This window comes from Streptomyces sp. NPDC021020, from assembly GCF_044333285.1.
Lineage (GTDB): Bacteria > Actinomycetota > Actinomycetes > Streptomycetales > Streptomycetaceae > Actinacidiphila.
The window spans coordinates 126,221-183,891 of record NZ_JBIRQQ010000011.1 but is presented as its reverse complement, the minus strand read 5'-3'; the positions used below and the strand labels follow the sequence as shown (position 1 = coordinate 183,891).

35 protein-coding genes (1 of these 35 cut by a window edge) are annotated in these 57,671 nt (G+C 76.1%); 19 read left to right on the top strand and 16 right to left on the bottom strand.

The annotated features are described in order from the left end of the window. The 14 genes from ACH4SL_RS29915 to ACH4SL_RS29850 form a co-directional block, all read right to left on the bottom strand. Window positions 1-635 carry the 5' portion of an HpcH/HpaI aldolase/citrate lyase family protein gene (locus ACH4SL_RS29915; protein ID WP_398451412.1) on the bottom strand. Its footprint begins 259 nt before the window's first position, so the window shows 635 of its 894 coding nt (coding positions 1-635); its start codon is at window positions 633-635; its stop codon lies beyond the left edge, outside the window. 17 nt (window positions 636-652) lie between these two features. Beyond that, window positions 653-1,135 carry a hypothetical protein gene (locus ACH4SL_RS29910; RefSeq protein ID WP_398451196.1) on the bottom strand — a complete coding sequence of 161 codons (483 nt, stop codon included), beginning with the start codon at window positions 1,133-1,135 and terminating at the stop codon, window positions 653-655. Next, on the bottom strand, window positions 1,132-2,334 hold the full coding sequence (locus tag ACH4SL_RS29905) for a CaiB/BaiF CoA transferase family protein (protein WP_398451194.1): 1,203 nt from the start codon (window positions 2,332-2,334) through the stop codon (window positions 1,132-1,134). The genes ACH4SL_RS29910 and ACH4SL_RS29905 overlap by 4 nt, the downstream gene beginning before the upstream one ends. A gap of 55 nt (window positions 2,335-2,389) precedes the next feature. Beyond that, window positions 2,390-3,340: a ribokinase gene (locus ACH4SL_RS29900; RefSeq protein ID WP_398451192.1), complete on the bottom strand. Its 951-nt coding sequence runs from the start codon at window positions 3,338-3,340 to the stop codon at window positions 2,390-2,392. Further along, a complete protein-coding gene (locus ACH4SL_RS29895; RefSeq protein ID WP_398451190.1) occupies window positions 3,337-4,818 on the bottom strand; it encodes an ADP-ribosylglycohydrolase family protein in 1,482 nt (493 codons plus the stop codon). The genes ACH4SL_RS29900 and ACH4SL_RS29895 overlap by 4 nt, the downstream gene beginning before the upstream one ends. A gap of 583 nt (window positions 4,819-5,401) precedes the next feature. Further along, window positions 5,402-6,547 carry an ADP-ribosylglycohydrolase family protein gene (locus ACH4SL_RS29890; protein WP_398451188.1) on the bottom strand — a complete coding sequence of 382 codons (1,146 nt, stop codon included), beginning with the start codon at window positions 6,545-6,547 and terminating at the stop codon, window positions 5,402-5,404. Further along, complete coding sequence (locus tag ACH4SL_RS29885) at window positions 6,531-7,910, bottom strand: ADP-ribosylglycohydrolase family protein (protein WP_398451186.1); 1,380 nt, start codon at window positions 7,908-7,910, stop codon at window positions 6,531-6,533. Before ACH4SL_RS29885 ends, ACH4SL_RS29890 begins: the two co-directional genes overlap by 17 nt. Continuing rightward, complete coding sequence (locus ACH4SL_RS29880) at window positions 7,907-8,995, bottom strand: ADP-ribosylglycohydrolase family protein (RefSeq protein ID WP_398451183.1); 1,089 nt, start codon at window positions 8,993-8,995, stop codon at window positions 7,907-7,909. Before ACH4SL_RS29880 ends, ACH4SL_RS29885 begins: the two co-directional genes overlap by 4 nt. A gap of 323 nt (window positions 8,996-9,318) precedes the next feature. Next, entirely contained in the window at window positions 9,319-10,641 is a 1,323-nt protein-coding gene (locus tag ACH4SL_RS29875; protein WP_398451181.1) for an ABC transporter substrate-binding protein, read from the bottom strand. Then, window positions 10,641-11,471 (bottom strand): carbohydrate ABC transporter permease, encoded by an 831-nt coding sequence (locus ACH4SL_RS29870; protein WP_398451410.1) that lies wholly within the window; start codon window positions 11,469-11,471, stop codon window positions 10,641-10,643. The genes ACH4SL_RS29875 and ACH4SL_RS29870 overlap by 1 nt, the downstream gene beginning before the upstream one ends. Before the next feature lie 71 nt (window positions 11,472-11,542). Beyond that, a complete protein-coding gene (locus ACH4SL_RS29865; RefSeq protein WP_398451178.1) occupies window positions 11,543-12,496 on the bottom strand; it encodes a carbohydrate ABC transporter permease in 954 nt (317 codons plus the stop codon). Next, window positions 12,493-13,545 (bottom strand): LacI family DNA-binding transcriptional regulator, encoded by a 1,053-nt coding sequence (locus ACH4SL_RS29860; RefSeq protein WP_398451176.1) that lies wholly within the window; start codon window positions 13,543-13,545, stop codon window positions 12,493-12,495. Before ACH4SL_RS29860 ends, ACH4SL_RS29865 begins: the two co-directional genes overlap by 4 nt. 277 nt (window positions 13,546-13,822) lie before the next feature. Next, a complete protein-coding gene (locus ACH4SL_RS29855) occupies window positions 13,823-14,740 on the bottom strand; it encodes a dihydrodipicolinate synthase family protein (protein ID WP_398451174.1) in 918 nt (305 codons plus the stop codon). Next, on the bottom strand, window positions 14,740-16,194 hold the full coding sequence (locus tag ACH4SL_RS29850; RefSeq protein WP_398451172.1) for a sialate:H+ symport family MFS transporter: 1,455 nt from the start codon (window positions 16,192-16,194) through the stop codon (window positions 14,740-14,742). Before ACH4SL_RS29850 ends, ACH4SL_RS29855 begins: the two co-directional genes overlap by 1 nt. A gap of 100 nt (window positions 16,195-16,294) precedes the next feature. Here ACH4SL_RS29850 and ACH4SL_RS29845 point away from each other — a divergent pair, with 100 nt between their 5' ends. The 7 genes from ACH4SL_RS29845 to ACH4SL_RS29815 all read left to right on the top strand — a co-directional run bounded on the left by ACH4SL_RS29845 (window position 16,295) and on the right by ACH4SL_RS29815 (window position 23,839). Beyond that, window positions 16,295-17,044 (top strand): FadR/GntR family transcriptional regulator, encoded by a 750-nt coding sequence (locus ACH4SL_RS29845; RefSeq protein WP_398451170.1) that lies wholly within the window; start codon window positions 16,295-16,297, stop codon window positions 17,042-17,044. A 262-nt stretch (window positions 17,045-17,306) separates the two neighbouring features. Next, a complete protein-coding gene (locus ACH4SL_RS29840) occupies window positions 17,307-19,958 on the top strand; it encodes an FUSC family protein (RefSeq protein WP_398451168.1) in 2,652 nt (883 codons plus the stop codon). Between the two features lie 89 nt (window positions 19,959-20,047). Continuing rightward, on the top strand, window positions 20,048-20,284 hold the full coding sequence (locus tag ACH4SL_RS29835; protein ID WP_398451166.1) for a DUF6381 family protein: 237 nt from the start codon (window positions 20,048-20,050) through the stop codon (window positions 20,282-20,284). A gap of 38 nt (window positions 20,285-20,322) precedes the next feature. Further along, complete coding sequence (locus ACH4SL_RS29830) at window positions 20,323-21,513, top strand: alpha-hydroxy-acid oxidizing protein (protein WP_398451164.1); 1,191 nt, start codon at window positions 20,323-20,325, stop codon at window positions 21,511-21,513. Window positions 21,514-21,577: 64 nt separating this feature from the next. Next, on the top strand, window positions 21,578-22,057 hold the full coding sequence (locus tag ACH4SL_RS29825; RefSeq protein ID WP_398451162.1) for a hypothetical protein: 480 nt from the start codon (window positions 21,578-21,580) through the stop codon (window positions 22,055-22,057). A 50-nt stretch (window positions 22,058-22,107) separates the two neighbouring features. After that, the gene (locus tag ACH4SL_RS29820) at window positions 22,108-22,458 is read left to right on the top strand and encodes a YciI family protein (RefSeq protein WP_398451160.1); all 351 of its coding nucleotides are present in this window, start codon (window positions 22,108-22,110) and stop codon (window positions 22,456-22,458) included. A 37-nt stretch (window positions 22,459-22,495) separates the two neighbouring features. After that, the gene (locus ACH4SL_RS29815) at window positions 22,496-23,839 is read left to right on the top strand and encodes an RNA polymerase sigma factor (RefSeq protein WP_398451158.1); all 1,344 of its coding nucleotides are present in this window, start codon (window positions 22,496-22,498) and stop codon (window positions 23,837-23,839) included. On the opposite strand, the gene ACH4SL_RS29810 is transcribed toward ACH4SL_RS29815, so the two are convergent. Both ACH4SL_RS29810 and ACH4SL_RS29805 read right to left on the bottom strand, forming a co-directional pair. Then, entirely contained in the window at window positions 23,802-24,347 is a 546-nt protein-coding gene (locus tag ACH4SL_RS29810; RefSeq protein ID WP_398451156.1) for a hypothetical protein, read from the bottom strand. The two genes, ACH4SL_RS29815 and ACH4SL_RS29810, sit on opposite strands and share 38 nt — an antisense overlap. A 256-nt stretch (window positions 24,348-24,603) precedes the next feature. Further along, window positions 24,604-25,104: a GbsR/MarR family transcriptional regulator gene (locus tag ACH4SL_RS29805; protein ID WP_398451154.1), complete on the bottom strand. Its 501-nt coding sequence runs from the start codon at window positions 25,102-25,104 to the stop codon at window positions 24,604-24,606. A 105-nt stretch (window positions 25,105-25,209) separates the two neighbouring features. On the opposite strand from ACH4SL_RS29805, the gene ACH4SL_RS29800 reads away from it, so the two are divergent. From ACH4SL_RS29800 to ACH4SL_RS29745, 12 genes are all read left to right on the top strand, one after another. Then, a complete protein-coding gene (locus ACH4SL_RS29800) occupies window positions 25,210-26,115 on the top strand; it encodes an ATP-binding cassette domain-containing protein (RefSeq protein WP_398451152.1) in 906 nt (301 codons plus the stop codon). Continuing rightward, a complete protein-coding gene (locus ACH4SL_RS29795) occupies window positions 26,112-27,710 on the top strand; it encodes an ABC transporter permease (RefSeq protein ID WP_398451150.1) in 1,599 nt (532 codons plus the stop codon). Before ACH4SL_RS29800 ends, ACH4SL_RS29795 begins: the two co-directional genes overlap by 4 nt. A 37-nt stretch (window positions 27,711-27,747) precedes the next feature. Continuing rightward, window positions 27,748-28,521: a thioesterase II family protein gene (locus ACH4SL_RS29790; protein WP_398451148.1), complete on the top strand. Its 774-nt coding sequence runs from the start codon at window positions 27,748-27,750 to the stop codon at window positions 28,519-28,521. 193 nt (window positions 28,522-28,714) lie between these two features. Beyond that, window positions 28,715-29,980, top strand: a complete 1,266-nt coding sequence (locus ACH4SL_RS29785; RefSeq protein WP_398451146.1) for a cytochrome P450 — start codon at window positions 28,715-28,717, stop codon at window positions 29,978-29,980. 64 nt (window positions 29,981-30,044) lie between these two features. Continuing rightward, window positions 30,045-40,520, top strand: a complete 10,476-nt coding sequence (locus tag ACH4SL_RS29780; protein WP_398451408.1) for a type I polyketide synthase — start codon at window positions 30,045-30,047, stop codon at window positions 40,518-40,520. A gap of 24 nt (window positions 40,521-40,544) precedes the next feature. Then, window positions 40,545-47,054: an SDR family NAD(P)-dependent oxidoreductase gene (locus ACH4SL_RS29775; protein WP_398451144.1), complete on the top strand. Its 6,510-nt coding sequence runs from the start codon at window positions 40,545-40,547 to the stop codon at window positions 47,052-47,054. Between the two features lie 39 nt (window positions 47,055-47,093). Beyond that, window positions 47,094-49,916: a type I polyketide synthase gene (locus ACH4SL_RS29770; protein WP_398451142.1), complete on the top strand. Its 2,823-nt coding sequence runs from the start codon at window positions 47,094-47,096 to the stop codon at window positions 49,914-49,916. Beyond that, window positions 49,913-50,800 (top strand): nuclear transport factor 2 family protein, encoded by an 888-nt coding sequence (locus tag ACH4SL_RS29765; protein ID WP_398451140.1) that lies wholly within the window; start codon window positions 49,913-49,915, stop codon window positions 50,798-50,800. The genes ACH4SL_RS29770 and ACH4SL_RS29765 overlap by 4 nt, the downstream gene beginning before the upstream one ends. Window positions 50,801-50,961: 161 nt before the next feature. Continuing rightward, the gene (locus ACH4SL_RS29760) at window positions 50,962-52,401 is read left to right on the top strand and encodes an NAD(P)/FAD-dependent oxidoreductase (RefSeq protein WP_398451138.1); all 1,440 of its coding nucleotides are present in this window, start codon (window positions 50,962-50,964) and stop codon (window positions 52,399-52,401) included. Window positions 52,402-52,451: 50 nt separating this feature from the next. After that, the gene (locus ACH4SL_RS29755; RefSeq protein ID WP_398451136.1) at window positions 52,452-52,805 is read left to right on the top strand and encodes an acyl carrier protein; all 354 of its coding nucleotides are present in this window, start codon (window positions 52,452-52,454) and stop codon (window positions 52,803-52,805) included. A 58-nt stretch (window positions 52,806-52,863) separates the two neighbouring features. After that, complete coding sequence (locus ACH4SL_RS29750) at window positions 52,864-53,745, top strand: alpha/beta fold hydrolase (RefSeq protein ID WP_398451134.1); 882 nt, start codon at window positions 52,864-52,866, stop codon at window positions 53,743-53,745. A 1-nt stretch (window position 53,746) separates the two neighbouring features. Continuing rightward, the coding region (locus ACH4SL_RS29745) for a beta-ketoacyl synthase N-terminal-like domain-containing protein (protein WP_398451132.1) at window positions 53,747-57,671 on the top strand (3,925 nt) is incomplete at its 3' end.

Here is a 57,671-nt window from a genome sequence, read left to right as displayed (position 1 = left end):
CCCACCAGGTCGCGGACGTCGGGGTGGACCGACTGGGCCGGGGGCGCGAGGCCCGCCGCACGGGCGGCGACGACCGTGCGGACCCGCGGCCAGGTCAGGGCCTCCTCGCCGGTCAGGCCGAGGTCCGCGCGGAGGTCGGCCTCACCGAGGGCGATGCCGCGCACCGCGGGGTCGGCGCAGGCGACGGCGAAGGCGTTCTCCACGCCGAGCGCCGACTCCAGCAGCGGGTAGAGGGGCGGCGCGTCCGCCCCCGCCGCCCGTACCGCGTGGACCACCCGGACGACGTCCGCGGGCGTGCCGACCTTCGGCAGCCGCAGCCCGCCGAGCCCCGGCAGCCCCGCCAGCGCGGCCAGGTCGGGCCCGGCCAGCGGGCCGTCGAGCGCATTGACCCGCACGTGGACGGGAGGCCGCCCGTGCGCGGGCTCGGCCAGCAGCTCCGCGGTCGCGGCCCGCGCGTAGTCCTTGCGGTCCGGCGGCACCGCGTCCTCCAGGTCGACGAGCACGACGTCCGCGCCCGACCGCAGCGCCTTGGCCACCACGTCCGGCCGGTCGCCCGGCGCGTAGAGCCAGGTCAGCACGAGGCTGTCGTCCCGCCCGGCGCCGACCGCGTCCGGCCCGCCGTTCGGCGCGGGCACCGCCACTTCCGGCCCGCTCACAGCACGCCCTCCCCGATCGCGTCCGGCCCGCGGCGCGGCGTGCGTGCCGTCACCTCGGATCCGTTCACCGCGGGCCCGGCGCCGGCCGCGTCCGGCTCGCCGCCTGGTGCGGGCACCACGGCGTCCGGCCCGCGGCCCGGCGTGCGTGCCGTCATCTCGGGCCCGTTCACTGCGCGCCCGGCGCCGATCGCGTCCGGCCCGGCGCCCGGCGCGCGTGTCGTCACTTCGGGCGTGTTCACTGCGGGCTCGGCGTCGGCCGTGTCCGGCTCGCCGCCTGGTGCGGGCACCACGGCGTCCGGCCCGCGGCCCGGCGCGCGTGCCGTCATCTCGGGCCCGTTCACTGCGCGCCCGGCGCTTACCGCGTCCGGCCCGCGGCCCGGCGCGGGCACCGTCACCTCGGGCGCGCTCACCGCGCGCCCGGCTCCGATCGTCTCCGGCCCGGCGCCCCGCGTGCGTACCGTCGCCTTCGGGGCGCTCACAGCGCCCCCTCCGCGCGCAGTGTGGTGATCTCCGCCTCGGTCAGGCCGAGTTCGGTCAGCACCTCGTCGGTGTCGGCGCCGTGGGGGCGGCCCGGCCAGCGTACGGTGCCGGGGGTGTCGGAGAGGCGGAAGAGGACGTTCTGCATGCGCAGGGCGCCCAGTTCGGGGTCGTCGACGTGGGCCACTGTGCCGAGCGCCCGGACCTGGGGGTCGGCGGCGACGTCGCGCACGTCGTAGACGGGGGCCACCGCGGCCTGCGCCTCCTCGAAGGCGGTCACCACCTCCGCGCGGGTGCGGCGGCCGATCCATTCGGCCACCACCTTGTCGATCTCCTCGGCGTGCGCGGCGCGCCCGGCGCCGGTGGCAAACCACGGCTCGGCGGTGAACTCCGGGTGCCCGACGAGCCGCAGCACCCGCTCGGCCACCGACTGCGCGGACGACGACACCGCGACCCAGCCGCCGTCGGCGGTCCGGTACGTGTTGCGGGGCGCGTTGTTGTTCGAGCGGTTGCCCAGCCGCGGCTGCACGTAGCCGAGCTGGTCGTACCACAGGAGCTGCGGCCCGAGCACCGCGAGCATCGGCTCGATGATGGCCATGTCCACCACCTGCCCGGCGCCGGTGCGGTCGCGCCCGGCCAGCGCGGCCATGACCGCGTACGCCGTGGCGAGCCCGGCGATCGAGTCGGCCAGGCCGAACGGCGGCAGCGTCGGCGGTCCTTCGGGCTCGCCGGTGGCCGCCGCGAAGCCGCTCATCGCCTCGGCGAGGGTGCCGAAGCCGGGGCGGCGCGCGTACGGCCCGGTCTGGCCGAAGGCGGTGACGCGGGCCAGCACCAGCCGCGGGTTGGCGGCCGACAGCTCCTCCCAGCCCAGCCCCCACTTCTCCAGGGTGCCGGGGCGGAAGTTCTCCACGATCACGTCGGCGCCGGCCGCGAGCCGCAGCAGCACGTCGCGCCCGCCGGGCGTGCCGAGGTCGGCGGTGATCGTGCGCTTGTTGCGGCCCAGCTGCTTCCACCACAGGCCGACGCCGTCCTTGGCGGGGCCGTGGCCGCGGGACGGGTCGGGCTTGCGCGGATGCTCGACCTTGACGACGTCGGCGCCGAAGTCGCCGAGCAGCATCGCGGCGGTCGGGCCCGCGAAGAGCGTGGCGATGTCGACGACCCGCAGGCCGGTCAACGGGCCGCCGGAAGGGTGGTGGTGCATGGGTGGTACCTCGGTTCTGGTGCGGTTGTTCCGGTACGTACGGGCGGCGCGCCGGTCAGGGCACCGGGCGCCCGGCGGCAGCGCGCCCGGCTGCGGCGCGGCCGGCTGCGGCGCGCGCGTCGATGGCCGCGCGGGGCGGCATCGAGGACGAGGCGCCTTCCCGCTCGACGGACAGCGCGGACGCGGCGGTCGCCCAGCGCAGCGCCTCGTCCGCCGGGCGGCCCTCGCCGAGTGCGACCGCGAGCGCGCCCACGAACGTGTCGCCCGCGGCAGTGGTGTCCACGGCCGCCGCCCTGAGCGCGGGCACGGCCAGCGGCTCCCGGCCGCGTACGGCGTACAGGCACCCCGCGGCGCCGAGCGTGACCACCACCTCCGGCACCGCGTCCAGCAGCGCGCGGGCCGCCGCCCGCGGGTCGTCCTCGCCGCTGAGCGCGGCGGCCTCGTGCTCGTTGGGCACCAGCAGGTCGGTGACGGCGAGGAGTTCGTCCGGCAGCGGCTGCGCGGGGGCGGGCGTGAGCACCGTGCGCACCCCGCGCTCGCGCGCCGCGCGGGCCCCGGCGAGCACGCCGGCCAGCGGCAGTTCGAGCTGGAGCAGCAGCGCGCCCGCCGCGCCGATCGCCGCCTCGTCCTGCGGCGCCAGCGCCGTGACCGTGCCGTTGGCGCCGGGCACGACGACGATCGCGTTGCGGCCCGCGCCGTCCACGGTGATCTGCGCGATGCCGCTCGGGCCCGGCACCGTACGCAGCCGCAGCGTGTCGACGCCCGACCGGTCGAGCGCCGCGCGCAGCCGTACGCCGAAGTCGTCGTCGCCGACCGCGCCGATCATGGTGACCGCGCCGCCCGCGCGCGCCGCGGCGATCGCCTGGTTGGCGCCCTTGCCGCCCGGCACGGTACGGAACGACTCGCCGGTGACGGTCTCGCCGAGGCGTGGCGCGACCTTCGCGTACGCGACCAGGTCCATGTTGGCGCTGCCGAGCACCGCGACCGCGGCCTTCGTGACGGTCATGAGCTGCCTTCCCTGGTCATGTGTGCGAGCGCGGCGGTGCGCCGCGCGAGCGTGTCAAAGCCGATGCCGTCGAGACCGCCGACAGTCGTGGAGAGGCGGTTCTCCAGCGGGCCCGTCCAGCGCGCGGGCAGCGCGGCGGACGAACCCGCGAGCAGCCCGGCGACCGAGCCGGCCGTCGCGCCGTTGGAGTCGGTGTCCCAGCCGCCGGAGACGGCGCGGGTGACGGATCCGGAGAAGTCGCCCCCGGCGTGCGTGAGCGCGGCGGCGAGCAGGGCCGCGTTGGGCAGGACGTGCACCCAGTGGTGGCCGCCGTACGCGGCGTGCAGCGCGTCCACCACGCCTGCGAAGCCCTCGGGCGTGCCGGACGGCTCCGCGCGGGCGGCCGACACGCCGAACCGCACCGCCGCCGCCAGCCGCGAGCGGGGCGGCAGCACGCCGAGGCCCGCGGCGAGGCACGCGTGCACGTCCGCGCCGCCGCCCGCCGCCGCGGCGGTCACCGCGGCCGCGAACATCGCGCCGAGCACGCCGTTGGCGGTGTGCGTGAGCACCGCGTCCCGCCACGCCGCGTCCGCCGCGCCCGCCGGGTCGCCCGGGTGCGTCCAGCCGTGGACGTCGGCCCTGATGAGGGCGCCGATCCACTCCCGGAAGGGGTTGCGCCGCAGCGCGGTGAGCGGCGGCTCGATCCCGTCCAGCAGATTGCGGTACGCGACCCGCTCCGCGGTGAACGTCCGGCCCGCGGGAAGCTCGGCGAGCCACAGCTGAGCGACGTCCGCGGTGCGGAAGCCGTGCCCGTGCGCTTCGAGCAGCAGCAGCCCGAGCAGCGGGTAGTTGAGGTCGTCGTCCTCCGGCATCCCGCGGATGTTCTCGGCGAGCGAGGTGGGCGCGCTGCGTCTGTTCCACGGATACCGCGCCGCGATCGCGGGATCCAGCCCCACGCCGGTGAACCACGTGCGCAGCGGCCAGTTGCCCGTGCCCCGCGCGATCTCCCGGATCCCCTCCAGCGGCAGCTTCTCCACGGGCTTGCCCAGCAGGCACCCCGCGGCCCGCCCCAGCCACCCGGCTTCCAGCCGCCGGACGAGGTCTTCCGGCGGGGCGGGTCGCTCCGCCCCGTGGCCGGCGCGGTCGGTTGCCGCCCCCGGCACCGCGCCGGGGCCGCCTGCTCCCACGACGGGCAGTGGCGGTCCGGCTTCGCCGGGCGCCCATGCCGGGGCCAGGGCGTGGATCGCGTCGAGGTCCGTCGGCTCGTCCGCGGCCAGCGGGCTGGGGCGGGCGGCGAGTTCGTCGAGCAGCGCCTCGGCCAGGGCGCGCAGCGCGGGAGCGGCCGGGACCTGCGAGGCACCGGCGCGGGGCGGCGCGGTGTGCCCCCCGGCGGCGAGCCAGCGGCGCCGCACGTCGGCCGCGTCGCGACCGTCCTCCGCGGCCTGGCGGAGCTCATGGCCGACGAGGTCTTCGGGCTGTACCCAGGTCAGCCGCAGCATCCCCCTCACCGCGCCCGCGCCGTCCGGTCGCCCCGACCGCCCGCCACGGCCCGGCGGTCCTCGCGCCGGGTACGGGCCTGCCGCGGCGCGGTGGCCACCGGGCCGACGCTCGCCAAGCGAGCGGGCCGCTCGCCTGCCGCGGCCGGTCCGTTCCGGCCTTCGGCCAGCACCCTGGGCAGCCGCGGCGTTCGGTGCCTCGCGCCTGCGGCGTCGTGGGGACGACGGCTCGTGCCGAGTCCTGGGCTTCGGGCCGTGCGGGAAAGGCGACTCGCGCCGTTCACCGGGCCTGCGGCGGTACGGGGAAGGCTGCTCGGGTCGTGGTGGGGTCGGTCGCTGCCCGCGGGCGGGCGGGTTCGTCGGACGGCGTTCACCGGGCCACCGGCCGTGCGGGCAGAGCCGCTCAGATCGTCGCAAGGTCGGCCGCCGGCCGTGGCTCGGCGGGCCCGTTGGTCGGTGGGCATCGGGTCTGCGCCAGTGCGGGGAGTGCCGCTCGCGGCTCGGCGGGCCCGTTGGTCGGTGGGCATCGGGTCTGCGCCAGTGCGGGGAGCGCCGCCCGCGGCTCGGCGGGGTCGATGGGCGGTGCTCATCGGGGCTCGGCAATTGCGGTGAAGGCCGCTTCGTGGGTGCGGCGGCGGGTGGTGTCGCGGGTGAAGACCTCGCGGGTGACGGTGGAGAGGTCGGCGGCGGGGGTGTGGAGGTCGAGGCGGCTGGCGCGGGCGACCTCGGTGCTCCACCGTTCGGGCACCGCGGCGCTGCCGGCCAGCGCGCCCGCGATCGCGCCGCTCATGGTGGCGATGGAGTCGCAGTCCCGGCCGTAGTTGACCGAGCCGAGCACCGCGGGCTCGTACCCGCCGTCGGCGACCAGCAGCATGCCGAGCGCCACCGGAAGCTCCTCGATGGCGTGCAGCCGCGAGGGGCGGCGGGCGCCGAGCGAGGGCTCCCGGTAGTGCGGGCCGACCGTGTCGAAGGGCGCGACCGCCTCGCGCAGCGGCGTGATCGCCCGCTCCCAGTCGTCGTACGCCACCGCGGCCTCGCACACCGCCTCGATCGCCGCGCGCGTGCCGTCCTTGGCCAGGGCCAGCGCCTCGTCGACGACGCTGGTGGCCGTCGCGCCCGGCAGGAACGCCGCCGCCACCGCCGCCGCGAAGACCCCGGCGGCCTCCCGCCCGTACGAGGACTGGTGCGGCGCCGCGACCTCCAGCGCCTCCGCGTAGGCCCCCGCCGGATTGCCCGCGTTGACCGCGCCGACCGGCGCCATGTACATCGCCGCACCGCAGTTGACGATGTTGCCCGCGCCCGCCTCCCGCGGGTCGACGTGCCCGTAGTGCAGCCGCGCCACGATCCACTTCTCGGCCAGGAAGATCCGCTGCAGCGGCAGCGCCTCGGCCTCCAGCTCCGGGACCCAGCGGGGCGTCCCCATGAGGTCGGGCACCAGGTGCTCGGCGACGCTGTACGCGTCCAGGTGGTCGCGCACCTTCGCGTAGACCCGGATCAGCGCGTGCGTCATGAGGGTGTCGTCGGTGACGTGCCCGTCGCCCTTGTGGTAAGGCGCGATGGGCCGGGCCGTGCGCCAGTCGGCGTGGAAGGGGCCGACGATGCCGCGCACCCTCCCGCCGTGCCGCTCGGCGATCTGCTCGGGCGTCCAGCCCTCCACCGGGCCGCCCAGCGCGTCGCCGACGGCGGCGCCGACCAGGCAGCCGGTGATGCGGTCCTCAAGCGTCGGTTGCATGGGATGCGAGTCCTTCCGGGAAGGGGGTGGTGGGCACGGCCGGCTCGATGGCGGCGAGCCGCCCCGCCAGCTCCATGAGGTCCACGCCCGCCAGGCGCGGCAGCGCGCAGCCGGCCAGGATGCGGCAGGCCGCGCGCCACGGGGCGGGCAGCGAACGGGCGCCGCCCAGCGCGCCCGCGAGCGCCCCGGCGAGCGCGGGCGCGGAGTCCGCGACCCGCGACAGGCACGCCGCGGCGGGCACCGCCTCGACCGCGGCGCCGTCCGCCGCGAGGACCAGCGCGAGCGCGACCGGCACGGTGTCGGCGGCGGCGATGCCGTAGCTGTAGACGTGGTCGATGATCTGGTGCTCCAGCAGCGGTACGAGCCCGAACGCCCGCCCGCCCGCGGCCTCCTCGGCCGCGGCCCGGGCGAGGTCGACGGCGTGCTCGGCGTTGCGCGCGATCTCCGATCCCACCGGCAGCTGCGCCTGCGCGGCGGCCACGCACTCCGCGGCCGTGGCGCCCGCGAGTGCCAGCGCCACCGCGGCGGCCATCGCGCGGGCGCCATGCACGCCGTCCTCGTCCTGCGTGTAGCGCGCGTCGAACTCGGCGAGGTCGGCGGCTCCTTCCGGGTCGCCGGGGTGGACGACCGCGAGGACGCACGCCCGTACGCACGCCGCGTCGTCGAAGAAGTGCGGGTTGTCGTGGCCCGAGGCCGGCGGGCGCAGGCCGGTCGCGAGATTGCCGAGCCCGGCGCGTACGGAGATACGGGCGCGCAGCGGGATCTCCGCGGATTCGACCTCCGGGGCGCGGGCCGCCGCCGAGGAGATCTCGGCGGCGAGCGACATCCACGCCAGGTCCACCGCGGCGCGTACCCGACGGTCCCGGCTGAGGTCGCTGAGCAGCGCGCCGCGCGAGGCGACGACCGCCTCGGCGGTGAAGGCCGCCCACTCGGCGTCGTCGGAGGGGCCGAGCCGCAGCGGCTCGGGCGGCTGGTTGAGCGCGATCGGTACGGGAAGGGTCGTGGTCTCGTTCTGCTCGGCGAAGGTGTCCAGCTCGCGGGTGAGCCGCCGCGTCCACTCCGGCATCCGCACCGCGCGGTGCCGCGCCGCCGGCCACCCGGCGGCGTCCCCCGCCGCGAGCCCGAGCAGCATCCCCTCGACCCGCGACCGCGCCCCGTCCTCGGCCCCCCGCGCCCCGGGCAACGCCGCCCCGCCCTGCCCGCCCCGGGCGGAACCCCCGGAAGGCGGCGGGCTGTCGGCGCGGCCGGGCGTGTGCTCCGGCGGCACGGGGTGCGCGGGGGTGTCGGGGCCGTGGTCCGGCGGACCGGGCGGGGCGGTGTGCGCGGGCTGAGGCGTGGCGGTCGGGTCGTTCGGGGTGGTCATGACGCCGCCAGGGTGGGGGTGTCGGGGGAGAGGAGGTCGGCGATGTCGAGGACGTGGTAGCCGGCCATCGCGGGCAGGCAGCTGCCGTGGACCTCCTTGACGGCCTTGGACCAGCGCTCGGGGATCGCCGTCCAGCCGCCGAGGGTGCCGGCCAGTGCTCCGGCGACGGCGGCGGTGGTGTCGGCGTCCCGGCCCATGTTCACCGCCGTGAGGACCGAGCCGGTGAAGTCGCCGCCCGCCAGGGCGAACGCGCCGAACGCGAGCCCGACCGCCTCGGGTGCCAGGTCCGTCCACGGGTAGCCGCCGATGACGACGGCGGCGCGCAGCGCCCGCTCGCGGTCGAGCACCGCGAGGGCCGGGTCCAGCCGGAGCCGGCTCGCGACCGTGACCGCCCGGCGCAGCGAGCGCGCGGTCCAGGAGTCCTCGGGCACCACCGAGAGCGCGGCGGTGATCACAGCCGCGGTGTCGCCGCCGCCCATCGCCGCGGCGACCCCCGCGGCGACGGCCTGGCCGCCGTAGATCCCCTCGCCCTCGTGGCTGACCGTGCCGTCGATCGCGACCAGCCGCGCGGCCTCCGCGGGGCGCCCGGCGGCGAAGACCCCGCAGGGCGTGGCCCGCATCGCCAGGCCGTCGCTCCAGGCGTGCCGGTGCTGCGCGGTGATGGGCGCGGCCAGGCCCCGGCGGAGGTTCTCCAAGGTGCCGCGCTCGCTGAACCCGGCGCCGCGGAAGGCGCCCTCGTCGCGGTCGGCGATCCAGACGTGCCAGGCCGTCTCGACGTCCGCGGGGGTGAGCGCGGAGCCGTACCGGCCGAGCAGCAGGCCGGACAGGATCGCGTACTCGGTGTCGTCGGTGCCCGCGGGGTCGTCGGTGACGAAGTCCTCGATACGGCCCCAGCGCTTGCGGATCTGCGACGGTTTCATGTTCTCGGCCGGGGCCCCGAGCGCGTCGCCGATCGCGAGGCCGGTGAGCGCGCCGCGCGCGTGGTCACGGGGTGAGCCGGGCAGGGGCGGGGGCTGCCGGGGACCGGCGGGCGGCGGGGTGGGGGAGAGGCCGTTCACTGCGGGGGGCGGGGGAGTTGTGCTCATGACGTGCCGTTTCCTGGTGAGTCCTGCGGGGTGGTGCCGAGGTGCGCCGGACAGGCCGTCCGTACGGCGGCGGCCGCGAGTGCGGCGGCGGGCGGTACGCGGTCCGGGACGAGGAGCGGGGCGGGCCGGGCGGCGGGCCGGTGGGTGACGTACGGGGCACGGCCGGGTCTCCTTCCGTGGCGGGGCGGTTCGCGTCGGGGCCGTTCGGGCCGGCCGGGTCGTCCCGGGGGCGGATGCGCCTGCCGGTGCGGGGAGTTGCCGCCCGCGGAGCGGAGCCGGGCTGTCGCCGGAGCGGTACGGCTCCGCGGGCGGCGGGCGGGACCTCAGGTCCGGTAGCGGTCGAAGACGCGGTTGCCGTCGCGCACCAGCTTGTCGCGCAGCCCGTCCAGGCCGATGGCACCGCTGTAGAACTGCTGGAGCGCAGGTGTGGCGACCTTGTCCGACCACTCCGGGTAGCCGCGGCGCCCCAGCGCGGGAGACGCCACCAGGTGGGCGGCGACGGCCATGCCCGTACGCCAGCCGAGCGCGTCCGCGGTGAGCGAGGGGTCGCGCAGCGCGTCGCTGCCGGTCGGGGCCATCCAGTCGCCGCGGGCCAGCTGCACCAGATGCGGGGTCTGCGTCATGAAGTCGATGAAGGCGGCGGCGGCCTCCTTGTGCTTGCAGCTCTGCGCCACCGACAGCGTCTGCGGGCTGACCCCCTGCGCGCGCCCGCCGTCCGTCGCCCCGGCGCCGACCGGCAGCGGCAGCGTCACCCAGTCGAAGCCCTTGGGCGCCTGCTGCTGTATCTGCTGCCGGTAGGAGAGGTTGAGCGGCAGCATCGCGTACCGCCCGGCGAAGAAGCCGGGCAGCGCGTCGCCGCCGCTCATGCCGAGCGCGCTCGCCGGGGCCGAGTGGTCGTCGTGCACCTGGCGGCGCACCATTTCGGGGAAGGCGGAGTCGGCGGCGTCCAGGCGTACGTCGGTACGTCCGCCGGGCCGCGCGTAGAGGATCCGGCCGCCGGTGGTGAGCGCCAGATTCAGCGTCACGCTCACCGGCGAACTCATCGGCCAAGCCACGCCGTACCGCTCGGCCGAGCCGCCGCCGCGGTGCGACAGCTCGCGCGTGACGTCCTCGAACTCCTGCCACGTCCAGGGCGCGGCGGCGTCCGGCAGCCGTACGCCCGCTTCGACCAGCAGCGCACGGTCGGCGACGAGCATGCGCGGCTCCTGGAGGAAGGGCACCCCGTACAGCCCGCCGTCGAAGCGGGCCATGTCCCACGCGGCCGACGGGATACGGGCGACCGTCGCGGCGGACAGCAGCGGGGTCAGGTCGGCGAGGTAGCCGCCGGAGCCGAAGTCGGTGAGGTCGTTGCCCTCGTCGTGGATGACGTCGGGGGCCGCGCCGCCCTCGAAGGAGGTCAGCAGCTGGTCGTGCACGTCGTCCCAGCTGCCCTGCACGTAGCGGACGCGCACCTCGGGGCCGGTGGAATTCCACTGGTCGACCAGGGCCTTGTTGGCCTTGACCGACTCCTCCTGCCAGGCCAGCGACAGGAAGTCCAGCGTCGGTGCCCCCGACCCGGCCGACGAGCCGCAGCCGGCCAGCAGCGGGCCGCCCGCGGCGCAGGCGGCGGCCGCGGCGGCGCCGCCGAGCAGTGTCCGGCGGCGCATCAGCCCTTCACCGCCCCGGAGAGCATGCCGCCGACCAGGCGTTTCTGGAGCAGCGCGAAGAAGACCAGGCTCGGCAGGGTGGCCAGCAGCGCGGCGGCGGCGAGCGGGCCGAGGTCCGCGGCGCCCTCCGCACCGGTGAAGTGGGTCAGGATCACGGACATCGTCTGCTTCTCCGGCGTCTTGAGCAGGACCAGGGCGAAGAAGAACTCGTTCCACGCGGTGACGAAGGCGAACATCAGCGTCGCCACCAGGCCGGGCGCCAGCAGCGGCAGCACCACGCTGCGCAGTGTGCGCCAGCGGCCGCAGCCGTCGATCGCCGCGGCCTCCTCCAGCGTCACCGGCACGGCTCTGACGTAGCTCTGCAGCATCCACAGCACGAAGGGCAGCGTCCACACCACGTAAACGAGCGCCAGGCCGGGGCGGGAGTCGATCAGCCGCAGATTTTTGAGCACCATGAACAACGGGATGATGACCAGCACCAGCGGGAACATCTGGCTGACCAGGATCCAGCCCGTCCCGGCCCGGCTGACGGCGCCGCGGAAGCGCACCATCGCGTAGGCCGCGGGCACCGCGACGGCGACCGAGACGACCGCGGCCGCGCCCGCCACGAGCAGGCTGTTGAGGGCGGCGTGCAGCAGCGGCTGCTCGTCCAGCGCGGTGCGGAAATTGCCCAGCGTGGGGTGCCGCGGCAGCCACGTCGGGTCGACCGAGCCCAGCTCGCGCGGCGACTTGAAGGCCGTGGACAGCAGCCACAGCAGCGGGAAGGCGAGGAAGACCAGATAGCCCAGCAGCGCGGCGTACTGCCCGGTGCGGCCCGCGCGGCGGCGCAGCACCCGGCGGCGCGGCTCGGGAGCGGGCACGGGTACGGCGTCGGGATCGGTCGCGGGGGTGGCGGCGGCGCTCACTGGTCGGCCTCCTTCAGCCGGTTGCGCAGGAAGACGGCCAGCAGCACCGCGATGACCGCGGTCATGGCCAGGCCCATGGCCGCCGCGTAGCCGTACTGGCCGTAGCGGAAGGCCTCCTCGTAGGCGAAGAGCATCGGCAGCCGGGTCTTGCCGCCGGGGCCGCCGCCGGTCAGCACGAAGACCAGGCCGAAGGCGTTGAAGTTCCAGATGAAGTTGAGCGCGGTGATCGACAGCAGGACGGGGCGCAGCGTCGGCCAGGTCACGGTGGTGAAGCGGCGCCACAGGCCCGCCCCGTCGATGCCCGCCGCCTCGTGCAGTTCCAGGGGGACGTTCTGGAGGCCCGCGAGCAGCACCACGGTCGTCTGCGGCATGCCCATCCACACGCCCACCACGATGACCGCCGGGAGCGCGAGGGACAGGCTGGAGAGCCAGTCGGTGTGGCCGGACGTCAGATGCAGGTGGCGCAGCGTGTTGTTGAGGACGCCGGCGTCCGGGTTGTAGACCAGCCGCCACATGATGCCGACGACGATCTCCGGCATCGCCCACGGCACCAGCGCGAGGGTGCGGGCCAGCCAGCGGAAGCGCAGGTTCTGGTTCAGCAGCAGGGCCAGGCCCAGGCCCAGCGCGAGCTGGAGCGCGGTCACGCACACCGCCCAGACCAGGCCGATCCGGAAGGACTCCCAGAACAGCGAGTCCATCCGCAGGTCGGCGAGGTTGTCCAGGCCGGTGAAGGACGTCGAGCGCGTCACGCCGGACTGCGCGTCGGTGAAGGCCAGCGCGATGCCGTAGCAGAGCGGGACCACGCTCAGCACCACGACCGGGATCAGCGCGGGCAGCAGCAGGAACCAGGCGTCCCGGTCCAGGCCCAGGGTGCGGCGGCGGGCGCGCGCGGTGCGCGGCGGGGGAGTGCCGGCCCCCGGGCGCGGCGCCTCCGCGGCGACGGCGGTCATGACGCGCTCCCCGCGGCGACGGCGGCGCGCGGAGCCGGTGCGCCGCCCGTCGAGGCGCGGACCACCAGCCGCGGCGGTACGGTCGCGCACCGCACCGGGTGGCGGCCGCCCTCCAGCCGGGAGACCAGCATCTGCGCGGCCAGCCGCCCGCGTTCGGCCGAGCCGAGGTCGACGCTGGTGAGCGCCGGGCGGCCGGCCCGGGCCAGCTCGCTGTCGTCCATCCCGGCCACCGCGATGTCCTCGGGTATGCGCAGCCCGCGGTCGTGGGCGGCGTGCGCGGTGCCCAGGGCGAGCTGGTCGTTGGCGCACAGCACGCCGTCCGGTCCGGGGCGGGCGTCCAGCAGCCGGTGGGCGGCCCGGGCGCCCGCCTCGATGCCGAACTCGGTGCTGACGGAGAGCGCGGGGTCGGGCGCGAGACCCGCCTCGCGCAGCGCCGTCTCGTAGCCGAGCCTGCGGTTGCGGCCGGGGACGGTGTCGGCGGGGCCGCCCACGAAGCCGATCCGGCGCCGGCCGCGCTCCAGCAGGTGGCGCACCGCGAGCACGGCGCCGAACACGGAGTCGGCCCGTACGCTGTCCACCGCCGCCGGGTCGGGCAGTGAGCCGATGACCACCACCGGGCGGGCGGCCGCGGCGAGCACCTCGCGATGCGCGTCGGTCACCCGGATCGGGCACAGGATCAGCCCGTCGCTGGTACGGTCGGCGAGGCTGCGCACCACGTCCAGCTCGTCCTCGGCGACGGCGTCGGTGGAGTGCAGTAACAGCCGGTAGCCCAGCGGCTTGGCCACCGCCTGTATCTGCCGGACCATCGAGACGTACGCAGGGTTGCCGACGTCGGGCATCGCGAAGGTGAGTTGCCGCGTGCGGCCGCCCTTGAGGGACCTGGCCACGCCGTTGGCCACGTAGCCCAGTTCGGCCGCGGCCTGCTCGACGCGCCGCACGGTGTTGGGCCGGGCTCCGTGGCCGTTGAGCACGCGCGAGACGGAGGCGATGGACACGCCCGCCCGCGCGGCGATGGTCTCCACCGTGGGTGGTCCCCCGGAAGTGGTCATGGTCGTCCCCTCACTGTGCCGTTGGGCGGGTGCGCGCCGGTGATCGCGCGCGCCGACGGTCCGCAAACGTGCTGTAAACGTTTACAGAGTGATCCCTCGTCAGGCCCTCGGAAGGAGGGGAGGCCGTCCGCATGTTGCGCGGAGGTTTCACTGACGATCAGTCAATTGTGACCTGAATCACGGCGCAGGGGGAGGGGTTCGGCGAATCTTGTTCGCGCCCTGTCTTGGGCGCGGAGGAAAACCGCAGGTGAGGGGCGGCGGACCGCCCCTCACCCGGTCAGTCGGCGGGGCCGAGACCGGCAGCTTCGAGCCGGTCGGCGACCGCCCGCGCCTCGGCCTCCGTCAGGGGCAGCAGCGGCGCCTGGGTGTACGCGTGCCGGATGACGCCGCGGGCGGTGAGCGCGGCCTTGAAGGCGCCGAGCGCGCCCGACATCCGGCCGATCCGGGCCCGGTCGGCGACCTCGACGATCCCGAACAGCTCCGTCAGCCGCCGCTGTTCGGCCGCCGCCGCGGCGGTGTCCCCGGCCCGCGCCGCCTCGTAGAGCCGCACGTAGCCGTGCGGGTCGACATTGCCCAGCCCCGGCACGATCCCGTCGGCGCCGCGGGCCATCGCGAGGTCCGCGAGCGTCTCGGACCCGGTGAGCACGCCCGCGCCGCTGCCCGCGGCGCCGTCCAGCACGCGCTGGAAGGACTCCAGGTCACCGGAGGAGTCCTTGACCGCGGCGATGACCTTGGCCTGGGCCAGCTCGGCCAGCAGCGCCGGGGGGAGCTTCAGGTGCACGTTGGAGGGGATGTCGTAGGCGACGACGGGCACGTCGAGCCGCCGGTGCAGCAGCTCGTAGTGCGCCCTGACCTCGGCCTCGCCGACGCCGACGTAGAACGGCGCGGTGACCACGACCGCGGCGGCGCCCAGCGCCTGCGCGCGGCGGGCGTGGTCGAGCACCCGCAGGGTGCCGGTGTCGATCGCGCCGGCCAGCACCGGGACCTGCCCGGCGGCGGCGCCGACGACCGTACGCAGCGCGGTGTCGCGCGCCGCGTCCGTCAGCTGGGCGATCTCACCGGTGGACCCGCCGACGAACAGGCCGTGCACACCCGCGTCCAGCAGGAAGCCGGTGAGGCGCTCCAGCGAGGCGGTGTCCACCTCCCCGTCCTCGGTCAGCGGGGTGCACAGGGGAGGGACGACTCCGTGGAACATCAGACCTTCTCACTTGCCGGTGGTTCTACGCTTGCGGATTGTCCTGCTGTCGCGGCGCGCCGGTCGGCGGCGCGCTGGACGCGTGCCGGTACGTCGAAGCCGACCAGCAGGACGACGACGGCGGTCAGGGCGGCGCCGAGCACGGCCAGCGCGGTGCCGAGCCCCAGCGGCCCGGCGATCTTCTCGCCCAGGACCGGCGCCGCCGCGCCGCCGAGCGCGCCGACGTTGTAGCTGAACCCGAGTGCGGCGGCGCGCATACCGACCGGGTAGTGCGAGCTGATGTAGCTGGGCAGCACACCGGAGGCGCCCTGGCTGGTGCCGACCAGCAGGAACAGCAGCACCCACAGGGCCACGGTGTGCCCCTCGCCGAGGGCGAAGACCGGGTAGACGAAGACCAGCGAGACGAGCAGCATCCCCACGTACGCCCGCCGGGTGCCGAACCGGTCGCCGAGGTAGCCGCTGGCGACCGAGCCGACGGCGTAGCCGAAGCCCGCGTACAGCAGCGCGTCGGAGACCTGCCCGGGGTCGTAGTGCAGATCGGTCTTCAGGTACGTCGGCAGCAGCGACTGGAGCGGCCAGGAGTAGAGGAACGCGCAGAAGACGGTGACCATCAGCCCCACCACGACCGGCCACAGCCGCTGCGCGAAGCGCACCGCGAGGGCGACGAAGCAGGCCGCGATCACCGCGACCAGCAGCAGCGTGACGGCGAGCGACTGGTTGCGCAGCACCACCAGCAGCGCGACCGCCGCGACCAGGCACACCGGGACCGTCCACAGTCTGCTGCCGCGCGCGAAGAGCAGCGCGGTGGCGCTGACCGGCCGCTCGCCGGAGTCCTTGGAGCGCTGCCACTCCTCGGCCTCCGGCAGCCTGCGGCGCAGCCAGATCGCGAGGAAGACCGGGAGGATGCCGATCCAGAACAGCACCCGCCAGCTGGTGTGCGGCACCACCCAGGCGTACGTCTTGGCGGCCAGCACCCCGCCCAGCGGGTAGCCGGACAGCAGCATGCCGCTCGCGGTGTTGCGCATCCGGCGCGGCCAGCTCTCGATGATGTACGTGGCGCTCGCGCTGTACTCGCCGGCCATGCCCAGCCCGACGACCATCCGGAAGGCGAACAGCGACCAGTAGTTCCACGAGAAGCCGCACAGCACCGAGCCGACCGCGTACAGCGCGATGCTCAGCACCATCGCGGGGCGGCGGCCGAAGCGGTCGCCGAGCGCGCCGATGGCCAGGCCGCCGAACCAGCGCGAGACGAAGGCGGCCGACACCAGCGTCGCGGCGGTCACGCCGGACAGGTGGAAGTCGTGCGCGATCTCGGTCAGGACCAGGGAGATCAGTCCGAAGTCGAAGCCGTCCATGGCGTAGCCGAGCCACGCGGCCGAGAAGGCTCTCCAGTCCCGCCGGGAGAGTTCGGCGCGCCAGCGCAGCGGGGGCGCGGCGTCGTATGTGCTGCTCATGTGCTCGCATCCTCGGGAGCCGGGTCGTCGGAGTCGCTTCTTCTGGACTCATGGGACGTAGGACGTCCGACGTCCTACGCGTGGCGGTAACGTAGGCCGCATGTCAGCTCAGCGCAAGCCCCCCGAGGTGGCGGCCACCCTGGCCGACCGCCCGCGCCGGCCCAGCGTGCAGGACCAACTGATCGACCTGATCGTGGAGTTGGACCTCGATCCGGGAGAGGTCCTGCCGCCGGAGCCGGAACTGATGCGCACCCTGGGTGTCAGCAGGAATTCGGTGCGTGAGGCCCTCAAGGGGCTCCAGGCGCTCGGCATCGTCGACATCCGGCACGGCTACGGTACCTACGTCGGCACCGCGCAACTGCGCTCCCTCGCCCCCGGCCTGCTCTTCCACACCCGGCTGGCGGTGCGCCGCGACGACCCGCGCGGGCTGCTGGACATCGTCGAGGTCCGCGCGCTGCTGGAGTCCGGCCTCATCCGCCGCTCGGCGCTGGAGCTGGACGACGCCGACCTCGACCGGCTGCGCGCCGAACTCGACGCGCTGGAGGCCGACGGCGACACCGGCCGCGCCGGACACGACCGCCGCTTCCACGAGCTGCTCTACGAACCGCTCGGCAACGCCCTGGTGCTGCAGCTCATCGCGCTCTTCTGGGACGTCTACCGGCAGGTCGAGAGCGAGGTCGGCAAGCCGCACACCGCGCACGGCCAGGTGGTCCGCCAGCACCGCCGGGTCCTGGAGGCCGTCGCCGCCCGCGACCCGGACGCCGCCGCCGCCCGCATCGCCGAGCACTTCGCCGACATCACCGGCCGCTTCGACCGCTGGACCGGCACGCCCCGCCCGGCGTCCGGCTGACACCCCCCGGGCGCGCGGCGGGCACGGTGGGTCCGGTCCGCGGGGTGGTACGGGCACGGTGGGGCCGGTCCGCGGGGTGGTACGGGCACGGTGGGGCCGGTCCGCGGGGCGGTACGGGTCCGGTCCGCTCGGATCGCCCGGGCCGTACGGGCGCGCCGCCCGTCGCGCCACGCCGCGGGGGGCGCGTCCAGCGGCGATACTCGACGCCAGCGGTGACCGGGCCCCGGGCGCCGGTCCCGGCGGAACGGAGAGGCACGCCCGTATGGAGACCACGAGCCGCGGCACGGGAGACGGCGACCGCGGCTCGGGCCCCGCGGGGCTGCCCGCCCGGGCCCTGGCCTGGCTGCGCGGGCGCGACCCGGGCCTGGCCGCCACCCGCCGGGCGGGGCGCGGCGCCATCGTCATGCCGGGGCTCTTCGCGCTGTGCAGCCAGGTCATCGGCTCACGCGAGATGGCGAGCTTCGCCGCCTTCGGGGCGTTCGCGATGCTGCTGCTCGTCGACTTCGACGGCCCGCTGCCGCGCCGGCTGCGGGCGATGGCCGCGCTCGCCGCGACCTGGGCGGTGCTGATCTGCTGGGGCACCGCGGTCTCCCGCGTCACCTGGCTCGGGGTCGCGTCCATGGCGGTGGTCGGCTTCGCCGTGCTCTTCTGCGGCATCGTCAGCTCCACGCTGGCCGGCGCCACGACCGCGCTGCTGCTCGGCTTCATCCTGCCGGTGTCGCTGCGCGCGCCGCTGTCCGCGCTGCCTGACCGGCTGGCCGGGGCGGGGCTCGCCGCGGGCGCGTCCATGCTCGCCGCCGCGCTGCTGTGGCCGCGCCCGGCCACCGACCCGCTGACCGGGCCCGCCGTCGCCGTCACCCGGGCCGTGGCCGCGCGGCTGCGGGTAGACGCCGCCCTCGTCCTCGGCCCCGAACCGCCCGACGACGCCCGCTGCGCCCGCGCCGCAGCCGACGTCACCGAGGCCGAGAACCGGCTGCGCCGCGCCTTCGACGGCACCCCCTACCGGCCCACCGGCCTGTCGACGGGGGGCCGCGCGCTGGTCCGGCTGGTCGACGAGCTGACCTGGCTCACCGCGATCGTCGCCCACGGCGGCACACCGCAGGACGCCGCCCGCGGCCGCGCCGCAGCCCCCTGCCAGGTCAAGCGCGCCGCCGCCGACACCCTGGAGCGCGCCGCCGACCTCCTCACCGCCCGCACCGGCGACCCCACGCCACTGCGCACCGCCGCCGACCGGCTGCGCACGGCGCTGGACACGCTGGAGCAGGACGCGACGAGCCGGCTCCCCGTCCTGGCGCCGGGCACGGCCACCGGGCCGGAGGGGCAGCGGCCGGCACCGGGGCCGGGAGCCGCGCTGCCGGGCGCGAGCGCCCCGCCGGGCGGCGGGCGGCCACGGGGCGACGGACGCGGGTCTGCCGATTCCGGCGCAGACGCGCGCGGAGCCGACAGGTCCGGCCCGGACGCGCGCGGTGCCGGTGCGTCCGGTGAGGGCCGGGGCGGGGACGGTGCGTCCGGCGAGGGCCTGGGCGGGGGCGATGTGTCCGGGCCGGGTGGGCGTGGGCGCGTGGGGCAGGGGGGTGCCGCGGGCGGGGCGGGACCGGAGCCTTCCGGGGACGCCGGTGTCACCGCCTTCCTCGGGGCGCTCGACGCGTCCTTCCGGGCGCAGGAGCTGAGCTTCGCGGTGCTGCAGATCGCCGCCAACGTCGAGCTGGCCGCCGCCGCGGAGCGGCGCGGCTGGGCCGACCGGCTGCTGGGGCGGGCGCCCCGCGGGCTGCCGTCCGCGCCGGAGGCCGCCCGGGAGCGGGCCGCGGCACACATCTCCGGGCACTCGGTGTGGCTGCACAACAGCGTGCGCGGCGCGGCAGGACTGGCCCTCGCCGTCGCGATCACCGACCTGGCGAGCGTCCAGCACTCCTTCTGGGTCGTGCTCGGCGCGCTCTCCGTGCTGCGCTCCAACGCCCTGAACACCGGGCAGAACGCGGTGCGCGGCCTCGCCGGTACGGTCGCGGGGTCGGTGATCGGCGCCGGGCTGCTGCAGCTCATCGGGCACCACAGCGTCCTGCTCTGGTATCTGCTGCCGGTCGCCGTCCTGCTGGCCGGCGTCGCGCCCGCCGTGATTTCTTTCGCCGCGGGCCAGGCGGCCTTCACCGTCACGCTGGTGATCCTCTTCAACATCGGGCAGGTCCCCAGCTGGCGCGTCGGCCTCTTCCGCGTCGAGGACATCGCCATCGGCTGCGCGGTGAGCCTCGTTGTCGGGGTGCTCTTCTGGCCGCGGGGCGCGGCGGCGGAGGTGGACAAGACCATGGCGGCGGCCTATCGGGACAGCGCCGACTACCTCGCGGACGCGGTCGACTATGCGGTCGGCTGCTGCTCCGCCGGACCCGGACCCGGACCCGGGCCCGCGGCCGCGCCGCTCGCCGCCGGGCGGCAGGCCGCCGCCGCGGCCCGGCGGCTGGACGACGCCTTCCGCGGCTACCTCACCGAACGCGGGCCCAAGCCCGTACCGCTCGCGGAGATGACCGCGCTGGTCACCGGGGTGGTCGGGCTGCGGCTCGCCGCGGACGCGGTGCTGGGGCTCTGGCAGCGGGCCGGCGACCCGCACAGCGACGCCGAGCGGGCCGCGGCCCGTACCGAGCTGCTGTCCGCCGCGGACCGGGTCTCGGCGTGGTACCACGGGCTGGCCGCCGGTATCGGGGACGGCGGGCCCGTCCCCGCGCCGCAGCCCGACGACCCCGCCGCCGACGCCCGGCTCGCCGCCGCCGTAGGCCGTGACCTGCGCGACGAGCGGGGCCGGGCCACCGCCACGGCGGTCCGTATCGTCTGGACCGGCGACCACATCGCCGCCGCGCGCCGCCTGCAGTCCTCCCTCGCCCTCGCCGCCGGCCGCACTCGGAACCGGCCGCGGACGCTCACCTGACCCGCGCCGGGAAGGGACCTGGGTGGCCGTGCGGCGCGGAGCCTGGTTCGCTGGAAGGCGAGGACACCCCACGGGAGCGAGGTCCCGCCATGACGGAGCAGGGCACGACGGAGCAGAGCACGACGCGGCAGGCCATGACCGAGCAGGAAGCGTCCCACCGCCACGTCGAGCAGATGCGGGAGCAGGCCCACCGGCTGGAGGACGACGCGGCGCACGCGGCGGACGACGCCGAGCGCAGCTCGTTGGAGAAGCGGGCCAGGCAGTTGGAATCGGACAGCGATCAGGAGAGCATGATGGCCGCCGGGGACATCTACCCCGCGCAGTAGCGGCCCGCACCGCCGCCCGACCGCGAGGACATCACCGTATGAGCGACCAGCAACCGCCGTCTGCGCAGCCCGCGTTCGGGAACTACCAGAACGACATCTACCTGCGCGCCCTCGGCGGTGTGCTGCCGGAATACCCGATGGCCTACGCGGAGCTGGAGCGGCGCGCGGCCGCCGCGCTACCGCCCTCGGTGTGGTCGTACGTCGCGGGCGGCGCGGGCGACGAGGCCACCCAGCGCGCGAACACCGAGGCCTTCGCGCGCTGGGGCCTCTACCCGAGGATGTTCGTCGGCGCGAGCACCCGGGATCTGTCGGTGGAGCTGTTCGGCAGGACGTGGCCCGCGCCGCTGTTCATGGCGCCGATCGGGGTGCTCGGGCTGTGCGCGCAGGACGGCCACGGCGACCTCGCCGCCGCGCGCGCCGCGGCCCGCACCGGCGTGCCGATGACGGCCTCGACGCTGTCGGCGGACCCGCTGGAGGACGTCGCCGCCGAGCTGGGCGGCACGCCGGGCATCTTCCAGCTCTACACCCCCAACGACCGCGACCTCGCCGAGAGCCTCGTCCGCCGCGCCGAGCGGGCCGGTTACGCCGCGATCGCCGTCACCCTCGACACCTGGGTCACCGGCTGGCGCCCGCGCGACCTCGCCACCGGCAACTTCCCGCAGCTGCGCGGCCACTGCCTCACCAACTACCTCACCGACCCGGTCTTCCGGCGGCTGCTCGGCAAGGACCCGCGCGACGACCCGCAGGGCGCCGTGCTGCTCTGGACGCAGCTCTTCGGCAACCCGCTGACCTGGGACGACCTCGGCTGGCTGCGCTCGATCACCGCGCTGCCGCTCGTCGTCAAGGGCATCTGCCACCCCGAGGACGCCCGGCGCGCCCGGGACGGCGGCGTGGACGGCGTCTACGTCTCCAACCACGGCGGCCGCCAGGCCAACGGCGGCCTGCCCGCGCTGACCGTGCTGCCCGACGTGGTCGCCGCGGCGGACGGCCTGCCGGTGCTCTTCGACTCCGGCGTGCGCTCCGGCGCCGACGTGGTCAAGGCGCTCGCGCTCGGGGCCACCGCCGTGGGCCTCGGCCGCCCGTACGCGTACGGCTGCGCGCTCGGCGGCACGGACGGTGTCGTGCACGTCCTGAAGTCGGTGCTGGCCGAGGCCGACCTCATCATGGCCGTGGACGGCTACCCGACGCTCGCCGACCTCACCCCGGCCGCCCTGCGCGCCCTGCCCTGACCCTCCGACCTGCGCGGACGGTATGCCCGCGGGCATTGTCAGTGGTGCGTGGGACGCTGCCCGCATGACTGTATGGAGCCTGCTGGACCTCGACCGGGCACTGCGCGCGTCCTGGGCCGCCGACACCTGCTCGCCCGACGACGTCGCGCGCGAGCCGTGGTCGCCGGACAATCCGGCGTGGGGGCAGTGCGACATCAGCGCGCTGGTCGTCCACGACCTGTTCGGCGGCGACCTGGTGGTCGGCGAGGTCGACCTCGCGGGCGTCCCGCGGAATTACCACTGGTGGAACGCATTGCCGAGCGGCCTGCAGCTCGACGTCACGCGGGAGCAGTTCCGCCACGGGGAGCGCGTCACGGGCGCCCGCCGGGTCGTCCGGCCGCCGGGGCCGCTGCCGCGCCGCTGGGAGGAGTACATACGGTTGCGCGAGCGCGTCGCCCGCCACCTGGGCGGCCCGCTCCCCGCGCCCGGCGGCGGATCCGCCGCGGCGGGTGTCGATTCCGGGGCGTCCCCGTTCGTCGAAGGGACGGAAAGCCACGACAGGTGACCGGGCCGCGCGCACGCGCTCCGGGAGCCGGGACAGGAAGGACGGGAGCCATGGCGCGCTACCTGCTGCTCATCCACGACAACGAGGAATACGCCGAGACGGCGGGCGAGGCCGCGCTGCGAGCGCTCGACGAGGGGCACCGGGTCTTCAACGAGGAGCACAAGGACGTGGTCGTCTCCGGCGAGCACCTCAAGCCGACGTCGACCGCGACGGTGGTGCGCGAGGACGGCGCGGGCGGCCACCTGGTGACCGACGGCCCCTACGCCGAGACCAAGGAGGCGCTGGGCGGCTACTACATCGTCGACGTCCCCGACCTGGACGCGGCGCTCGCCGTCGCCAAGCGGCTGCCCTACTTCGGGCGGCCGGGCGAGGCGGCCGTCGAGGTCCGCCCGCTGTACTGACACGACCGACGCGGGGCCGAGAGGAGCGAGGACGACCATGGCGGCCGGGGAGCCGGGAGGGGAACGGGCGGGACGGGCCGTGCGGGCGGCGGCGGGGTGCTCGGGGGAGTCCGCCGCCGCCCGCGCCGTCGCGGAGGCGCACCGCACGCAGTGGGCCTTCGTGCTCGCCGCGACGGTCCGCGTCACCCGCGACCTGGACCTGGCCGAGGAGTGCGTGCAGGACGCCTACGCCAGGGCCCTGGTCGCCTGGGAGTCCTCCGGGGTGCCGGACCGCCCCGCCGCGTGGCTGACGACCACGGCCCGCAACCGGGCCGTGGATGTCATCCGCCGCGCCGCGTTCCTGCGCACCGCGCTGCCGCTGCTCGCCGACGACGAGGCGGTGGGCGGGCCCGCGGACGGCGCCGACATCCCCGACGAGCGGCTGCGGCTGGTCTTCACCTGCTGCCACCCCGCCCTCGCCCTCCAGACCCAGGTCGCGCTGACGCTGCGGCTGGTGTGCGGCCTGACCACCGCCGAGATCGCCCGCGCGTTCCTGGTCACCGAGACGACCATGGCCGCGCGCATCACCCGCGCGAAGAAGAAGATCGCCGCGGCCGGGATCCCGTACCGGATACCCGACTCCGAGGAGCTGCCCGAGCGGATCGACGCGGTGCTCACGGTGGTGGACCTGGTCTTCACCACCGGCCATGTCGCCCCCGCCGGGCCCGGACTGCTGCGCACCGACCTGCTCGCGCGGGCCGCCGAGCTGGCGGCCATGCTCGGTGGGCTGCTGCCGGGGGACGCCGAGGTCGCGGGCCTGCGGGCGCTCATCCTGCTGACCGACGCCCGCCGCGAGACCCGCACCGACAGCGCGGGGCGCCCGGTGCTGCTGGCCGAGCAGGACCGCACCCGGTGGGACCGCGCGGCCATCGCCGAGGGCCAGGCCCTGCTGCGCCGCGCGCTGCGCCGCCGCCCGCCCGGGCCCTTCGCGCTGCGGGCGGCGATCGCGGCCGTGCACGCCGAGGCACCGACGTGGGAGGACACCGACTGGCCGGAGATCGTCGGCCTGTACGACCTGCTGCTGCGCCGCCGCCCCACACCGGTGGCCGCCCTCAACCGCGCCGTCGCCCTCGGCTTCGCCCGGGGCCCGGCAGCGGGCCTGGCGGCCCTGGACGCCCTCGCGGCCGAACCGCAGCTGGCCGGCTACCCCTACGCGGCTGTCGCCCGCGGCGAGTTCCTGCACCGGCTGGGCCGCACCGCGGAGGCCGCGTCCGCCTACCAGGAGGCCCTGCGCAGCACCGCCAACGAGGCCGAGCGCGACTTCCTGCGCACCCGTGCCGCCGCTCTGGCAGGGGACCCGGCGGTCAGTCCAGCGTGTCCGACGAGCCCGGGATCGCGGTGAAGCGGATGCGGGCGGAGTCGCCGCTCAGGCCGAACGGGGCACCGATCGCCTCCCACGTCACCAGCCCGCGGTGCGCCGCATGGGCCGCCGCGGCGCTCCACATCGGGGCCAGGCCCTCCACCCGGGCCGCCACCCGCAGCGCCGTGAGCTGCTGCTTCTCGGACAGCTCGTCGATGCGCCGCTGGAGCGTGCCGAGCAGCTGCTCGACGTCCCGCGGGATCAGGCCCTCGGCCGCCGCGGTGTGCCGCTCCCAGTCCGCGTACGGGCCGGAATCCTCCTCGTAGCCCTCGGTCGCCTCGTCGTCGCCGAAGTCGACCGGATGCGCGGCGCTGCCCCGCCAGCCGCACGCGCACGCTCCCTTGACGGCCACCGCGCGCGGCCCGTCGGCGCCGTTGTACGACCACCACGGCATGCGGGTGCCGTCCTCCTGCGGGCCCGGCTCGCCGCCGTCCGCCAGCACCGCGGCCACGAAGCCCTCGTGGCGCCCGCTCTCGTCGATCCAGCCCATGCTGTACAGCCTCTCGTCCGCCGGAACGTACCCCAAGGCTCGCGGGCGTGCTGACGCCGCGTCAAGGCTCCCCCCGGCGCGCGTTCCGAACGTGCTGAGCCGCCCCGCGCACCCCTTCGATTCCCGCTGCCGACTACGTCCGCGCGGGCGCGTACTGCGCCGCGGGTCGTACGCCGGCGCGCGGAATCCGCGGTGCCGGCGGAGGCGCCGGGCCCGCCCGCCCCCGACCGCCCGCCGCCCCCATGGCGGCGGGCGGTCAGCCCTGCCGTGGCAGGGGCGGCAGGCTCCGGGCCCGCAGCGCCTTCCACCGGTCCAGCACGTCGGCCATCTCCTGCTGGGCGAAGCCGAAGAAGTCCCGCATCTCCGCGATGCGCGCCCCGGCTCTCGTGCCCGGCCCGCCCAGCGCCCACGTGCCGCGCTCGGTCGCGGCGATGATGCGGCTGAACATGCCCTGCTTGGTGACCGCGGCGGCGTACCAGGTGTCGTCGGGCAGCACGTACAGGTCGCTGCGCGAACCGGGCACCGACTCCCGCCCGACGAGGCCGACCTGGGCCAGGTAGCGGACGGCGCCGGAGATCGCCGCCGGGCTCACCGCCAGCAGTTCCGCGAGCCGGCCCGCCGTCAGGCCCCGCTCCTCCGAGGCCATGAGCGTCATCAGCACCCGTGCGCTCATCCTGGGGACACCCAGATCGGCGAACAGCACGGCCGTCTGCTCGACGAAACGGCGTGTGTCCTCCTCGTCCCGTCCGACGGACATGACCCACCATCTCCTCCCGGACCCGTGCGCCGGAACCCGCGCACCTGCGTATGCATTGTGTCATGAAACTTCACAACTCTGTGAAGATGCGGATACTGTCGTTTCGTGAACGGAAACGACGACGTGATCAACACATCAGGATTACGCAAGCAGTTCAGGCAGGCCGTCGCCCTCGACGGACTCGACCTGACGGTGGCCCAGGGCGAGGTCCACGGACTGCTCGGGCCCAACGGGGCGGGGAAGTCGACCACCATCCGCATCCTGCTCGGACTGCTGCGCGCCGACGGCGGCACCGCCACCCTCTTCGGCGGCGACCCCTGGCGCGACGCGACAGAGCTGCACCGCCGGCTCGCCTACGTCCCCGGCGACGTCAGCCTGTGGCCCGGCCTGACGGGCGGCGAGACCATCGACCTGCTCGGCTCGATGTACGGCGGCCTGGACACCGCCCGGCGCGACGCCCTGGTGGAGCGGTTCGAGCTGGACCCGAAGAAGAAGGGCCGCGCCTACTCCAAGGGCAACCGGCAGAAGGTCGCCCTGATAGCCGCCCTGGCCTGCGACGCCGACCTGCTCATCCTCGACGAGCCGACCTCCGGCCTCGACCCGCTCATGGAGGCGGTGTTCGGCGACTGCGTCGCCGAATTCACCGCGCAGGGCGGCACCGTCCTGCTCTCCAGCCACATCCTGGCCGAGGTCGAGCGGCTGTGCGACCGGGTGTCCATCGTCCGGCAGGGCCGCCGCGTCGACACCGGCACGCTCGACGAGCTGCGCCATCTGTCGCGCACCACCATCGTCGCGACCGTCAGCCGCCCGGTCGCCGGGCTCGACGCCGTCACCGGCGTGCACGAACTGGAGACGGACGGGCTGCAGTTGCGCTGCCAGGTCGACCCGGACGTGCTGGAGAAGGTGCTGCGGCTGGTCACCGACGCCGGGGTGCGCTCGCTCGTCAGCCGGCCGCCCACGCTAGACGAACTCTTCCTGCGCTACTACTCCGGCGCGGAGGGCAAGCGATGAGCCGCGGCGCCCCCGCCGGCACGACCGAGCTGGTCAAGCTCGCCTCCCGGCGCGACCGCCTGCTGCTCGCGGTCTGGGCCGACGCCCTGATCGGCAGCTCCTTCTCCACCGCCTACAGCCTGAAGGACCTCTTCCCCGACGCCGAGTCCCGGCGCACCTTCGTCGCCGGCATCCGCGGCGCCTCCGGGGCGGCCCCGCTGTACGGCGCGGTCAACGGCACCTCGCTCGGCGCCCTCACCGCATGGCGGCTGGGGGTCGTGGCCGCCGTCGCCGCCGCCGTCATGTCGGTCATGCTCGTCGTCCGGCACACCCGCGCCGACGAGCAGACCGGCCGCCAGGAGCTGGTGGCCGCCGGGGTCGTGGACCGTACGGCGCCGCTCGTCGCGGCGCTCCAGCTCGCCGTCACGATGGACCTCACCGTCGGGGTGGGCATCGGCGCGGTGCTGCCCATCCTCGGACTGCCGGTGGCCGGGGCCTTCGCGCTGGGCCTGGCCGTCGCCGGATGCGGCATCGTCTTCGCCGGGGTCGCCGCCGTCACCGCGCAGGTCTTCGAGTCCGCGCGCACCGCGACCGGCTCCGCGCTCGCGCTGCTGGCCTTCTTCTTCCTGCTGCGCGCGGTCGGCGACACCGACGACTCGCTGACGTGGGTGCGCTGGTTGTCACCGATCGGCTGGGCGCAGCAGGTGCGCCCCTACGCCGGGGACCGCTGGTGGGTGCTCGCGCTGCCCGCCGCGGCCGCCGCCGCGCTGGTGTCGGCGGCGCTGCGGCTGCTGGAGCGGCGCGACTACGGCGCGGGCCTGGTCGCCGCCCGGCCCGGCCCCGCCCGCGCGGGCGCCGCCACCCGCGGCGCGTTCGGCCTGGCCTGGCGGCTGCACCGCGGCACGGTCCTGAGCTGGACCGGCGGCGTCCTCGCGGGCGCGCTCGTGACCGGCTCCTTCGTCAAGAACGTCGACGTCCTCGCGGGCGGCGCGAGCGTGCGCAAGCTCATGACGGAACTCGGCGGCACGCAGGACCTGCAGAACGCGTATCTCGCCGCGCTCATGGGTACGTTCGGGATCATGGCGGCAGCCCTCGTGCTCAGCGTGCTCACCCGGGCCCGGGCCGAGGAGGCCGACGGTCGGATCGAGCTGGTCTTCTCCGGCACGGTCGGCCGCGCCCGCTGGGTGACCAGCCATGTGGTGGTCGCGGCCGGCGGCGCCACCGCCGTCCTCGCCGCCGCGGGTCTCGGCACCGGCCTGTCCTACGGGCTGAGCGCGCACCGCCTCGGGCACGGCCTGGGCAGCATGCTCGGCGCCGCCTTCGCCCAGCTCCCCGCCGTCCTCGCGGTCGGCGCCGTCGCCGTCCTGCTGCTGGCCGCCTTCCCCCGCCTCACCGCGGTGAGCTGGGGCCTGTACGGCGTCTTCGCCTTCGTCACCCTGGTCGGGCCGTCCCTGAAGGCCGGTCACTACCTCATGGACGTCTCACCCTTCAGCCAGGTGCCCAAGCTGCCCGGAGCGCCGTTCGAGGCCACCCCGCTGGTCGTCATGGGGGCGCTGGCCCTCGTCGGCCTCGGTGTCTCGCTCGCCGCCTTCCGCCGCCGCGACCTGCTCGCCTGACCGCGCAGCCGGCCGCCCGCCTCCAGGAGTCGAACCGATGAGCACCTCTGCCGCCGACGTGCTGGACCACGACCCGTGGGTCCGCCGCTACCACCCGTCCGACCGGGGCGGCCCCCGGCTGGTCTGCTTCCCGCACGCCGGCGGGTCCGCCACCGCCTTCCACAAGCTCTCCGCGCTGCTCGCCCCCGGCGTCGAGGTGCTGGCCGTGCAATATCCCGGGCGCCAGGACCGGCGCGGCGAGCCGGGCGCCGAGTCGATCGACGAGCTGGCGGCCGCCTTCACCGGCGCCTCCACGGGGTGGCGCGACCGCCCGTACGCCTTCTTCGGCCACAGCATGGGCGCGGTCGTCGCCTACGAGGTGGCGCGCCGGCTCAGCAAGGACGGCGGGCCGCAGCCCGTACGGCTCTTCGCGTCCGGGCGGCGCGCCCCCTCGCGCTTCCGCCCCGGCACGGTCCATCTGCGGGACGACGCGGGCGTGCTCGACGAGCTGCGGATGCTGGGCGGCACCGACGAGCGGATGCTCGCCGACCCGGAGATCGTCCAGATGGCGCTGGGCCCGACCCGCAGCGACTACAAGGCCATCGAGACCTACCGCGAGGAGCCGGGCTTCGCGCTGTCCTGCCCGGTGACGGTGCTCACCGGCACCGACGACCCGCACACCACGCTGGACGAGGCCGCCGCCTGGGCCGACCACACCGAGGCCGGGTGCGACCTGCTGACCTTCCGCGGCGGCCACTTCTTCGTCGACGAGCGGCGCGCGGAGGTGGCCGAGGCGATCCGCACCGCGCTGCGGGAGACGGCCGCCGGCTGACACCGGGGACGGCCCGCCACCGTACGGCGGCCGTACCGCACGCACCACGACGCCCGGCAGGGGAGGACCCCTGCCGGGCGTCCGCGTACCTGCGCAAAGGCCGGGCGGGCGCCGGAAAGCACCGCTTAAGGGGCCGTTGTGAGACTGGCGCGGACCGGTGTTCGCAGCCGTCCCACCCGTGAATCGAGGCACTGTGTCCCCGACGGAAGCCAGATTCCCCTCCTCCGGCACGTCCGGCACCGCCCCCGCGCCCGACTTCCTCGATCCGTCGTTCTGGCTGCGGCCGCACGAGGAGCGCGCGGAGGTCTTCGAGCGGCTGCGCGCCCTGCCCGGCCCGGAGTTCGTGCCGCCGCGGCTGCCGTGGGGGCCCCTGGGAAACGGCTACTACGCGCTCGCGAAGCACGCCGACATCCTCGAGGTCAGCCGCCGCCCGCAGGACTTCTCCTCGGAGGGCGCCACCGGGATGGTCGGCCCGGAACTGGGCGAGTTCTACGGCTCGATGATCACCATGGACAACCCGGAGCACGCCCGGCTGCGGCGCATCGTGTCGCGGTCGTTCGGCCGCAACATGGCGCCCGCCTTCGAGGCCATGTCCCGCGAGGTGGCCCGCGGGCTGGTCGCCGCGCTCGTCGAACGCGGGCCCGGCGACTTCGTCCGCCCCGTCGCCGCCGACATGCCGATCGCCGTGCTCAGCACCATGATGGGCATCCCGCCGGACGACTACGAATTCCTCTTCGAGCGCACCAGCACCATCATGGGCGCCCTCGACCCCGAGTTCGTCGCCAGCCCCGAGGAGGCCGCCGCCGCGGTGCTCGGCGCTTCCCGGGACCTCGGCGACTACATCGCGGGCCTGCGCGAGGACCGCCTCGCCCACCCGCGCGCCGACGTCATCACCCGGCTCGTCCAGGTCCAGGAGGACGGCGAGCAGCTGACCGGCCAGGAGCTGGTCTCCTTCTTCATCCTGCTGGTCAACGCCGGGATGGAGACGACCCGCAACGCCATCTCCCGCGCCCTGGTGCTCTTCACCGAGCACCCCGAGCAGCGGGCCCTGCTGGTGTCGGACTTCGAGCGCCACGCGAAGAACGCCGTCGAGGAGATCCTGCGGGTGGCCACCCCCATCAACTGGATGCGCAGGACCGCCACCCGCGACTGCGACATGAACGGCCACCGCTTCCACGAGGGCGACCAGGTCTTCCTCCTCTACTGGTCCGCCAACCACGACGAGAAGGCCTTCGCCGACCCCTACCGCTTCGACATCACCCGGGACCCCAACCCGCAGCTCTCCTTCGGCGCGCCGGGCCCGCACTTCTGCCTCGGCGCCCACCTCGCCCGTATCGAGATCGCCGCCCTCTACCGCGAACTGCTCGCCGCGCTCCCGGAGATCCGCTCCACGGGGGAGCCCAGCCGGCTCGCGTCGAGCTTCGTCGAGGGCTACAAGCGGCTCGACTGCACGTTCTGACCCTGCACTTCCGCGAAGTCCGCAGCGAGAGGAGAGCCCGGGGATGGCGAAGGACGAGGAGCGGCTGCTCGACCACCTGAAGTGGGTCACGGCCGAACTGCGCGACACCCGCAGGCGGTTGAGCGAGGCCGAGTCCGCCCTGCCCGAGCCGGTCGCGATCGTCGGCATGGCCTGCCGCTTCCCCGGCGGGGTGAACGGCCCGGACGACCTGTGGAATCTGGTGGCGTCCGGCTCCGAGGGCCTGACCGACTTCCCGGCCGACCGCGGCTGGGACCTGGACTCCCTCTTCGACGCCGACCCGGACCGCCCCGGCACCAGCTACACCCGGCAGGGCGGCTTCCTGCACGGCGCGGCCGGCTTCGACGCCGGCTTCTTCGGCATCTCGCCGCGCGAGGCGCTCGCGATGGATCCGCAGCAGCGGCAGTTGCTCGAAGTCGCCTGGGAGACCTTCGAGCACGCCGGGATCGACCCGCGCGGCCTCGTCGGCAGCGACACCGGCGTCTGGGCCGGGGTGACGTCGCAGGAGTACGTCGTGCTCACCGCCATGGCCCAGAACGAGGTCGAAGGCTATGCCGCCACCGGGAATTTGGGGTGTGTGGTGTCGGGGCGGGTGTCGTATGTGCTGGGTCTTGAGGGTCCTGCGGTGACGGTGGATACGGGGTGTTCGTCGTCGTTGGTGGCTTTGCATTCTGCGGTGGGTGCGTTGCGGGGTGGTGAGTGTTCTTTGGCGTTGGCGGGTGGTGTGACGGTGATGGCGACGCCGGGGGCTTTTGTGGAGTTTTCGCGGCAGCGTGGGTTGGCGGTGGATGGTCGTTGTAAGTCGTTTGGTGCGGGGGCGGATGGTACGGGGTGGGGTGAGGGTGTGGGGTTGGTGTTGTTGGAGCGGTTGTCGGATGCGCGGCGTCGTGGGCATCGGGTGTGGGGTGTGGTGCGGGGGAGTGCGGTCAATCAGGATGGTGCGTCGAATGGTTTGACGGCGCCGAATGGTCCGTCGCAGCAGCGGGTGATTCGGCAGGCGTTGGCGAATGCGCGGTTGTCGGGTGCGGATGTGGATGTGGTGGAGGCGCACGGTACGGGGACGCGGCTCGGTGATCCGATCGAGGCGCAGGCGCTGATCGCCACATACGGTCAGGGGCGTGCTGCGGAGAAGCCTTTGTGGCTGGGTTCGGTGAAGTCCAATATCGGGCACACGCAGGCGGCCGCGGGAATGGCGGGCCTCATCAAGATGGTCATGGCGATGAACCACGGCGTCATGCCCAGGACCCTGCACGCCGACGAGCCCACCACCGAAGTCGACTGGTCCAGTGGCGCGGTGGAATTGCTGCGGGAGGAGCGCGCGTGGCCCGAGGAGCCCGACCGGCCGCGCCGGGCCGGGATTTCGGCCTTCGGGATCTCCGGCACCAATGTGCACGTCGTCCTCGAACAGGCTCCCGCGGGGGAAGCCGACCCGGCGGGCGCTCCCACCGCCGCGCTCGGCGGGCTGACCCCCTGGGTGGTCTCCGGCGCCTCCGCCGAGGGGCTGCGGGCGCAGGCCGGGCGGTTGGCGGACTTCGCCGAGGAGGCGGGCTCCGGCGCCGTGGACGTGGGCTGGTCGCTGGTGTCCGGGCGGGCGGTGCTGGACCACCGCGCGGTCGTCGTCGGCGACGATGCCGGTCAACTCCGCGCCGGACTGCGGGCATTGGCCGAGGCCACCCCTTCTGCCGCCGTGGTGGAGGGCGACCCGCTTCCCGTCGGGCCGGGCCCCGTGCTGGTCTTCCCGGGGCAGGGCGGCCAGTGGCGCGGGATGGGGGCCGAACTCCTCGACGCCTCACCCGTTTTCGCGGCGCGGATCGCGGAGTGCGAGCGGGCGCTCGCGCCGTATGCGGACTGGTCGTTGGAGGAGGTGCTGCGCGGGACGGCCCCTGGCGTCGACATGGACCGGGTGGACGTCGTGCAGCCCGCGCTGTGGGCGGTGATGGTGTCGCTGGCCGCCGTGTGGGAGTCCTACGGGGTACGTCCGGCGGCCGTGGTGGGCCACTCGCAGGGGGAGATCGCCGCGGCCGTGGTCGCGGGCGCTCTCACCCTCGAAGACGGCGCCCGCATCGTCGCCGTACGCTCGCGCGCCCTGCGGGCCCTCGCCGGGCGCGGCGCCATGGCGTCGCTCGCTCTGGGTCTCGACGCCGCCGAAGCCGTGCTCGCCGACCGGCCCGACGTGGCCGTGGCAGCCGTCAACGGCCCCTCGTCCACCGTCATTTCGGGCGCGCCTGCCGCGGTCGCCGAGGTCGTGGCGCAGGTCGAGTCCGAGGGCGGACGGGCGCGGCTGATCGACGTGGACTACGCCTCGCACGGCCCGCACGTGGACGACATCGCCGCCGAACTCACCGACCTGCTCGGCACGATCACGCCCGCCGACACCACGGTGGCCTTCTATTCCGCCCTCACCGGCGGCCGTGTCGACACCACCGAACTCGACACCGGCTACTGGGTGCGCAACCTGCGCCACCGCGTCCGCTTCGCCGAGGCCGTCGAGGCGGTGCTCGCCGACGGGCACCGCGTGCTGGTCGAGTCCGGCCCGCATCCGGTGCTCAGCGCGGGCGTGCAGGAGACCGCCCAGGCTCTCGACATCCCCGTGGCGACGGTCCCGACGCTGCTGCGCGACAAGGGAGGCGCCGACCAACTGGTCCGCGCCCTCGCCCAGGCCTTCACCGCGGGCCTGGCCGTCGACTGGAAGGCCTGGTACGGCGCCGAACCCGGCGCCCCCGCCGTACCCACCGTCGACCTGCCCACGTACGCCTTCCGGCACCAGCCCTACTGGCTGAAGCCCGACAAGTGGCCCGGCGCCCGGGACGACGCGGCCGAAGCGGACGAGGCCTTCTGGAACGCCGTCGAATCCGGCGACCTCGCCGGGCTCGGGGCCGGGCTGGACGCCGCCGGGGAGGGCACCCGGCAGGCGCTGGACACCGCGCTGCCCGTCCTCGCGCGGTGGCGGCGCGGCACCCGCGAGCAGGGCCGGATCGACGGATGGCGCTACGGCGAGGCGTGGTCCGCCGCCGAAGGCCTCGACGCCGCGCCGCGGCCCGCCGGGGAGTGGTTGCTCGTGGCACCGCGGCGGCTCGCCGGAGACCCCGCCGTCGAGACCGTCACCCGCGCCCTCGACGGCCACGGCGCCGCCTGCACCCTGCTCGCCCTGGCACCCGGGGAGCTGGAGCGCGACGCCCTGACCGCGCTGCTGCGCGACGCGCTGCCCGCGGACACCGCCGTCACCGGCGTGGTCAGCCTGCTCGGCCTCGACCAGGAGCCGCACCCGCGGCACCCGCACCTGCCGTCCGGCCTCGCCGCGACCCTCACCCTCGTCCAGGCGCTGGACGGCGCGGAATTCGGCGGGCGGCTGTGGGGCGTGACCCGCGCCGGCGTGTCCGCCGGGGAGGGCGGCCGCGCGGTGAGCCCCGCGCAGGCGCAGGTGTGGGGCCTCGGCCGGGTCGTGGCGCTGGAATACCCGCGGCTGTGGGGCGGGCTCGTCGACCTGCCGGACACGGACGACGACGGGACGGCCCGGCTGCTGGCCGCCGTCCTCGCGCAGACCGCTCCGGACGGCGAGGACCAGGTCGCGCTGCGCGCGCAGGGCCCGCTGGCCCGCCGGCTGCGCCCGCTGGCCGCCCCCGCGCCCGGCCCGGAGTGGCGGACCGGCGGCACCGCCCTGGTCACCGGCGGCACCGGCGGGATCGGCGGCCGTGTCGCCCGCTGGCTCGTGGAGCGCGGCGCCCGGCACATCGTCGTGGCCGGCCGGCGCGGCGCCGACGCCCCCGGCAGCCAGGCCCTCACCGCCGAACTGGCAGAGCTGGGCGCCACCGTGGACATCGCCGCGTGCGACGTCGCCGACCGCGACCAGGTGGCGGCGCTGCTCGCCCGCGTCCCCGCCGGGCAGCCGCTGCGCGCCGTCTTCCACGCGGCGGGCGTCGGCGACTACACCCCGGTCCGGGATCTGGACGGCGACCGGCTGGCGCAGGTCGCCGCGGGCAAGTCCGGCGGCGCCCGGTGGCTCGACGAGCTGACGCGCGGGACGGACCTCGACGCCTTCGTGCTGTTCTCCTCCGGCGCCTCCAGCTGGGGCAGCGGCCAGCAGGGCGCCTACGCCGCCGCCAACGCCTACCTCGACGCCCTCGCCGCGCGGCGCCGCGCCACCGGCCTCCCGGCGCTGTCCGTCGCGTGGGGGCCGTGGGGCGAGGCGGGCATGGCCGCGGACGACGCGGTGACCGCCTTCTTCCGCGACCGCGGCCTCACCGCCATGCCGCCCGGCCTCGCCCTGCGCGTGCTGGGCCAGGCCCTGAGCCGCGGCGAGACCGCGCTGACCGTCGCCGACTTCGACTGGCCGCGCTTCGCCGCGACCTTCGCCGGGCAGCGCGCCAGCCGGCTGCTCGCCGAGATCCCGCAGGCCGCCGAGGCGCCCGAGCAGGCCACCGCCGAGGAGAGCCCGCTGCGCCGCCGGCTGGCCGCCGCGGCGACGGGCCAGCGGCAGCAGATCCTCGTCCAGCACATCCGCGCCCTGGCCGCCGGGGTGCTCGGTCACGCGGGCCCCGACGCGGTCTCCGCGACCGCGCCCTTCTTCGAGCTGGGCTTCGACTCGCTCACGGCCGTCGAGCTGCGCAACAAGCTCGGCACCTCGCTCGGGATGTCCCTGCCCACCACGCTGATCTTCGACTACCCCACGGCCGACGCGCTGGCCCGCCACCTGCTGACGGAGATCGCCGGCGCCGCGGAGCCCTCAGGTGTCCCGGCCGCGCTCCCCGCGGGCCCGGCCGGGCTCTCCGACGAGCCGATCGCGATCGTCGGCATGGCCTGTCGCTTCCCCGGCGGGGTGACCAGCCCCGAGGAGCTGTGGGAACTCGTCGCCGAGGGCCGGGACGCGATGACGTCCTTCCCCGCCGACCGCGGCTGGCGCCTGGAGACGCTCTACGACCCCGACCCGGACCGCCCCGGTACCAGCTACGTCCTGGAGGGCGGATTCCTGGCGGACGCCGGGGAATTCGACGCGGACTTCTTCGGCATCTCGCCGCGCGAGGCGGTCGGCATGGACCCGCAGCAGCGGCTGCTGCTGGAGACCGCGTGGGAGACCTTCGAGCGTGCCGGTATCGACCACGGCGCACTCAAGGGCACCGACACCGGCGTCTACGTCGGCGCGACCATCTTCGACTACCTGTCGATCATCGGACTCTCCAGCGCCGATATGGAGGGCTACACCGGCACCGGGAATCTGGGGTGTGTGGTGTCGGGGCGGGTGTCGTATGTGCTGGGTCTTGAGGGTCCTGCGGTGACGGTGGATACGGGGTGTTCGTCGTCGTTGGTGGCTTTGCATTCTGCGGTGGGTGCGTTGCGGGGTGGTGAGTGTTCTTTGGCGTTGGCGGGTGGTGTGACGGTGATGGCGACGCCGGGGGCTTTTGTGGAGTTTTCGCGGCAGCGTGGGTTGGCGGTGGATGGTCGTTGTAAGTCTTTTGGTGCGGGGGCGGATGGTACGGGGTGGGGTGAGGGTGTGGGGTTGGTGTTGTTGGAGCGGTTGTCGGATGCGCGGCGTCGTGGGCATCGGGTGTGGGGTGTGGTGCGGGGTTCGGCGATCAATCAGGATGGTGCGTCGAATGGTTTGACGGCGCCTAATGGTCCGTCGCAGCAGCGGGTGATTCGGCAGGCGTTGGCGAATGCGCGGTTGTCGGGTGCGGATGTGGATGTGGTGGAGGCGCACGGCACGGGGACGCGGCTCGGTGATCCGATCGAGGCGCAGGCGCTGATCGCCACATACGGTCAGGGGCGTGCTGCCGAAAAGCCTTTGTGGCTCGGATCGGTGAAGTCCAATATCGGGCACACCCAGGCCGCCGCCGGAATGGCGGGCCTCATCAAGATGGTCATGGCCATGCAGCACGGAGTGCTGCCCGCCAGCCTGCACATCGACGCGCCGACCCCGCACGTCGACTGGAGCGGCGGCTCCGTCGAGCTGCTGACCCAGGCCACGCAGTGGCCCGAGGACGAGGGCAGGCCGCGCCGGGCGGGCATCTCCGCCTTCGGGATCTCCGGCACCAACGCGCACGTCATCGTCGAGTCCGCACCGCCCGAGCCCGCCGGTGAAGGCGGCGCGGAGCAGCCCGTGTTCACAGCGGGGGCGCCGCTCGGCGGTGCGCTGCCCTGGGTGCTCTCCGCCGCCTCGCCCGCTGCGCTGCGGGCGCAGGCCGGGCGGTTGGCGGACTTCGCCGAGGAGGCGGGCTCCGGCGCCGTGGACGTGGGCTGGTCGCTGGTGTCCGGGCGGGCGGTGCTGGACCACCGCGCGGTGGTCGTCGGCGACGATGCCGGTCAACTCCTCGCGGGCCTGCGGGCATTGGCCGAGGACGTGCCGTCCGGCGCCGTGGTGGGCGGCGAGCCGGTCGCGGGCAGCGCCGGTGCGGTGCTGGTCTTCCCGGGGCAGGGCGGCCAGTGGCGCGGGATGGGGGCCGAACTCCTCGACGTCTCAACCGTTTTCGCGGCGCGGATCGCGGAGTGCGAGCGGGCGCTCGCGCCTTACGTGGACTGGTCGTTGGAGGAGGTGCTGCGCGGCACCGCTCCTGGGGTGGACGTCGACAGCGTGGACGTCGTGCAGCCCGCGCTGTGGGCGGTGATGGTGTCGCTCGCTGCGGTGTGGGAGGCGTACGGGGTACGTCCGGCGGCCGTGGTGGGCCACTCGCAGGGGGAGATCGCCGCGGCCGTGGTCGCGGGCGCGCTCACCCTCGCCGACGGCGCGCGCGTCGTGGCGGTCCGGGCCCAGGCGTTGCGGGCCCTCGCCGGGCGCGGGGCCATGGCCTCCCTCGGCCTCGGCCGCGACGACGCCGAGGCGCTGCTCGCCGACCGGCCCGGCGTGGTGGTCGCCGCCGTCAACGGCCCGTCCTCCACGGTGATCTCCGGCCCGCCGAAGGACGTCGCCGAGGTCGTGGCGCAGGTCGAGTCCGACGGCGTACGGGCGCGGCTCGTCGACGTCGACTACGCCTCGCACAGCCCGCACGTCGACGAGATCGCCGCCGAACTGCTCACCCGGCTCGACGGGATCGCCCCGGTGGAGACCGCCGCCGCCTTCTACTCCGCCCTCACCGGCGGCCGTGTCGACACCGCGACCCTGGACGCGCGGTATTGGGTGGAGAACCTGCGCCGCCGGGTGGAATTCGCCCAGGCCGTCGAGGCGGTGCTCGCCGACGGCTACCGCGTCCTGGTCGAGTCCGGCCCGCACCCGGTGCTGAGCGCGGGCGTGCAGGAGACCGCGCAGGCGCTGGACCTCGCCGTGGCGACCGTTCCGACGCTGCTGCGCGACAAGGGCGGCGCCGACCAGTTGTTGCGCGCTCTCGCCCAGGCCTTCACCGCGGGCCTGGCCGTCGACTGGAAGGCCTGGTACGGCGCCGAACCCGGCGCCCCCGCCGTACCGACCGTCGACCTGCCCACGTACGCCTTCCAGCGCAGGCACTACTGGATCGACCCCGCCACGCTCGACGGCCCCGGCGACGCCCGCGGCTTCGGCCTCACCGCCGCGGGCCACCCGCTGCTGGACGCCGCGGTCCACCTCGCCGGCAGTGACGAGATCCTGCTCACCGGCCGGATCTCGCTCGACGCCCACCCCTGGATCGCCGACCACGCGGTGGCCGGGTCGGTCCTGCTGCCCGGCACGGCCTTCGTCGACCTCGCGGTGCGCGCGGGCGACGAGGCGGGCTGCGACCGTGTCGAGGAAATCGTCCTGGAAACCCCGCTGATCCTCCCGCCGGAGGGCGCCGTACGCCTCCAACTCGCCGTGTCCGCACCCGCCGAGGACGGGACGCGTACCTTCACCGTCCACTCCCGCCCCGACGCCCGCGGCGACGACCCCTGGACGCGGCACGCCAGCGGCACCCTCGCCACGGGCGCCCGCCCGGACGGCTTCGACTTCACCTCCTGGCCCCCGCCCGGCGCCGAAGCCCTCCCGCTCGACGGCCTGCACGCCGGGCTCGCCGCCGCCGGATACGGCTACGGGCCCGCCTTCCAAGGCCTCAAGGCGGCGTGGCGGCGCGGCGACGAGGTTTTCGCCGAGGCCGCACTCGACGCCGAACTCCAGTCGGGCGCCGCCGACTTCGGCCTGCACCCGGCCCTGCTCGACGCCGCCCTCCAGGCCGGGGGCATCGGCCGCGGCAGCACGCCGGAGGGGCAGATGCTGCTGCCCTTCACCTGGAACGGCGTCACCCTGCACGCGGCGGGCGCGGGCGCGCTGCGCGTCCGCATGGTCCCGCTCGCCGACGGGGTGGCCCTCAGCGCGGCGGACTCCGCGGGCCGCCCCGTCGCCACCGCCGAGGCCGTCAGGTCCCGCCCCGTCGCCCTCGACCAGCTGCGCCCCGCGGACACCGGCCCCGACGGGCTCTACCGCGTCGAGTGGACCCCCGCCCCGGCGCGCGACGGCGCCCTCCCCGCGGCCGCCTGCGAAGTGCTGGGCGCCGACGCCCTCGGCGTCACCGCGGCGCTGACCGCCGCGGGCCACCTCGCCCCCGCCGGGGCGGTGCCCTTCACGGCCGGGCAGCCGGACTCGGACGGAGTGTCCGTCGCCGCGCGCAACGGGACCGGTGCGGAGCCCTTCGCCGCCGGTCCGTTCGGGGCCGAGCCGGTCGCCGCCGACCGGGTCGACGCGGAGGGCTCCGCGGATCCGGCCGCGTACGACAGGCTCGGCGGCGGGCCCGGCGCCGGGCGCGTCCAGGTGCTGGCCGTCCCGCCGCTGCCCGGGACGGGCCTGGACGACCCCGCGGGGCTCGCCGCCGCCGTCCACGCCGAGACCGTACGGCTCATGGGCCTGCTCCAGCAGTGGCTCGGCGACGAGCGCAACGCCGGGGCGCGGCTCGCGCTCGTGACGCGTGGCGCGCAGTCCACCGGCGCCGAACGCGTCGCCGACCTCGCGCACTCCGCGCTCTGGGGCCTCGCGCGCTCCGCCCAGCTGGAGAACATCGACCGGATCGTCCTCGTCGACCTCGACCCGGCCGCCCCCGACGACGAAGCCGCCCGCGCGCTCCCCGGCGCGCTGGCCGTCGCCCTCGGCGCGGGCGAACCGCAGGTCGTCGTACGCGGCGGCGCCCCGCTCGTCCCGCGGCTGGCCCCGGCCCGTACGGAAGCGGCAGCGCCCACCGGTGCGCCCGCCGACGCGGACCCCGCCGCCCCCGTCCCGGCGGACGCGGCACCGGCAGCCCCCACCCCGGCCCTCGACCCCCAAGGCACCGTCCTCGTCACCGGCGGCACCGGCACCATCGGCGCCCTCGTCGCCCGGCACCTGGTCACCGCCCACGGCGTGCGGCATCTGCTGCTCACCGGCCGGCGGGGCCCGCAGGCACCCGGCGCGGAGGCGCTGCGCGACGAACTCGCCGCCCTGGGCGCCGAGGTGACCGTCACCGCCTGCGACGCCGCCGACCGGGACGCGCTCTCCGCGCTGCTCGCGGCCGTACCGGCGGAGCACCCGCTCACCGGGGTCGTGCACGCCGCCGGGGTGACCGACGACGGCACCCTGCCCTCGCTGACCGCCGACAAGGTGCACGCCGTGCTGCGGCCCAAGGCCGACGCGGCGCTCCACCTGCACGAGCTGACGCGCGGCCAGGACCTGGCGGCGTTCGTCCTCTTCTCCTCCACCGGCGGCGTCGCGGGCGTCGCGGGGCAGGCCAACTACGCCGCCGCCAACGCCTTCCTCGACGCCCTCGCACAGGACCGCCGCGCGGCCGGGCTGCCCGGCCAGTCGCTCGGCTGGGGCCACTGGGAGCAGAGCAGCGGCATCACCGGCGCGCTCGCCGACCAGGACATCGCCCGTATGGAGCGCTCCGGCATCCGCGCCATGACCTCGCGGCAGGGCCTGGCCCTGCTGGACGCGGCGGCCCGGCAGCCCGACGCGCTGCTGGTGCCCGCCCGGCTGGACCTGGGCGCACTGCGCGAGCTGGCCGCCTCGGGCGTCCTGCCGCGCATCCTCAGCGGCCTGGTCCGCGCCCGGCCCGCCGCGGCCCGCCGTACGGGCACCGCGGAGGCGGCGGACGCGGCGCCGCTGGCGGAGCGGCTGGCCGGCCTCGCACCGGCCGAGCGCGCCCGCGCCCTGCTGGAGCTGGTACGCCGCAACGTCGCGGCCGTGCTCGGGCTCGGGGACGTCCTCGCGGTCGACCCGGCCCGCCCGTTCAAGGAGATCGGCTTCGACTCGCTCACCGCGGTCGAGCTGCGCAACCGGCTCAGCCGCAGCACCGGCGTCACGCTGCCCGCCACGCTCGTCTTCGACATCCCCACCCCCGCGCTGCTCGCCGACCACCTGCGCGACCGCCTCGCCCTCGACGACGCCACCGGTCCCGACGCGCTGCTGCGGGAGCTGGACCGGCTGGAGAGCCAGGTCGACCTGCTGGACGGCGACGAGGAGCGCGACGCGGTGACGGCCCGGCTCGAAGCCCTGCTGGCGCGCTGCCGCCCCGCCGCCCCGGCCACCGCCGCCGACGGCGAGGGCGTCGTCGAACAGCTCCAGGCGGCCTCGGCCGACGAAGTCCTGCAATTCATCGACTCCCACCTGAGCACGTCCTGAAAGAGGACCTGAAAGAGGACCGTCATGGCGAATCAGGAACAGCTGGTCGATTACCTCAAACGGGTCGCGGCGGACCTGCACACCGCGCAGCAGAAGCTGCGCGACCGCGAGGCGCGCGACAGCGAGCCGATCGCGATCGTGGGCATGGCCTGCCGCTACCCCGGCGGGGCCGACACACCGGAAGCCCTGTGGGAGCTGGTGGCCGCCGAGCGCGACGTCATCTCGCCGATCCCCGGCGACCGCGGCTGGGACCACAGCCGCTTCAACGACTCGGGCGAGACCGGCACGAGCTATGTGCGTGAAGGCGGCTTCCTCGACGCCATCGCGGACTTCGACGCTGACTTCTTCGACATCAACCCGCGCGAGGCCCTCGCCATGGACCCGCAGCAGCGGCTGCTGCTGGAGACCGCGTGGGAGGCCGTCGAGCGCGCCGGGATCGACCTGACCTCGCTGCGCGGCACGCGCACCGGCGTCTTCGTCGGCGGCAGCACCGTCTACTACGGGGGGACGGGCGCGCACGCCCCCGAGGAGCTGGCCGGGTATCTGGCCACGGGACTGGCCGCCAGCTCCATGTCGGGCCGCATCTCCTACACCTTCGGCTTCGAGGGGCCGTCCTTCACGGTGGACACCGCCTGCTCCTCGTCGCTGGTCGCGCTGCACCTGGCGGTGCAGGCGCTGCGCCGCGGCGACTGCCCGCTGGCGCTCGCGGCGGGTGTGGCGATGATGCCGACCCCCGGCACCTTCCTGGAGTTCAGCAAGCTCAAGGGCCTCGCGGGCGACGGCCGGTGCAAGGCCTTCGCGGCGGAGGCGGACGGCTTCGGCCCCTCCGAGGGCGTCGGCACCGTGCTGGTCGAGCGGCTGGCGGACGCGCAGCGCCTCGGCCACCCCGTCCTCGCCGTCGTCCGCGGCTCCGCGATGAACCAGGACGGCGCCTCCAACGGCCTCACCGCCCCGCACGGCCCCGCCCAGGAGCGCGTCATCCGGCAGGCACTCGCCGACGCCCGGCTGTCCCCGCGCGACATCGACGTCGTCGAGGGCCACGGCACGGGCACCTCGCTCGGCGACCCCATCGAGGCGCAGGCGCTGATCGCCGCGTACGGGGGGCCGCGCGCGGAGGGCGGCGAGCCGCTGTGGCTGGGGTCGGTCAAGTCCAACATCGGGCACACCCAGGCCGCCGCCGGTATGGCCGGGCTCATCAAGATGGTGTTCGCGCTGCGGCACGGGCTGCTGCCGCGCACCCTGCACGTGTCGGAGCCGACGCACCAGGTCGACTGGTCGCGGGGCAGCGTCCGGGTGCTGTCCGAGGCGCGGCCCTGGCCCGACGCCGGGCGCCCGCGCCGGGCCGGGGTGTCCTCCTTCGGCATGAGCGGCACCAACACGCACATCGTCGTCGAGCAGGCCCCGCAGCCCGAGGACGTACCCGGCCAGGCACCGGAGGCCGCCGAACCGCCCGTCGTGCCCTGGCTGGTGTCGGGCCGGGGCGAGGCCGCGCTGCGCGCCCAGGCGGCCCGGCTGCGGGACTTCCTCGCCGCGCGGCCCGACGCCGCTCCCGCCGAGGTCGGCCACGCGCTCGCGTGCACGCGGGCCGCGCAGTCGCACCGCGCCGCCGTGGTCGCCGCCGACCGCGCCACCCTGCTCGCCGGGCTCGACTCGATCGCCGCCGGGTCGCCCGGCGGGCGGGTCGTCACCGGCGTGCCCGGCACGGGCGCGACCGTCTTCGTCTTCCCCGGCCAGGGCTCGCAGTGGGCCGGTATGGCCCTCGGTCTCGCCGCCGAATCGCCGGTCTTCGCCGGGCACTTCCGGCGCGCCTGCCAAGCGGTCGAGCGGCACGCCGACTACACCGTGGCGGCGGTGCTGCGCGGCGAGCCGGGCGCGCCCTCCCTCGACCAGGTCGATGTCGTGCAGCCGGTGCTGTGGGCGGTGATGGTCGCGCTCGCCGAACTGTGGCGCTCCTACGGTGTGGAGCCCGCCGCCGTGGTCGGCCACTCGCAGGGCGAGATCGCCGCCGCGTGCGTCGCGGGCATCCTGAGCGTGGACGACGCCGCCCGTGTCGTCGTCCTGCGCTCCCGGGCGCTGCCGGAGCTGTCGGGCCGCGGCGGCATGGCGTCGGTGCCGCGGCCCGTCGCCGAGGTCGACAAGCACCTGGAGCGCTGGTCCGGGCGGCTGTCCGTCGCCGCCGTCAACGGCCCCTCGTCCACGGTCGTGTCGGGCGACGCCGACGCGCTGGACGAACTGCTCGACAGCTACGCGGCCGACGACGTGCGCGCCAAGCGCATCCCCGTCGACTACGCCTCGCACTCCCGCCACGTCGACGCGCTGCGCGAGCGGCTGCTGCGGGACCTCGCGGGCATCGAGCCGCGGGCCGGGACCGTACCGCTGTACTCCACGGTGACCGGGAAACCGGCGGACGGCGCCGCCATGGACGCCGGTTACTGGTACACCAACCTGCGCGAGCAGGTCCGCTTCGAGCAGGTCACCCGGGCGCTGCTGGCCGACGGGCACAGCACGTTCGTCGAGTGCAGCCCGCACCCGGTGCTCACCGTGGGCATGCAGGAGACGATGGACCAGGCGGGCGTGCACGCCGCCGCGTTCGGCACGCTGCGGCGGAACGAGGGCGGCTGGGACCGCTTCCTCACCGCGCTCGCCCAGAGCCACGCGTACGGCGCCCCGGTCGACTGGCGGCGGGTCCTCCCCGCCGGCACCCGGCCCGCCGAGCTGCCCACGTACGCCTTCCAGCGGCGCCGCTACTGGCTGGACGCCACGGGCGCCTCCGCGGGCGACCCGGACGGCCTCGGGCTCGCCCCGGCCGCCCACCCGCTGCTCGGCGCCGTCACCGTGCTCGCCGAGGGCGAGCAGGTCGTCCTCACCGGGCGGCTCGGCCTGGACACCCACCCCTGGCTCGCCGACCACGCGGTGGCGGGCGCGGTGCTCGTCCCCGGCGCGGTCTTCGTGGAGCTGGCGGTACGCGCCGGGGACGAGGTCGGCTGCGGCCACCTGGAGGAACTGGTCCTGGCCAGCCCGCTCGTGCTGCCCGCCGAAGGAGCCGTCCACCTCCAGCTCGTGGTGGCCGCCCCCGACCGGGAGGGCCGCCGCACCCTGAGCGTGTACGCCCGCCCGGCGGGCTCCGAGCGGCCCTGGGTGCCGCACGCCACCGGCATCCTCGCCGCCGCCCCCGGCGCCGCGGCCCCCGGCCCCGACCGCTGGCCGCCGGAGGGCGCCGAGCCGGTGCCGGTGGACGGCGCGTACGACCAGCTCGCCGCGGCCGGCTACCGCTACGGGCCGAGCTTCCGCGGGCTCAGGGCCGCCTGGCGGCGCGGCGCCGAGGTCTTCGCCGAGGTCGCGCTGCCCGACGAACAGCGCCGCCAGGCCGCGGAGTTCGGCATCCACCCCGCGCTGCTGGACGGCGCCCTGCACGCCACCGGGCTGAGCGCGCTGCGCGGCGGCAGCACCCGCATGGCGCTGCCCTTCGCCTGGAACGGCGTCACGCTCGCCGCCTCCGGCGCCGAGATGCTGCGGGTGCGGCTCGCGCCCGCGGGCGACGACGCCCTGTCCGTGCACGCCTTCGACGCCGCGGGCCGCCCCGTGGTCGCGATCGACTCGCTCGTCACCCGCCCCGTCGACGCCGCCGCCCTGTCGGCGGCCGGCGACGGCGCCGAGGACGTGCTGCTGCGCGTCACCTACCCGCCGCTGACCGGGGAAAGCACCGGGGCGAGCACCGCGGACTGGGTCGCCGTCGCCGCCGACGACTCCCCGGCCTGCCCCGAACTGCCCCGCCACCGCGACCTCGACGCGCTCGCCGCCGCGCTCGACGGCGGGCTGCCCGCCCCGCCGGTCGCGCTGCTGGTCTGCGACCCGGAGCCGGTCACGGACGGTTCCGGTCTGCCCGGCACCCTGCACCGGCGGCTTGCCGCGGTGCTGGCCGCGGTGCAGCGCTGGCTCGCCGACGAGCGTTTCGCCGCGACCCGGCTCGCGGTCACCACCTGGGGCGCGGTCGCGGCCCTCGACGACGAGGACGTCACCGACCTCGCCCACGCGGGCGTGTGGGGCCTGATCCGCTCCGCGCAGTCCGAACACCCCGACCGCCTCGTCCTGCTGGACCTGGACGGGCCGCGGCTCCCGGAAGCGGTGGCCGCCGCCGTGGCCGCGGGGGAGCGGCAGGTCGTCGTACGGGACGGCGCCGTACGCGTCTGCCGCGTCGTCCCCGGCGAGGGCGCCGGCCTCGCGCTGCCGGACAGCCCCGGCTGGCGGCTGGCGGCCGGGGAAGGCGGCACGCTGGACGCGCTGGAGCTGGTCGCCGAGGCCGAGCCCGTACCGCTGGGCCCCGGCGAGGTGCGGATCCGGGTCGGCGCGGCGGGCGTCAACTTCCGCGACGCGCTGATCGCGCTCGGTATGTACCCGGGCGACGCCGCCCTGCGCGGCAGCGAGGGCGCGGGCGTCGTCGTCGAGGCCGCGCCCGGCGTCACCTCCCCGGCGGTCGGCGACCGCGTGACGGGCCTCTTCCAGGGCGCGTTCGGCACGACGGCGGTGGCCGACGCCCGCAGCCTCGTCGCCGTACCCGAGGACTGGACCGACCGGCAGGCGGCCGCGGTGCCCATCGCGTACGTCACCGCGTGGCACGGGCTGCGCGGCCTCGCCGGGCTCAGGGCGGGCGAGCGCGTGCTCGTCCACGCCGCCACCGGCGGGGTCGGCACCGCCGCCGTGCACATCGCCCGGCATCTGGGCGCCGAGGTGTACGCGACCGCGGGGCCCGGCAAGCAGCACGTCCTGGCGGCGATGGGCATCGACGCCGAGCACCGCGCCTCCTCCCGCGACCTGGACTTCGAGGCGGCCTTCCGGGCGGCCACCGGCGGGCGCGGTGTGGACGTCGTCCTCAACAGCCTCACCGGCGCCGCCACCGACGCCTCCCTGCGGCTGCTCGCGGACGGCGGGCGCTTCGTCGAGATGGGCCTGACCGACGTCCGCGACCCGGCGCGGCTCGCCGCCGACCACCCCGGCGTCGACTACCGCGTCCTGGACCTCGGCGCGCCCGGCCCGGACGGCGTCGGGCGCATGCTCGCCGAGATCGTGGGCCTGCTGCGTACCGGCGAGCTGGCCCACCCGCCCGTGCGCGCCCACGACATCCGCCGGGCCCGCGAGGCCCTGCGGCTGATGAGCCGGGCCGCGCACATCGGCAAGATCGTGCTGACCCTCCCGCGCCCCCTCGACCCCGAGGGCACCGTCCTGGTCACCGGCGGCACCGGCACGCTCGGCGCCCTGGTCGCCCGGCACCTGGTCACCGCCCACGGCGTGCGGCACCTGCTGCTCACCGGCCGGCAGGGCCCGCAGGCACCCGGCGCGGACGCGCTGCGGGACGAACTCGCCGCCCTGGGCGCCGAGGTGAGCGTCACCGCCTGCGACGCGGGGGACCGGGACGCGCTCGCCGCGCTGCTCGCGTCCGTACCCGCCGCGCACCCGCTGACGGGCGTCGTGCACTGCGCGGGCGTCCTCGACGACGGCATGGTCGACGCGCTCACCCCGGACCGGCTCGCCGCGGTGCTGCGCCCCAAGGCGGACGCGGCCTGGCATCTGCACGAACTGACCCGGGACACGGACCTGGCCCTCTTCGTCCTCTTCTCCTCCGTCGTCGGCGTCCACGGCAACCCCTCGCAGGCCAACTACGCGGCCGCCAGCAGCTTCCTGGACGCGCTGGCCCGGCACCGGCAGGCCCGCGGGCTGCCCGGCCAGTCGCTGGCCTGGGGCATGTGGGAGGAGACCAGCACGCTCACCGGCGAGCTGGACGAGGGCATGCGGCAGCGCATCCGGCAGGCCGGCATGCTGCCGATGCCCACAGACCGGGCCCTCGCCCTGCTCGACCGGGCCCACGCGCGCGGCGACGCCCTCCTGGTGCCGATGCGGCGCCCCGCCGAGGCCGCGGCCCCCGCCGCGGCGAGCCGCGCCAGGGCCCGCCGGGTGGCCGACAGCGGCGCGGCCGCCGCCGCGGGGCCGGTGCTGGCCGGGCAACTGGCCGCCCTGCCCGCGGAGGAGCACGAGAGCGCCGTGCTGGAGGCGGTGTGCGCGCACATGGCCGCCGTGCTCGGCCACGACTCCGCCGACGAGATCCACACCGAACGCACCTTCAAGGAGCTGGGCTTCGACTCGCTCACCGCCGTCGAGCTGCGCAACCGGCTGTCCGCCGCGGCGGGCCTGCGGCTGCCCGCCACCCTCGTCTTCGACTTCCCGCACCCCGTCGCCCTCGCCCGGCATCTGCGCGAGCAGATCGCCGCGAGCATCCCGTCCGCCGTTCCCGCCGCCTCCGCCGCCCCGGAGGAGCCGCGGCCCGAGGCGGCGGGCGACGCCACCGAGCGCCGGGTACGGGAGCTGCTCGCGGCCGTACCGCTGCGGCGGCTGGAGGAGTCCGGGCTGCTCGACGCCCTGCTGCGGCTCGGCGAGGCGGACGAACCGCCCGGCGCCGACGCGCAGGCCCCCGGCGACGACCTCGCCGGGATGGACCTGGACGAGCTGGTGGACATGGCCCTGCGCAACGGCGGGTCCTGACATGGACCGCACCCGACCCCGTCCCCGCGGAAGGACGCCATGACCGAGCCGGACAGCAAGGTCGCCGCCGCACTGCGCGCGGCGCTGCGGGAGGCCGAGCGGCTGCGCCGGGAGAACGCCGCGCTGCGCGCGGCGGCCCGCGAGCCGATCGCCGTCACCGCGATGGCCTGCCGCTACCCCGGCGGCGTCGACTCCCCCGAGGAGCTGTGGGAGCTGGTGACCGCCGAGCGGGACGTCGTCGGCGGCTTCCCGCGCGACCGCGGCTGGGACCTCGACGCGCTGACCGGACCGGACGCCCACCCCGCCGTACGCAGCGGCGTCGCCGAGGGCGGCTTCCTCGCGGACGCCGCCGCCTTCGACCCGGCGCCCTTCGGGATGTCCCCGGGCGAGGCGTCGGTGACGGACCCGCAGCAGCGGCTGCTGCTGGAGACGTCGTGGGAGGCCTTCGAACGGGCCGGGATCGACCCGCGGTCGGTGTCCGGCGGCGACATCGGCGTCTTCATGGCCACGACCGGCCAGGACTACACCGCCCACCTCGTGGACGTCCCCGACGACCTCCTCGAAGCCACCGGGTCCGGCAGCACGGCCGCCGTGCTCTCCGGCCGGATCGCCTACGCCTTCGGCCTCGAAGGCCCCACCGCCACACTGGACACCGCGTGCTCCGGCTCGCTCGTCGCGCTGCACCTGGCCTGCCAGGCGCTGCGCGCCGGCGAGTGCTCCATGGCGCTCGCCGGCGGCGTCGCCGTCATGTCCAGCCCCAACCGCTTCGTCGGCACCGGGCGCGGCATCGGGCTCGCGGTCGCGACCCGCTGCCGCTCCTTCGCCGACGGCGCCGCCGGGATCGCCTTCGCGGAGGGCGCGGGCGTCCTGCTGGTGGAGCGGCTCTCCAACGCCCGCGCGCACGGCCGCCCGGTGCTCGCCGTGGTACGCGGCGGCGCGATCGGCCAGGAGGGCGCCAAGGGCGGCCTCAACGCCCCCCACGGCGCCGCCCAGCAGCGCCTGATCCGGCGGGCGCTGGACGGGGCGGGGCTGCGGCCGCACGAGGTCGACGTCGTCGAGGGGCAGGGCGCGGGCGGCATGCTCGGCGACGCGGTCGAGGCGCAGGCGCTGGCCGCTGTCTACCGCGAGGGCCGCCCCGACGACCGGCCGCTGCTGCTCGGCTCGGTCAAGTCCAACATCGGCCACAGCCAGGCCGCCAGCGGCATGGCCGGGCTGATCAAGACCGTCCAGGCCATGCGGCACGGCGTGGTGCCGCGCACCCTGCACTCCGAGGTGCCCTCCCCGCACATCGGCTGGGAGCAGGGCCGCATCCGGCTCGCGACCGCCGCCGTCCCCTGGCCCGACACCGGGCGCCCGCGCCGCGCCGGGGTGTCCTCCTTCGGCTTCGGCGGCACCGACGCGCACCTCCTGCTGGAGCAGGCGCCGCCGCCCGAACCCGCCCCCTCCCGGTCCGAGGCGTCCGCGGGCGGCACGCTGCTCTGCCCCGTCTCCGGCTGCGACGCGGACGCGCTGCGCGCCCAGGCCGCCCGGCTGCTCGCGCACGTCGCCGGGCACCCCGCGCTGCGGCCCGCCGACGTCGCCCTGTCCGCGGCCACCACCCGCGCCGCGCTCGACCACCGCGGGGTCGTCGCCGCCACCACCCGCGACGAACTGCTCGACGGCCTGCGCGCCCTCGCCGACGACCGCCCCGCGCCGCACACCGTACGGGGCGCGGTCGGGCGCCGCCGCCACCTCGTGCTGCTGCTCACGCCCGGCCCCCCGGCGCCCGGGGGCGGCAAGGAACTCCGCGACGCCTTCCCGGAGTTCGCCGCCGCTTTCGACGCCACCTGCGCGGGGCTCGGCGCCGCCGCGGAAGGCCCCGCCGGGCTCCCCGGCCCCGCGCGGGAGTTCGCGCTCCAGGTCGCGCTGCACCGGCTCTTCACGTCCTGGGGCGTACGGCCGCGCGCCGTCCGCGGCCACGGCACGGGCCGCCTGGCCGCCGAGCACCTCGGCGGGCGGCTCCCGCTGCCCGACGTCCGGCGCGCGCTCGCGGCGGCCGAACCGGCAGCCGTACCCGCCGACTTCGCCGCCGAGGCGGGCGCCCTGGCCAGGGAGGGGACCGTCTTCCTGGAGCTGGGCGGCCACGAGACGGCCGCGCTGCTGCGCGCCGCGGGCCGCACCGCGGTGGCCGCACTGCGCCCCGGCGCCGCGGAACCGGCCGCCGCGCTGGCCGCACTCGCCGAGGTGTACGTCCGCGGGACCGCCGTCGACTGGCCCGCGGTCTTCGCCGGAAGCGACGCCCGCCGCGTGGACCTCCCCACGTACGCCTTCCGCCGCACCCGCTACTGGCGCGCCGCCTACAGCCCCGACCTCAGCCGTATCCCCCCGGCGCACAGCGGCGGTACGGGACCTGCGGAGGGCGGCAGGACGGGGCCGGTGCACGACGGTGCGACCGCACTCGCGCAGGGCGGCGGGACGGGACCCGCGCAGGGCAGCGGGACGGGGCCGGTGCACGGCGGTGCGACCGCACTCGCGCAGGGCGGCGGGACGGGACCCGCGCACGGCAGCGGGACGGGGCCGGTGCACGACGGTGCGACCGCACCCGTGTACGTCAGCGGCGCCGCACCCGCGTACGGCAGCGGGAACACCCCCGCATCCGCACCCGGCAGCGGGGCCGCACCCGCGCACGGCAGCGGCACAGGCTCCGCGCAAGGCAGCGGGACAGGGGCGGTGCACGACGGTGCGACCGCACCCGCGTACGGCAACGGGACCGCCCCCGCCCCCGCGTACGGCAGCGGGATCGCGCCCGTGTACGTCAGCGGCACGGGACCTGCTCATCCCGGCGGATCGGCTCATGGCACGGACCAGGGGAGGGCCCTGTGACGGGGGAGCGCGCTCGGAAGCGGATTGCCCGCGAGCACAGTCGGCTGCTCGTCGCGGGCGACATCGACGGGCTGCTCGCCCTCTACGCGCCGGACGCCGTCTTCGAGGACCCGGTCGGATCCGGGGCGCGGCAGGGGCACGAGGCGCTGCGCGCGCACTTCACGGCCGCCGCCGCGGGGCACCCCGCCGAGACCGTCGAGGACACCGTCGCCGGGCAGGACGGCACGCACGTCCTGTCCCGGATCACCTCCGTCACCGGCTACCGCCCGCTCGGCCCGCGCTACGCCGCCCGCGGCTGGCTGGCGCCGCCGCGGGGCGCCGAACCCGCCTTCCTGCGCCGCCACTACGCGCTCCAGTTGCGGGTCGCGCCGTCCGGCCTCGTCGAGGACATGCGGGCCTACTGGGGCCGCCCCGACCTGGAGGTCTCCGCCGACGGCGCGGATTTCACCGGCCCCGCCGAGCTGTCGCCCCGCGAGGCGGCACTGCGCCGGCTGCCCGAGACGTACCTGTCGCGGCTGACGGGCGGGGACGTGGAGGGCACCGTCGAACTCTTCGCCGAGGGCATCGTCTTCGAGGACCCGGTCGGCGGCATCCTGCTACGCGGCAAGGACGCGCTGCGCAAGCACGTCTTCCGCGGCTCGGCGGGCAAGGTCCACGAGGTGCTGGGCCGGCCCGTCTCGTCGATGGACGGGCGCTTCGTCGTCATCCGCGGTGACGCGCGCGTGGTCGTGCCCGCCGAGATGCGCATGCGCATGATCACCGTGTGCGAGATCGACGACGCCGGGCTCGGCGTGCACATCCGCGGCTACTGGGGCCTCGGCGATCTCACCATGGAGCCCGCACCGCCCCGGACCCCGGCGGCGCCCGCGGAAAGGCCCGCTTAAGTGCCCGGCGACACCCTCGTGAGGGCGGCCCGGGGCCCGCGGGGCGCCCCCGCGCGACGGAGCCGGGAGCACCCGCACCTCCCGCACCACCCGCACGATCCGAGGAACGCGCACGACCGAGAGCGATCACCGGACTTCCCGCTGCGAAGGGACGAGACGTCGTGACCACACCGACACGCGCTGTCGTGCTGGGCGGTGGATGGGCCGGCATGCTGACCGCCCATGTGCTGTCCCGGCACCTGGAATCCGTCACCGTCGTCGAGCGCGACGTCCTGCCGGACGGCCCGCAGCACCGCAAGGGCCAGCCGCAGGCCCACCACGTCCACGTCCTGTGGTCCAGCGGCGCCGGCATCGTCGAGCGGCTGCTGCCGGGCACCGCCGACCGGCTGCTGGCCGCCGGCGCCCGCCGGATCGGCTTCCAGAGCGACCTGGTGACCCTGACCGCGTGGGGCTGGCAGTACCGCTTCCCCGCCTCCGCGCACGCCATGATGTGCACCCGCCCGCTGCTCGACTGGATCGTCCGCGGCGGCATCTTGTCCCGCGGCCGGGTCCGCGTCGAGCAGGGCACCGAGGTCGTCGAGCTGGCCGGCGACCGCACCCGCGTCACCGGCGTACGCGTCCGCGACACCGAGGGCGGCGAGCCGCGCCTGCTGGAGGCCGACCTCGTGGTGGACGCCACCGGGCGCGCTTCCCGCCTGGGCCACTGGCTGGGCGCCCTCGGCCTGCCCGGCGTCGAGCAGGACGTGGTGGACGCCGGGATCGGCTACGCCACCCGGATGTTCAAGGCCCCCGACGGCGCGAGCGCCGCCTTCCCCGCCGTCCAGGTCGCCGCCGACCCGCTGACCCGGCAGCCCGGCCGCTTCGGCGTCGTCTACCCGCAGGAGGGCGGCCGCTGGCTGGTCACCCTCACCAGCACCCGCGGCGCCCCGCTGCCCGGCCGCGACGACGAGTTCGAGGCCTTCGCCAAGGGGCTGCGGCACCAGGTCGTGAGCGACCTGATGAGCGTCGCGGAGCCCGTCGGCCCGGTCTTCCAGTCGCACTCGGGCGCCAACCGGCGGCTCTACCCCGAGCGGATGCCGCAGTGGCCCGACGGCCTGCTGATCCTCGGCGACTCGCTGGCCGCCTTCAACCCCGTCTACGGGCACGGTATGAGCTCCGCCGCCCGTGCGGCGGACGCCCTCGACACCGAACTCGCGCGCGGCGCCCTGGCGGAGGGCGGCACCCGGCGGGTGCAGGCCGCGCTCGCCGCGGTCGTCGACGACCCGTGGATCATGGCCGGGCTCAACGACATCCAGTACGTCAACTGCCGCAACCTCTCCAGCGACCCGCGGCTGACCGGCCCCGACATCGCCGAGCGGCTGAAGTTCTCCGACTTCGTCTCCGGCAAGTCGATCCGCTCCCGGCAGGTCTGCGAGGTCGCCACGCAGGTGCTCAGCCTGAACGCCCCGCAGAAGTCCCTGGGCGAGGCCCGCTTCCTGTCGCTGCTGCACAGCGACACCACCCTGGACGAGCTGCGCGAGCCGCCCTTCCGCTCCGGCGAGCTGGAGTCGGTCGGCCTGCGGCCCTACGGCGCCACCGCCGCCCGCGGCGTCCTCGGATGACCCCGCCCGCGCCCGTACCGCCCGCCACCCCCACCGAGGAAGGTGCAGCCATGGAAGGACCCGACGAAGCAGCCGCCGAGGAGGCCGCGCAGCCCGGCGGCCCCGCCGACGAGCAGGCGGCCGCGCTGGTGGCGCGGCTCGCCACGGCGCCGCCGGAGGAGCGGCAGGAGCTGCTGGGCGACCTGGTGCTGCACCGGGCGCGCGCGATCCTCGACGGCCAGGAGCTGGACGAGGACAGCAACTTCCTCCAGAACAACATGAGTTCGCTCGCCGCCGTCCGGCTGTCCAAGACCCTCACGGACGACACCGGCCTGGAGGTCCCGCTCGTCGCCATCGTCGAGCACCCCACCCCCACGCTGCTCGGCAAATACCTCGCCGAGGCGTACGCGGCCGAGACCGGCTGACACCTCCCGTCCCTCGCGTCCCCCGCTCCGATCCCCTCCCAGGGCAAGGGAAACCGCCATGAATGTGTCCGTCCCCGTCGACGACTCGGTGAGGCTGAACGTGCGGCAGCGGCCCGGCGGCACGGGCCGGCCGGTGCTGCTGGTGCACGGGCTGGGGTCCAACTCCCGGATGTGGGACGAGGTCGCCGCCCTGCTCGCCGCCGCCGGGCACCCCGTGCACGCCGTCGACATGCGCGGGCACGGCGAGTCCGACCTCCCCCGGGAGAGCTTCGACAACGCGACCGCCGTAGCCGACCTGGCAGCCGTCTGCGACGCGCTCGGGCTCGGCGGCGCGCTGCTCGCCGGGCACTCGTGGGGCGGGAACATCGCGATGCGGCTCGCCGCGGTGCGCCCCGACCTCGCCGCGGGGCTCGCCCTCGTGGACGGCGGCGGCCCGGTCGACATCCAGGGCGGCGCCCTGCCCCGCGACACCGAGGACGTCGGGTGGTGGGGGCCCGACGCGCGGGCGCCGCGGGAGGCCATGCGCACCGTGCTGCGGGCCATCCACCCGCGCTGGTCGGCCGCCGCGGTCGACGCGAGCCTGTCCGACATGGTCGAGGGGCCCGACGGGCTGCTCGGGCCGCGGCTGCCGCTGGAGCACTACCGGTCGGTGTGGAAGAGCATGTGGAACGACCCGCCCGCCCGCTGGTACCCGGACGTCAAGGTGCCCGTCGTGCTGCTCAAGGCTGTGCCCCCGAACCCGCCGCCCGGCTGGCTCGCCTGGGCCCGGCAGTGGGTCGCCGACGCCGAGGCCGCGCTGCCGCAGGCGCGGTCGCGCTGGTACACCGGCTCCGACCACAACCTGCACGCCGACCACCCCGACCGGGTGGCCGCCGACCTGTTGGAGCTGGCCCGCACCGTCGACGAGCAGGCCGGCGCCCCGGCCGCGGAGCGGTCCTGACATGGCCGACGACCAGCAGAAGCTGCTCGACTACCTCAAGCGCGTCACCGGCGACCTGCGCGAGGCCCGGCGCCGCATCGAGGACGCAGAGTACGCCGCCCACGAGCCCGTCGCCGTCATCGGCATCGGCTGCCGCTTCCCCGGCGGGGTGAGCAGCGCCGACGACCTGTGGGAGCTGGTCGCCGACGGGCGCGACGCCACCGGCGACCTGCCCGCGGACCGCGGCTGGGACCTCGACTCCCTCTACGACCCCGAGCCCGGCCACGCCGGCACGTCGTACGTGCGCCGCGGCGGCTTCGTCACCGGCGCCGACCGCTTCGACGCCGCCTTCTTCGGCATCAGCCCCAACGAGGCCGTCACCATGGCCCCGCAGCAGCGGCTCGCCCTGGAGGTCGCCTGGGAGGCGGTCGAGCACGCCCGTATCGACCCGCACACCCTGCGCGGCAGCCGCACCGGCACCTACCTCGGCTGCGACGGCATCGACTACTTCCTCAACTCCTTCCACGTGCCCGACAACGCGGCCGGCTACCTCACCACCGGCAACTCGCCCAGCGTGGTGGCCGGCCGGGTGGCCTACGCCCTCGGCCTGGAGGGCGCCGCGGTCACCCTCGACACCGCGTGCTCCTCCGCGCTCGTCGCCATGCACCTGGCCTGCCAGGCGCTGCGCCAGCGGGAAGTGGGCCTGGCGCTGGCCGGCGGGGTGTACGTGATGTCGTCGACCGCGCCGCTCGTCGGCTTCAGCGAGCTGCGCGCCCTCGCCCCCGACGGCCGCTGCAAGCCCTTCGCCGCGGGCGCCGACGGCATGACGCTCGCCGAGGGCGCCGGGATCGTGCTGCTGGAGCGGCTGTCCGACGCCCGCCGGAACGGCCACCCGGTGCTCGCCGTCATCCGCGGCTCCGCCGTCAACGAGGACGGCGCGAGCAACGGGCTCACCGCGCCCAACGGCCCCTCCCAGCAGCGCGTCATCGAGCAGGCCCTCGCGAGCGCCCGGCTCGCACCGGCTGACGTGGACGCCGTCGAGGCGCACGGCACCGGCACCGCGCTGGGCGACCCCATCGAGGCGCAGGCGCTGCTCGCCGCGTACGGCCGGGACCGGCCGGAGGGACGGCCGCTGTGGCTGGGCTCGGTCAAGGCCAACATCGGCCACACCCAGATCGCCGCGGGCGCGGCGGGCGTCGTCAAGACGGTCATGGCCCTGCGCCACGGCCGCCTGCCCCGCCTGCTCCACCTCGACGAGCCGAGCCCCCACGTGGCCTGGTCCTCCGGCGACGTCCGACTGCTGACCGACGACGTCCCCTGGCCCCACGACCCCGCACGACCCCGCCGGGCAGGCGTCTCCGCCTTCGGCTTCTCCGGCACGAACGCCCACCTGATCCTGGAGGAGGCGCCTCCGGCGCACGGAGCGGGGGTGCCTTCCCCGGCCCCGGGCGCACCGGCGCCGCCCCCCGGCGCGGATGCTGCCGCGGTGCCGCCCGCGGGCCGGGACGCGGTGGCGTCGCCGCCTTCGGGCGCGGGGGTGGCTGTGGTGCGGCTCTCCGGCGCGGGTGCCGCCGCGGTGCCGCCCGTCGGCCGGGGTGCGGTGGCGTCGCCGCCTTCCGGGGCGGGGGCGGCAGGAGCGCGAGCCTCCGGCTTGGATGCGGCGGTGGTGCCCTCTTCCGGTTCGAACGTGGCGGGGGTGCCGCTCCCCGGCGCGGATGCGGCAGGAGCGCAATCCTCCGGCTCGGGTGCGGCGGTGGTGCCGTCTGCCGGTCCGGACGTGGTTGCGGTGCCGCTGCCCGGCGGAGGTGTGGGCGGGTCACCGATTTCCGGGCCCGAGGCGGCTGCGGTGGCACCGCCCGGACCGGGTGCCGCCAAGATGCCGCCTGCCGGACCGGGGGCCGCCGAGATGCCGCTTTCCGGCTCGGGCGCGGTCGCAACGGCTTCTCCCGGCCCGGACGCCGGCGCTGCGTCTTCTTCTGACGCGGGCGTCGCCGTGTGGGCGCTGTCGGCTCGCAGCGCGGACGCGCTGCGGGGGCAGGCTCGGCGGCTGCTCGATGCCTGGGTGGACGCCGACCCGCGGGCGGTCGGGTGGTCGCTGGCCGGGACGCGGTCGGCCTTCGAGCACCGGGCGGCCGTCACGGGGGCCGGTACCGACGAGCTGCGTGCGCGGCTCGGCGCGCTCGCCGCGGGTGAGCCCGCGCCCGGCGTCGTCACCGGCACCGCCCGTACGGCGGGCCCCGGCGTCGTCCTGGTCTTCCCGGGGCAGGGCTCCCAGTGGCCCGGCATGGGGCGCGAACTGCTCGGCTCCTCACCGGTGTTCGCCGCCCGGATCGCGGAGTGCGAGGCCGCCCTCGCCCCATACGTCGACTGGTCGCTGACCGGGGTGCTGCGCGGCGCGGAAGGCGCCCCGGACCCGGCCAGGGTGGACGTGATCCAGCCCGTGCTGTGGGCGCTGATGGTGGCGCTCGCCGCCGAGTGGGCCCACCACGGCGTGACGCCCGCGGCAGTCGTCGGGCACTCGCAGGGCGAGATCGCCGCCGCGTGCGTCGCCGGGGCGCTCCCGCTGGGCGAGGGCGCCCGGGTGGTGGCGCTGCGCTCGCGGGCGCTGCGTGCGCTGGCCGGAAAGGGCGCGATGGCCTCCCTCGGCATCGGCCCCGACGCCGCCGCCCGGCTCGTCGCCGACCTCGGCGAGGCGGCGGCGGGAGTGGGCGTCGCCGCGTTCAACAGCCCGTCGTCCACCGTGGTCTCCGGCCCGCCGGAGGCGGTCGCCGCCGCTGTCGCCGCGTGCGAGGCCACCGGCGCGCGGGCCCGCACCATCGACGTCGACTACGCCTCGCACGGCCCGCAGGTCGACGCCATCGCCGACGACGTACGGGCCCGGCTGGCGGGCGTGCAGGGCGTGTCCACGGACGTCGCCTTCCACTCCACCCTGACCGGCGGCCCGCTGGACACCGCGGAGCTGGACGCCGCCTACTGGCTGGCGAACCTGCGGCAGCCGGTACGCCTCACCGAGGCCGTCGACTCCCTGCTGGCCGCGGGCCACCGGGTGTTCGTCGAGGTCAGCACGCACCCCGTGGTCGTGCCCGCGCTCCAGCAGTGCTTCGAGGCCGCCGGGATCGACGCGCACGCCGCGGGCACGCTGCGGCGCGGCGAGGGCGGCCCCGCGCAGCTCGCCCTCGCGCTGGGGCAGGCCTTCGCCGCGGGCGCGCCGGTGGACTTCCGCGCCTGGCACGGCGGTGCGTCCGCCGCGCGGGCCGTCGACCTGCCCACCTACGCCTTCGACCGGCAGCGCTACTGGCTGCCCACCGCCCGCCCCGGCGCCGCGGGCGGCCCGCAGGACCCGGCCGAGGCCGAACTGTGGGGCGCGATCGAGGAAGCGGACGCCGCCGCGCTCGCCGGGGTGCTGGAGCCGGACGGCGACAGTGCGGCGAGCGCCGAGGCGCTGCGGCCCGCCCTGCCGCTGCTGGCCGCCTGGCGCAGCCGGCAGCGCGAGCGCGGCACGCTGGCCGCCTGGCGCCACCGGATCCGCTGGACGCCGCTGCCCGACACCGCGCCGCCCGCCCTGACCGGCACCTGGCTGCTGCTCGTCCCGGACGGCCACACCGACGACCCGGCCGTGCGGACCGCGGCCGAGGCGCTGGGTGCGCACGGCGCCGCCGTACGCCAGCTGACCGTGGACGCACGCACCGCCGACCGCGCGGGGCTGTCCGCCCAACTCGCCGCCGTTGTACGGCCGCTGACCGTGGACGCGCGCACCGCCGATCGCGCGGGGCTGGCCGCGGAACCGGCCGCCGCCGCACGGCCGCTGGCCGTGGACGCGGGCGCCCCCGATCGCGCGGGGTCGGGCGCCGAACTCGCCGCCGTTGTACGGCCGCTGACCGTGGACGCGCGCACCGCCGATCGCGCGGGGCTGGCCGCGGAACCGGCCGCCGCCGCACGGCCGCTGG

What these genes read in the sequence shown, in the direction of transcription:
- ACH4SL_RS29905 (WP_398451194.1), bottom strand. Translation starts at nt 2,334, where the DNA reads ATGCACCACCACCCTTCCGGCGGCCCGTTGACCGGCCTGCGGGTCGTC.
- ACH4SL_RS29900 (WP_398451192.1), bottom strand. Translation starts at nt 3,340, where the DNA reads ATGACCGTCACGAAGGCCGCGGTCGCGGTGCTCGGCAGCGCCAACATG.
- ACH4SL_RS29895 (WP_398451190.1), bottom strand. Translation starts at nt 4,818, where the DNA reads ATGCTGCGGCTGACCTGGGTACAGCCCGAAGACCTCGTCGGCCATGAG.
- ACH4SL_RS29890 (WP_398451188.1), bottom strand. Translation starts at nt 6,547, where the DNA reads ATGCAACCGACGCTTGAGGACCGCATCACCGGCTGCCTGGTCGGCGCC.
- ACH4SL_RS29885 (WP_398451186.1), bottom strand. Translation starts at nt 7,910, where the DNA reads ATGACCACCCCGAACGACCCGACCGCCACGCCTCAGCCCGCGCACACC.
- ACH4SL_RS29880 (WP_398451183.1), bottom strand. Translation starts at nt 8,995, where the DNA reads ATGAGCACAACTCCCCCGCCCCCCGCAGTGAACGGCCTCTCCCCCACC.
- ACH4SL_RS29875 (WP_398451181.1), bottom strand. Translation starts at nt 10,641, where the DNA reads ATGCGCCGCCGGACACTGCTCGGCGGCGCCGCCGCGGCCGCCGCCTGC.
- ACH4SL_RS29865 (WP_398451178.1), bottom strand. Translation starts at nt 12,496, where the DNA reads ATGACCGCCGTCGCCGCGGAGGCGCCGCGCCCGGGGGCCGGCACTCCC.
- ACH4SL_RS29860 (WP_398451176.1), bottom strand. Translation starts at nt 13,545, where the DNA reads ATGACCACTTCCGGGGGACCACCCACGGTGGAGACCATCGCCGCGCGG.
- ACH4SL_RS29855 (WP_398451174.1), bottom strand. Translation starts at nt 14,740, where the DNA reads ATGTTCCACGGAGTCGTCCCTCCCCTGTGCACCCCGCTGACCGAGGAC.
- ACH4SL_RS29850 (WP_398451172.1), bottom strand. Translation starts at nt 16,194, where the DNA reads ATGAGCAGCACATACGACGCCGCGCCCCCGCTGCGCTGGCGCGCCGAA.
- ACH4SL_RS29845 (WP_398451170.1), top strand. Translation starts at nt 16,295, where the DNA reads ATGTCAGCTCAGCGCAAGCCCCCCGAGGTGGCGGCCACCCTGGCCGAC.
- ACH4SL_RS29840 (WP_398451168.1), top strand. Translation starts at nt 17,307, where the DNA reads ATGGAGACCACGAGCCGCGGCACGGGAGACGGCGACCGCGGCTCGGGC.
- ACH4SL_RS29835 (WP_398451166.1), top strand. Translation starts at nt 20,048, where the DNA reads ATGACGGAGCAGGGCACGACGGAGCAGAGCACGACGCGGCAGGCCATG.
- ACH4SL_RS29830 (WP_398451164.1), top strand. Translation starts at nt 20,323, where the DNA reads ATGAGCGACCAGCAACCGCCGTCTGCGCAGCCCGCGTTCGGGAACTAC.
- ACH4SL_RS29825 (WP_398451162.1), top strand. Translation starts at nt 21,578, where the DNA reads ATGACTGTATGGAGCCTGCTGGACCTCGACCGGGCACTGCGCGCGTCC.
- ACH4SL_RS29820 (WP_398451160.1), top strand. Translation starts at nt 22,108, where the DNA reads ATGGCGCGCTACCTGCTGCTCATCCACGACAACGAGGAATACGCCGAG.
- ACH4SL_RS29815 (WP_398451158.1), top strand. Translation starts at nt 22,496, where the DNA reads ATGGCGGCCGGGGAGCCGGGAGGGGAACGGGCGGGACGGGCCGTGCGG.
- ACH4SL_RS29810 (WP_398451156.1), bottom strand. Translation starts at nt 24,347, where the DNA reads ATGGGCTGGATCGACGAGAGCGGGCGCCACGAGGGCTTCGTGGCCGCG.
- ACH4SL_RS29805 (WP_398451154.1), bottom strand. Translation starts at nt 25,104, where the DNA reads ATGTCCGTCGGACGGGACGAGGAGGACACACGCCGTTTCGTCGAGCAG.
- ACH4SL_RS29795 (WP_398451150.1), top strand. Translation starts at nt 26,112, where the DNA reads ATGAGCCGCGGCGCCCCCGCCGGCACGACCGAGCTGGTCAAGCTCGCC.
- ACH4SL_RS29790 (WP_398451148.1), top strand. Translation starts at nt 27,748, where the DNA reads ATGAGCACCTCTGCCGCCGACGTGCTGGACCACGACCCGTGGGTCCGC.
- ACH4SL_RS29775 (WP_398451144.1), top strand. Translation starts at nt 40,545, where the DNA reads ATGGCGAATCAGGAACAGCTGGTCGATTACCTCAAACGGGTCGCGGCG.
- ACH4SL_RS29770 (WP_398451142.1), top strand. Translation starts at nt 47,094, where the DNA reads ATGACCGAGCCGGACAGCAAGGTCGCCGCCGCACTGCGCGCGGCGCTG.
- ACH4SL_RS29755 (WP_398451136.1), top strand. Translation starts at nt 52,452, where the DNA reads ATGGAAGGACCCGACGAAGCAGCCGCCGAGGAGGCCGCGCAGCCCGGC.
- ACH4SL_RS29750 (WP_398451134.1), top strand. Translation starts at nt 52,864, where the DNA reads ATGAATGTGTCCGTCCCCGTCGACGACTCGGTGAGGCTGAACGTGCGG.